This window comes from Desulfobacula sp. (assembly GCF_021107415.1).
Genome location: NZ_JAIOSW010000140.1, coordinates 1 through 45,367 on the forward strand (window position 1 = coordinate 1; position 45,367 = coordinate 45,367).

The following is a 45,367-nucleotide window of genomic DNA, read 5'->3' on the forward strand; positions in this document are numbered from 1 at the left end:
AGAGGCATCGACAAGGAGAATCGCACTGTCAGCCATGGAAAGCGCTCTTTCCACTTCACCACCAAAATCCGCATGACCCGGGGTATCAATAATATTGATTTTAACCCCCTGCCAGGTCACAGAACAATTTTTTGCAGCAATGGTGATACCGCGCTCCCTTTCAAGGTCCATACTGTCCATAAGGCGTTCATCCACCTTCTGGCCTTCCCTGAAAAGCCCGCTCTTCCTGAACATTGCATCAACAAGGGTGGTTTTGCCATGGTCAACATGGGCAATGATGGCAACGTTTCTTATCCTGTCATTAATTCCTGTATTTTTTTTCATGATTCTCCTGTTAATATCCTGTCTTTGTTCACAGGCTAAGGAAAATAATCATGAAAACAAAAAACGCAACTATTACTTTGACACCCTTGTCGTGCCGTCAGCTGCGGTAATAATCCTAACCCTGTCACCGGCAGCAATCATGATATCTGCTTCCTGTACAACAACGAGGGTCTGGCCATTGTCTTTTTTTACAATAATTTCAAGGGCCGGTTTCCGGGTTATTCCTTCTTCTACCAATGTTCCTGCCGCAGCACCGGCAAGGGCACCGAGGACAACGGCAACCGTTTTGCCTGATCCGCTTCCAATCGTACTGCCCAGAACACCACCTGCCACACCACCTGCAGCAATTCCAATAGGGGTTTTGGTGCCTTCAATCGTCACTTCTTTTACCGACTCAACCGTCCCGTTTTCAACGATCTGAACCTGTCTTGCCTGATCCCGTGAATACACCTCACCGGATCTGCTTGATGCACATCCTGTCACATATGCAGCAATGATGACCACAAGAAGAATCATGACTGAGTGCGAAAAGCCCGGCAAAGTTTTTATAATTAACTTTTTAATTTCCATTATTGTTTTCCTTTTTTTTAATTTGCATAATAATCTATTATTCTACAGCACCTTTGCCCGCGCTTCAAGTATTCAATTATTATTCAATTATTAAAAATAACTTCTTCAGACATAAATTGTTTCCTGTTCTACACTTTGCTGTTACTCAGGCTACGTTTCCGGACAATTTCAATTTTCTTTTACATGCGTTGCCCCTGCTGCTGCCCTGTTCCTTTCTTGATTTTTCTGAACACCCCATATAAAGTGGGTCCCAGGTTTTAAGTATTTCTAACCTTGTAAATAATAAGTTTTGCATTATTTTTCCAAAAGACATTGTTGAGATGAACACCACAACCCAAGGAGCAGTACAATGACAACGATTATTGCAGCAATAATTTTTCTAATTGCAGTCATCGGCTTTGCCATTATGTTGAAAAATGTGAAAGCTAAGAAAACAGCACCAAAAGACAGCACATCACCGTCACCTGCTTCCCAGCCTGAGGCATCCCCTGATCTGGAGTACAAAGGCATTTTGGATTCCTTATTAAAGCTAAACCTTCTGATGAGAAAGGATATTGATCTTCCCAAAGAAATGATCAGTGAAGTTGAAGCCATTATCGATGACTTAACAGTGATCATTCCAGGTATGATGGAGCGATATCCCGGTGAAACCCTGACCTATGAAATCAAAAAAATCGGCAGGGAACATCTTTACAAGACAGTTAAGGAATACCTTGACCTGTCACTGGAAAGCCGGAAAAATCAATTGGATATATTTAAAAAAACAATTGAGAGCCTGCATGACGTCTCCAACCGATCCAGGGATATTGTAGAGAAAAACGAGACCGCAGAATTCAAGACAATGGCGAATTTTCTTGCAGGTAAATTTTCATAGAATAATAAATTTTTTATATAATGTCTCTTTAGGAGGATAACATGAATGATATGACACAGGACCTTCAAAGTGTTGCTCAACAGGCAAAAGCTCCCGTACTTGCCGAAGTCACCCAGGTGTCGGGTCAAGGGGCACTGACCCCGGTCCAGGCCCCTTCCAATCTCGAACCGATACAACCCAAACACCTGGCGGTTGAAGATATTCAAGCCACTGAGGCCGAAGCGAATGAGTTCCTTGAAAAAATAAAAGCAGATCCCTCTGACTGGCAGCTTGGCAATTTTGTTTTCGGCCTGGGCCAGGAAATCATGGCGGAAACCCAGGCACAGGTAAGCCTTTATGACCGTAAAATGGGCAATGTACTCAAAAACGTGGCTGCAGATGATTCTTCTCCTGTGGGTAAAAATATTTTGGCCATTAAAACAGAGTTGGACAAGGTGAACCCTACTATGGTGGCAAGAGCTGAGATGCCCTTTCCCAAAAAAATGCTGGGTCTGTTTACAAAGACCGTGAACCGACTGCCCAAAGGAGATGAGATCCTGAGGATTATTGCAGAGCGAAGGGAAACTGTTAATTCCACTATAGATGGTATCCGTAATCATTTAAGGAATGAAGCCGATCAGGTAGCCTTTGATGCAGCAGAGCTTTCCACCATTTGTGACAGCTTAAAAGAAATTCAGCCAAGGCTTCAGGAGCAAATTTTTCTGGGACAAATTATCTGGCAAAAACTGATGGATCACTTAGGAACCGTCCAAGACCCGAGAAACAAAGAGGCCCTGACCACGTTGACCAGCGACCTTGCCATGGCTGTGGTAGATCTTCAGACCATTGACAACTCAAATCTCCAGACGCGATTCGGCGGGGAGATGATGGTGAGAAACTCCCATCTGGTCAGACGACTGGTTCAAAGGACAGACATGATCCTTTCTACAGCCGTTAAAAACGCACTGGCAGTCCGGGTTGCCGCCGAACAGCAGATGGAAACCATGCAGCACCTGGATATGGTTCAGCAGGCCGCGGCTGAAACCATGAAAGATACGGCCACTGTCATTGGCAACGCCGCCATCAAAGGCGCAAAAATGAGCCAGAGCATGACTGTAAACATTGAGGCCCTTGAAGAGGCCTGCCAAACCTATGAACAGGCCTTTGAAACCTATGCCCTGATTTCAAAGGAAACCATTAATATTGCATCCCAGAGTTCCAATGCACTGGGGAAAATGAATGACCGGTTCCGGGCAAGGACTGATGCATTAACAGCAAGGCGTGCAGACGGTTAACTTAGGAAACATATAAGTTTGGACGTTTTAAGATTGGAGGCATTGTATGCTTGATATTGCAACACAAAAATCTTTCCAGGAAAGATTAAACGCCATAAGAACGCTTGAAAAGGATGAGCTTGTTTCCGCACAGGAAAAGGCACGGCTGAGCATAAAAAATGCGAGCATTCATTCATTTTTTGACTATCTTGGCAATACCTATTTTATAAAGAGCTTAAATAAATATGAAGAAACCTCTGATGATTTTAAAAATAAAAAAGGGTATTTTATTACAGAATTGACCTGTCTTTGCCTTGAAACCGGACAAACCACTAATTTTGAATGGGAATTTGATGATGAGCTTGAAGTTTCCATGACCCTGAAGCGGCTTTCATTCAGAAATTTAAAGGATGATGCGGGAAAACCCATTGATGAGGATGATCTGGATCAGATTGCAGATGACAAGGACGTTATCGTGATCAATGATGAAAAATTCTGGTATGAAGATGACTGGGCCTGCCTTTATTACAGAAGAGACAAGGAAGAAAAAGTCTATATGTACGAATTTGAGAATGAAAACCATACCAAATTTTTAACTATTGAGGAATGGTCGGGATCAGGCAAGGATGAATACCAGATTTATACCTCAACTCCGGTTGACCCGAACAGCATCAGTATTATCAGCAAAGGAGACCTTTAAGGATGGTTCATAAAAAAAGACATCTCCTTATGGACTTCATTGCAGGATTGGCCATTGCAGGCCTGGTTGTATTACTTTCCGGCTGCGGCGCCGGTCTTCCCAAAGAGCTGAAAAATGAAGCCAAAGCCATTCCCAACGCTGTTAAGACCGGCAAATCCCAGGTGGATAAACATTGGGACAAATATAAGAGCCTGAAAAAAAGCACTGAATTTAAGGATATTGAAAGATTTGCCTTAAAGGAAAACTGGGCTCAAAAATTTCAACTTGCCCATGATGAACTTAAAAGAGCAAAAGAATTGTATGACAAAGACTTAAAACCCCTGATCAGTAAAAACAAACCCGAACTTGTCCCCCAGGTCAAACAACAGATTACAAGGATAAAAAAGATTCTCCATGATGCTGAAGGATTGGGCCGATATCCTGTTTTACGCTTTTCAAAGATCAAGAATACCATTTACAATGCCGACAGTCTGCAATCCCGTGCAAAAAATGATGCCCAACATATCAGCCGGATTGCAAATGAAATAAAAAACGGCCCTATTGCAAAAGCAAATACTGACTTTCCTGATTTAAGTGAAAAAATCAATACCCGGTTTGCACCACTGTTAAAACTTGAAAGGCAGTCCCGGGATCACTTGAATGTCGTGGCGGCTGTTTACAGCAGGCACACAGCAGGATCAACTGCTGACTATGCGGCCTTTACAGATAGTACCGAAGCACTTGTTTCAGGCCTTGAACAGGCCAAAATCCTTGAAATAAAATTGACCCAGGAAATGACCCAGCTCTATTCCAGTTACACAAAAATCCTTAAGGATATGAAAGAAGAAAATTTTGTAACCATAAAAAGGGAATCCTGGAATGAAAACTCTGATTATAATGACCCAAGATTTGCCACCTTTCACCGCCAGGTCAGCCCTGAAGCCTATGAGGCGTTAACCGCCGACAATCTGGATACCATTGCCGCCATTCGCGCAGGGTTCACAGGATCAAAATTTTCAACCAATCTGGGCAGCCTGTGGAAAAAATTATCCATTAATCCCACAGAGCAATGGCCGGGAAGAGGGCACAATGCTGCTTCTTTCTGGGTGGAAGATTCAAAGGAAGCCTATTTCCACAAATACATGCTGGAAGAAAACGGTGAAACAAAAGAAACGGATTGGGAAAAGGTTGATGCAAGCTTTTATGATGCCAATCTTGAATTTCTTGGTATGGCAATACTTGCTAAACCCTATGGTGTGTTTGAACAGGATCGTATGACCCAGGCAGCACCCCCGGGAATGGCCTATGTGGGTAATTCGCAATATGGCGAATGGAAACAAGATAATACGGGTAATCGGTTCTGGTCCTGGTACGGTAAATATGCTCTTTTTTCTACACTCTTTAATTTACGACCATCTTATTATTCTTACAATTCCTGGAATGGATGGCGCAATAATTACCGGTACAACCGGCCGTATTTTGGTAAAACCCAAAACGGATTCCAGAAATATGGCACTTCCGGCACCTACATAAAAAAATCACCAAGATTTCAATCCACGACATTTGCAAAAAGCGGCGGTTTTAAATCTCAGACCGCCTCTGTCAGGGGTGCTGGTGCCAATCTTCGCGGTGGTGGTCCGAAAAGTAAAGGTAAATAAAACAATACTAAGGAGGAAAGAATGGATATAGCTGTAACTCTTACAGGGCTTGCTCAGGCACTTACATATGTTATCGTTGGCATCTTTTTTATCTGGCTGGTAAAAAGAGTGGATGACTGGCGCACAAAAGAGTTTGATGATGATACGCATATTGATGATGGAAATGTTGCTGTGGGTTTAAGAAGGGCCGGACTTTATTTCGGGATTGCCATTGCACTGTCAGGTGCCATGGGTGGATCTTCAAACGGTTTTTTCCTTGATGTAATCCATTTGTTAATTGACGGGTTTATTATCACCGGATTTATGTTTTCATCCCGGTTTATCAATGATTTTTTCATGCTGGGCCATATCAATAATGATGAAGAATGCGTGAAGATATTCCAACAGGATGACGGGAGTGAAGTTGTAGGCAATACTGCCGTGGGCATGGTTGAAGCAGGGATGTATATTGCCACGGGTTTCATTCTTAACGGGTCCCTTTCAGGAACCGGCGGAACCTTTTTCCAGGGGATTGCCAGTGCCATTCTTTTTTTTATCGTGGGTCAAATTACCCTGTTGATTTTTGGGCTTCTTTATGAGCTGATCACGCCCTTTAATGTAAGACATGAGATCAAAAAAAATAATCTCGCCGCCGGTATCGGGCTTGGCGGTATTCTTGTAGCTTTGGGCATTATTCTCATGTCAAGTATTTCAGGCCCGTTCACAGGATGGGCCAATGATCTTGCAGGTTTTGGTATCTATGCTTTTTTTGGAATTCTTATGCTGCTGATTTTCAGAATTGTGATCGACAGACTTTTACTGCCCACAACCGATATTGCCACGGAAGTAAAAGAAGACCGGAATGTTGCGGCATTGATTGTTGTGGTAAGTGCTATTAATGCCGTTGCAATTATCATAGCCTTCTCCATGTAAGAGATGACGAAAAAAAAATCCCAGTTCAACTTTGCATCCGTGCTGCTGTGCGCCTGCATGTTTGCAAGCGGTGCCTGCGGCATTATCCTTGAATATATCCAGGCAAGCCTTGCCTCCATGATTCTGGGTAATTCCTTTGAGCAATGGGCCATGGTCATTGGGCTCATGCTGTTCTGGATGGGATTTGGCAGCTTGATCCAGGCACAGATTTCAAAAAAATATCTTATTTACACCTTTATCGCCGTTGAGACAGGCTTGGCGCTTGCGGGAGGATTCTCCCCCACCTTAACATATATTTCTTACGGATATACGGCCCATTACAGCCTGGTACTCTATTTTTTCGTCAGTTTCATCGGGATCATGATCGGGCTTGAAATTCCCGTAATTATCAGGATCAACAATGACTTCAGCAAAGAATTATCCACCAACCTTGGAAATATCCTGAGTGCTGATTACCTTGGCAGTTTAATCGGATCATTCATTTTTGTATTTATTTTTTTAAGATTCACACCCATCACTGAAGCCGCTTTTATCACCGCCGGAGCCAATTTTTTTCTGGCTTTTATCACCTTTATTTATTTTTCCAAAAAAGGCCTGTTAAAAAAAGGACTTATTATACCCGTCATCATGGTGATGACGTTTAGTGCTGTATGTTATGGATATCTCAATAACCGTCAATGGAATATTAAGATTGAGCAGCCCTTATATGATGATCCTATAATTTTAAGCAAAACCACCCAATACCAGCATATCGCCATCACCCATTACAAACCCTTTGATGAAGTCAGGCTCTTTTTAAACGGGAACCTGCAATTCTGCAGCACGGATGAACAACGATACCATGAGCCCATGGTGCATCCTGTCATGAATCTTGTCCCCATCAAAACAAGGATTCTTATTCTCGGTGGCGGTGACGGGTGTGTCTTAAGAGAAGTCTTGAAATATAAAGAGGTAAAAGAAGTGCTTCTGGTGGATCTTGACCCTGAAATCACCCGTCTTGCCAAAACCCATCCCGTTTTAAAAAGGATTAACCAGGACGTCTTCAAAGATGCCCGTCTTGTCACCATAGCAGGCAAAGGGATTAGCCCGGGAATCAACAAAAGACTCTATATTGAAACTAATAAAAAAAAATATTCTGAAAAACAGCCTGAAACCCAAAAACTTGCCGATGTAAAAGTGATGAATGTTGATGCCGATAAATTTTTGAGCACTGTGAAAGGCTTCTGGGATGTCATCATTATTGATATGCCGGACCCGTCCACACCGGAGCTGACCAAGCTTTATGCCAAGGAATTTTATAAAAAAGTAAAGCAGCATTTGTCACAACACGGGTTAATGGTGGTTCAGGCAACATCGCCCTATCTTGCAAAGGAGAGCTTTCTTTGTATCGGAAGGACCATAGAAAGCGCAGGCCTTACCACCCTCCCGTTTCATGAGAATGTGCCCAGTTTCGGGGACTGGGGATGGTACCTGGCCTGGCATTCCAACATCAAAAGAGAAAAAATCCTGGGAAAAATCGAGCATATCAACTTTAACGTGCCGACAAGGTTCATTACACCCCAAGTGTTTAAGAGTGAGCTTGTTTTTGGTAAAAATGAACTTAAGACAGCAAATAAGCAGATTAACACCATTCTTCATCCAACTCTGCTAAGCATCTATAACCATGAATCATGGCTGCTTGAGTAAAGGGAAATGAATTTAAAATTATATCAGACATATTATCGCAGGGAGATTAAAATTGAAAAATAGAATTCGTTATGCACCTCTCAGGGACAAAATAACTGATCCGATCCAGGCGGCCGCACATATTGTTGACGGGACCAATCTGTTCATTTCCGGGTTTACCTCGGGGTATCCGAAGATGATTCCCATGGAGCTGGCCCGCCGGGCCGGGCAGGGAGAAGAATTTAAGATAAATCTGTATGCCGGTGCTTCCACCGGGGAACTTGTTGACGGGCTGTTGTCAAAGACCGGTCTGATTAATTGGCGCCGGCCTTATATGGGTGACCGGAATATGCGCATAAAGATCAACAGGGAAGAAATATTTTTTAAAGACGACCACCTTTCCCAGCTTTCCGCCCTGGTTCGTTCCGGGGATTGGGGTTCTGTGGATGTCGCTGTGGTCGAGGCTTCGGCTATTACGGAAAAGGGGCATTTGGTGCCGACCATGTCGGTTGGAAATACGCCGACATATGTAGCAAAGGCGAACAAGATAATTATTGAGATGTCGGAAAGCGAGCCCCGGGAGCTTGAGGGGATACATGATATCTTTATTCCCGAAGACCCGCCTTATCGGATGCCGATTCCCATCTATCGGACCGCTGACAGAATCGGCAAACCTTTTATTGAAATGGACCCTGATAAGGTAGTGGCAATTCTGCTCAGCAGTGAAAAGGATACCTGCGCGGTTTTCCATGACCCGGGAGAGATTCCCCTTTTAATCGGAGATTTGATTTTCGACTTTATTAAGCACGAAATCAAAAAGGACAGGCTGCCCAAAACACTGCCCTGGCAGGCCGGGGTCGGTGGCGTTGCCAACGCAGTTTTAAGTAAGTTTATGGAAGATGATTTTTTTTACAATCTGGACTTATATTCGGAAGTTATCCAGGACAGTGTTTTGGATCTGATTGATATGGGCAAAATCAGAGCTGCCTCGGCATCAGCCATGACCTTATCAGAAAAAGCCCGGGACAGATTTTTTAAAGAGATTGACCGATATAAAGAAAAGATAATTCTTCGGCCCGTGGAAATTTCCAATTCTCCGGAAGTGATTCGTCGTCTAGGGGTTCTGGCGATAAACACGGCCCTTGAAATAGATATATACGGCCACGTAAACTCCACCCATGTTATGGGTTCCCAGCTAATGAACGGCATTGGCGGTTCAGCTGACTTTGAGCGAAACGGAGCCATATCGTTTATGGTGACACCCTCCATAGCTAAAAACGGCAGCATTTCCGCTATTGTGCCTATGGTCAGTCATGTGGATCATTCCGAACATTCAGTGGATGTAATCGTTACGGAACAAGGGCTGGTGGACACAAGAAATATGACTCCCAGGCAGGTGGCCGAAGCCGTCATTAAAAAATGCGCCCACCCCGATTACCGGGATCTGTTGTGGGACTATTACAGCCGGGCGGTTCACGAAGTCGGCGGCCATGAGCCCCATTTATTAAAAGAAGCTTTTTCCTTTCACCTGAGATTCATGGAAACCGGTGAGATGAAAGATTAGATGCCTCATGTTTTAAAAAAGATTTTTTATCCGCTACTGCCCAGAAAACAAGTGTTCCAAAGGCCATGATAAGCATTCCGCATGGGAAAGACAGCCTTAAGCTCAGATAATCCATGGCAAGCCCGGCAGCCATTGAGCCGGTCAACATCCCCAGGCTGTGTGCAACCGTTATCAGGGATATGACTGATCCCATGGCTTTTTTTTTATCACCTTTAATAACAGCATATGCCGTGAGTGCCGGCATGGAAATACCGCCTCCGACTCCAAATATTGAAACAGCAATCACCAGATCAGAAAAAGAGGATGCCCAGTACGGCAGCAGCATCCCAATAGTTGAAATTATTCCCCCCAGAAAAATCATCATCCTTTTGCTTGCCCTGTCTGCAACATACCCCATTGGAAGCTGAAGAAGCCCTGACACAAATACACCCAGCATGACAAGCACTCCGGTTAATGAACTGGAAAGACCAAATTCAGTATCTGCAAATAATGGAAGGAAACACCATATCACTCCAATACAGGCTGTATAAGCATACCTGAATATAAAAATAGCAATAATGCCTTTATCTTTTAAAAGATTTGACCATGGAAGTATTCCATTTTTTCTATTTTTTATTTTTTCTTGAGATGTTGCCGGCAAACAAAAGATGCATAATAAAAGGCCAATACCTGACAGCAGGCCCATACAGATGAACGCAGCATCAAGAGACCATATGTCTTTTATCCCACCCCCCATCAAAGGCCCGAGACTCAGGCTCAAAAACATGGACAGGTTAAACAGTCCCATGGCATACCCTTCCGAGCCTTCAGGTGTTATCTCCCCCACATATGCCTGGACCACCGGCATAATCATGGCAGATGCCGCACCCTGAATAAACCTTAACAGAATCAATGTTTCTACGGTTTCAGAAAAAACAAAAGCAATGGAAATCAATGTATAGGCAAATAAGCCTGCTACAATAAAGGGCTTTCGTCCCTTTTGATCGGACAGTCTCCCGAACAAGGGCAAAAGAAAGGTTCTGGATATGGAAAATGATCCGAATATCATTCCCACATATATTCCTGTGGCACCCAGATCATTGGCATAGACAGGAAGAAGCGGCACCACAATCCCCACCCCTGTAACTGTTGTGAAAATCGCAAAAAACAGCGTCAGAAAAATGCCTTTATGATGAGTGGGGATTAAGACAAACATTCTTGGATCTGATCAATAAACCGGCTGGGTGTTGCAAACTCGCCTTTTCTGTAATTGGTATGGGTCAGGTATAAAAATCTTTCTGCCCTGGTCATTGCCACATACATCAAACGCCTTTCCTCAAAAACGGCATTATCTCCCGCATCAATAGACCGCCAATGGGGAAACAGTCGCTCTTCACAGCCCACAATAAAAACCGTATCATATTCCAGCCCTTTGGCTGAATGAATGGTGAGAAGAGAGACACCGGATGAATCAAGGTCATCCTCATCTTCCTTGTCTTCTCTGATCAAGGCTGCCTCTTCAAGGTATTCCAGAAGATCATCTTTAGCTCTTGCCGTATAAATCAATTGTTCAATGTTTTCTTTTTTTGAAATAAACTCTGCTTTTGTTTTTGTTTTTTTCTCTAAATATTCAAAATAACCTGTTCTTTCTATGACAAATTCCATGGCCCGGGCAGGAGCCATGCCGGTTATTTCATCCAGAATTTCAAAAACCCGGGAAAGATTTTCATGAATCTTTTTGCTTAACACCCGATCTTGGACCATGATTCTGGCAGCATCCTGAAGGCTTACCCCTTCTGTTCTGATGGCGGCGATCTTTTTTATCATTGATGGTCCGATGCCCCTTTTAGGCGTATTGACAATCCGTTCAAACGAAACATCATCATTGGGAAAGAATGCTGCACTCAGATAAGAATTAATATCTAGGACTTCCATTCTTTCAAAAAACCCCTGTGATCCCCTTAATTTATAAGGTATCCGGTATGATCTGAAAATTCTTTCAAAGGGAAGGGAACAAAATTTTGTCCGGTACACCACTGCCATTTTATCAAAACCGATACCCTGGTCCTGTCGGTTTAATCCCTTAATTCTTCTGGCAACCCATTCAGCTTCATGGGAATCTGACATAAAGTCATAAATTTCAACCACCCCGCCTTTTTTTTTTGGAAAAGCACTTTTTATCCATCTTATCAGGGTTATAATCAATTAAATCATTTGCCACCTGGACAATTTCATCAGCTGACCTGTAATTTTCCTCAAGCCGGAAAATTTTTGAATCTTTGTATTTTTCAGGAAATCCTAAAAAATGATTTACATTGGAACCCCTGAATCCATATACGGCCTGCCAGTCATCTCCCACACAAAAAAGATTCTGATGCTCACCTAAAAACAGGTTGGTTAAATCCTCCTGAAGGTTATTGGTATCCTGGTATTCATCCACCAGAATATAAGAAAAATATTTTTGATAGTACTCCCTGATTTCTGAGTAATCCCTTAAAAGATCCCTTGTTTTTAAAAGGATATTATCAAAATCCACACTGTTCATCTCTTTTAATCGTTCTTCATATTGAGCAAAGAGGTCTTCAATTTTGATATTGAAAAAGGCAGGTTTTAAATCAAAATATTTTCCCGGATTACCGAAATTTTTAGCCCTGGAAATAGTGGATAAAATTTTATTGGCATGCTTTTTTTCAATATTATTTTTTACACAGAGTTCTTTGGCCAGTTTTTGCTGTTGATAGACTGAAAACACCTGTATGGGTGAACCATAGCCTAATTTTTCACAATGGCGTTTTAAAATCATCAAACAGGCTGAATGATAGGTTCTTACCCATTGAAAATTTTGAAAGCCAAGACCTGTCATCTCAATGAGCCGGGATTTCATCTCGCCGGCGGCTTTGTTTGTAAATGTAATGGCAAGAATCCTCCTGGGATCATGGCCCAGATTCACAAGGTGTGAAAATTTGGCTGTCAAAGTTCTGGTCTTACCTGAACCGGCTCCCGCAACAACAAGTGCCGGGGAGCCGGTATGATTTACTGCATCCTGCTGCTGTACCGATAACTCCATAAAATTTGAACAATAAGATTTTACTATATAAGATTTAAAATCTTATTTTGTCTCCTCTATAATGGTTTTTAATACTGATTCAATTTCATTTCTTATTTCACTCAGTCTTTTTTCGCTTAAAGCTTCAAACCGAAGTACCAGAGCCGGTTGGGTATTGGATGCTCTGACAAGCCCCCATCCGTCATCATACACTGCTCTTAATCCGTCAATATCAATCACATCCTGTTTGGCCTTAAAATGTGCAACAATTTTTTCCACTACGCCAAATTTGACATCGTCCGGGCAATCCACACGAATTTCAGGCGTTGTAAAGGTTTTGGGAAGATCAGCAATGAGTTCGTCGACACCCAGGCCTGTATCTGCCATGATTTCAAGTAGGCGGCAGGTCGCATAGAGGGCATCGTCAAACCCCATAAACCGGTCCTTAAAAAACATATGCCCGCTCATTTCACCAGCCAGGGCTGCATTTTCCTCTTTCATTTTTTTCTTGATCAATGAGTGGCCTGTTCGCCACATAATGGCATTGCCGCCATGGTTTCGGATATCATCATACATGACCATGGAACATTTGACTTCCGAGATAAAGGTGGCCCCAGGGTCTCGTTGAAGGATTTCCCTGGCATAGATCACCATGAGCTGATCCCCATAGATCACCTCACCGTTTTTATCCACAACGCCGATCCTGTCAGCGTCTCCATCATATCCCACTCCCAGATCAAGGCCTTTTTCTTTCACCAGCTTTATCAGGTCGAGAAGGTTCTTTTTCTGGGTGGGATCAGCTTCATGATTGGGGAATGTTCCATCCATATCACAATAAATATCATGCACCTCACAGCCTAGGTGTTTTAATACCGGAAGGGCCGTGATTCCGCCGGTTCCATTGCCGGAATCAATCCCGATCTTAATGGGGTGTTTGATATTGATATTGTTTAAAACATATTCTTTATAAGGCGTAATGACATCTTTCCGGGTCACCTTGCCATGGCCTTGAACAAACTCTTTATTTTCAACAATAATGCGAATATCCTGTAATCCCTGGCTGTGAATGGAATCTGTGCCGCTCAGGAGTTTAAACCCGTTATATTCCGGTGGATTATGGCTTGCCGTCACCATGGCACCGCCTTCAAGGTTCAGATGCTGTATGGAAAAATACAGGACCGGTGTAGGACAGATGCCAATATCAATAACATCGCATCCCGTAGAGGTAATGCCCTGGATAAACAATTGGGAAAATTTTTCAGACGTGAGTCTGCAATCTCGTCCAACAGAGACTATTTTCTTATTTTGTTTGTTTAAAAGACTGCCATAAGCCTTGCCGATGCTGACCACATCCTTTTCTAAAATATCCTTGCCTGCAACACCTCTTATGTCATATTCTCTGAAAATCCCCGGGGCTATAATCGGATTCATAATGTCTCCTTTAGATAATTTTTGATAAAAGAACCAATGACCCTGCAAGCCAGCAATAAGGGGCAAATAGATGAAATCTGCCCGAATGAACCAAAGTCAATAGTATTTTTAAAGCAATTAAGCCGGTTATAAATGAAGCAATTGTAGCATATATTGTAATGGAATCAATGGTCAGGCCGCTATCTATCATATCTTTTACACTCAATATCTGTGCACCCAATATGGCAGGGATTGATAACAAAAAAGAAAATTTGGCTGCCGTATGTCTGTCAAGCCCCAAAAACATCCCTACCGCAATAGTGGTTCCTGACCGGGAAATACCGGGAATAACAGCAAGCCCCTGACTCACTCCGATGAAAACCGCATTTTTAATTCCGAGTCCTTTTGTTTTATTTTCACTGAAATAATAGTTTCTGGAAACCCAGAGGATTGTTCCTGTCAGAATCAACATAAATCCCACCAGAACTTCTGAGGTAAACAAAACATGCTCAAATTGTTTTAAGACAAGCCCGATGATTGCTGTTGGAACCGAGCCGATTACAATTAAACCTGCCAAATGAAGATTTTCATCTTCATTTACCAAATGCGAAATTGGTTTAAACGAAACTGCTTTTAAAAAAAATCTAAAAACAGAAGATAGCATAGCCCAAATATCAGAAGAATAGATTACCAGGACAGCCAGAAGTGTTCCCATGTGAACACTGATATCAAACGGCAGTTGGGATTGGGTAATTCCAAAAAAAATCTGCCCCAGTACAAGATGCCCTGAACTGCTTACCGGTAAAAATTCCGTAAGACCTTGTATAATGCCAAGAATGATCCCCTGATATAATTCCATATTTTTTCAATTTTCTTCTTATTTATTATGGTCACAAACAGCAATCGTATATAATTCTTAACCCTAAATTGCAAGATATTAAAAAAAGACAGCAAAAGAAAGGTTGATTTAATGCCTATTCTTTTGTAAAAGAAACAGAAGAATTTTTAATTTAGCTATCTTTAATTAAACACCACTTTAATACTAACAAATCAAAAGGAGAAAAGAACTATGAGACTTTTAACGAAAAGCTTATTAACATTTTTTGCCTTCCTTTTTTTATTTGGATGTGCAGCAAAACAGATGGCAATACCATCATTTGAAGCAAAACAATTTGATAAAAGTATGTACGCTTCAAAAGTAGATAATTTCCTGATTCTCTTTGATGCATCAAGCTCTATGTCTGGGAAATTTAATGGAACGGAAAAATTTAATATTGCACAGGCACTTGTGTATCGGATGAATGATACGATTCCTGAAATGGGTCAGACAGCTGGTTTAAGATCCTTTGGTCATTCACCTAAAGTATCAAAAAATTCAACTGAACTATTTTATGGAATGGAAAAATACTTTTCCCATAATTTAGAAAATAATTTTGAAAAAATTACCGAACCGGGTGGTCTTAGCAAGCTGCATATGGCGTTCGATGCAGCAGGAACGGATTTTGAAGGGCTTTCAGGTGACATGAATGCTGTTATTATCATCAGTGATGGACTTCAAATACCCGCGCCAGTATTAAAATCTGCAAAAGCATTAAAGGCGCTCTATGGTTCTTCCATCTGTTTTTATCCGATCCTTGTCGGCGATGCAGAGGAAGGGAAAATCGGAGGAAAAAAGCTTGCGGAAATCGGAGGATGCGGGTTTTACTCAACCGCAGACCAATTGTTAACCAGTGCCGGTATGGCAAATTTTGTTGAAAAGGTATTTCTTGACAAAAAAACTGTTTCTGCTCCTGCTCCCGCTCCCGCCCCTCCTGCTGCCCCGGTGGTAACAATGAAAAAAGACAGTGATAAAGATGGAGTTTATGATGATGAAGATCAATGCCCTAGAACTCCCCTTGGTGCGACAGTCAATTCGGTAGGATGCTGGGTGCTTGACAATGTTCTTTTTGACTTTAATAAAGATGTAATCAAACCCCAAGCCTTTCCATTATTGGATAATGTGGCTGAAATCCTTGAAAAAAATCCTATCATGAGTGTTGAACTTCAAGGTCACTGTGACAATGTCGGCACTGCCGACTATAACATGGATCTTTCCATGAGACGTGCTTATGCTGTCAAAAATTACTTGATTGGAAAGGGAATCTTAAAAAATAGAATGGGAACAGAAGGGTTTGGATTTACAAAACCTGTTGCATTAAACGGTACTGATACAGGCCGTGCATTAAACAGAAGGGTTGAGATTAACCCGTATTAATTTAAAAAATAAACATGGGAAAGAACTGAATCCTTAAGGAACTGTTTCTTTCCCAGTTAAATTTTTTTGATCAATTTTTTTTGGTCAAATTATTTTCGATTAAGTTGTTTTCGGCCACAAAGAAATTTTATTTTCTTTGTGGCCTTTTTCTTTTTTTATTTTTTAATGCTTTATTCTTTAACGCACATCTGATTTATCAGATGTATAACCTGAAGGTTACACGTAACCTGAAGGTCACGCGTATATCACCTTACCCGTATTTTTGGTGCTGTATCCACCCAGAGACATGACCCGATCCTGAAATTTCCTGGTCGTAATGGTTTCAAGTAAAACCTGAACTTTTCGGGTCTTATAAAACCGGTCCGGGATAACCAGATCATACTCTTCGGTCACAACCGGGATAAAATCAAGATCAAGGGCCTGTGCTGCCGCCTGGATACCAAGCCCTGTATCCACTCTTCCTGAAAGAACAGAAACTGCCACAGACATATGAGTGTATTCGTCGTTTTCATAGCCTTGAATATCATCAGCTGATATTCCAAGTGTCTTCAGTTTATAATCAAATAAAATTCTTGTGCCTGATCCCGGCTGACGGTTGATAAACTGCAAATCCTTGTTTTTTAAATCTTCGATGGATTGAATATTTTTGGGATTTGTCTTTGGCACAATAAGTCCCTGATCCCTCATGACAAGATTGATAAGCCAAACCTTTTGATCCGGAAGATATTTTTTAATATATGATATATTATAGCTGCCGTCTTCAGGGTCCAAAAGATGAGCACCGGCCATATGGCAAGCGCCTTTCTTAACGGCCATCAAACCGCCCATACTGCCCACATGACTTGATGAAATGCTGACATCACCGCTGACTGATTTTATCTGATCGGCAAGTAGATCCAGGGTATTATCATGAGAGCCTGTAATCACTATGGTATTTTCAATGGAAGGTAAGGGCCGTAGCAATAGTGCCTGAACTTTCTCATTTTCTAATATGCCCTCAATATTTTGAGGAATCCTGATAATGCCGTCAGCTTCAGTCAGGGTGGTGATACTTCCTGCTCCTCTGGGCAATTGGGAAGACATCAATTTTCCGTCCACTGAACCGATTTTCACCCGTAAAAATTCTTCCTGGCCAAGTTTTGAAGCAATTTTCCTTGCCGGGGAAACCGGAACCAATGTCACTTCTCTTTCGGGAAGTTTTTGCATTTTTAACAGTAAAGGTCCTGCAAATTGTTCAAAGGCAACAATGGCCGATACAGGGTATCCCGGAATGCCGAATACCGGAGTATCAAACACTTTTCCAAACATCATGGGTTTACCGGGCATCATGGTAATCCCGTGGACATAGACTTCTCCCAGGGATGAAATCACAGGTTTTGCAAAATCCTCTGACCCGGCTGAAGATCCGCCAATAATACAAATTATGTCATAATCTTGTTTTGCAGATGTTTCCACAGCCCTCTTAATATTTTCAAGATTATCCTTGAGCATGGGATGACAGTCAAATTGCGCCCCATAATCTTCACAAAGCCCGCCCAATACAGAAGAATTGGATTCCACCACATCCCCGGGTTTGAGTTGATCTATCCTGATCTCATGCCATTGCTTGAGTTCCGATCCGGTTGGGATAATCAGAACTTTAGGTTGTTTATAAACATCCACTGTAAATATTCCACCCGATAAAAGTGCCCCAAGGGAATAAGAATTAATCCTGTGCCCTCTTGGGAACAGCAATTTAGTGGCCACAATATCTTCACCCATTTTTCTGACATGCTGCCAGGGAAACACCGGTGCCTCAATTTCAACATTGTTTTCATCAATAATATTAAGATGCTCGATCATAATAACGGCATTGGTGCCTTCCGGCATGACATGACCCGTATTGAGCCAGAATGCATTTTCACCAGGACAAAGACTTATCGGAGCATCCTCACTTGCCCCAAACGTGGCCTTTGCATCCACGGCAATGCCGTCCATGGCGGCCGCATGAAAATTGGGAGAAGAGACGGCTGCTATAGCTGGTTTTACCAGGACCCTGTCTTTAGAATTCACTACATCAAGGGTTTCAATCTTTGTCACATGATTTTCAAAAAGATCAAAGAGAATCTTTTTTGCCTCTTCAATGCTTTTCATATCAAGGTATACGTTTCTTTTGGATTTCATTGATTTGATCTCTTTCGTATTTTCATTTTTGGGTCTTCACTTTTGGATTTTTTCTATAAAAGAATAATATCTACCAAACTGTCTTTTTCCAGGCCTTCAACGTGATCACCGATTTCAAGGAGTCCGTCTGCATGAATCATGGTTCTGATCAATCCTGATTTGCCCAGAACCGGTTTTGCCAGTATCCTGCCGTCCTTGTTTTCTAACAGAACCCTGACAAAGTCTCTTCGACCCTGGGCAGACGATATATTCCGTGTCAATTTTGCTGGGATCCTGATAGTCCTGTCCTGATTGCCAAGGCCTTTAAGTTGGTTTAAAAAAGGAATGACCACAATTTTGAGTACCACCATGGCAGACACTACCTGGCCGGGAAGTCCCCAGACGGGTTTATTCCCGACTTTAGCGAGAATTGTCGGTTTTCCCGGGCTTACTGACATGCCGTGGACTAAAATATTCGTATCCGGTAAAGCCGATAATACGTCCACAGTAAAATCCCTTGTGCCCACAGAGCTTCCCCCGGAAATAAGTATCATATCCGTTTCTTCAAGGGCTTTTTCAACGGCTTTTTTCAAGGCATTTGGATCATCCTTGATAATACCGTAGAGAACCGGTATGGCATGTGTTTCCCTGATAAAACCCGACAGGGTATAAGAATTAATATCCCTGATTTTACCGGGAACGACTTGTGCTTCAATGGGAACGATTTCATCCCCGGTTGAAATAATGCCAACCTTTGGTATTTTATAGGCTTCAATTTGTACAAACCCGAGTCCTGCGGCAAGACCTGCTTCCTGCGGCCGGATAAATGTCCCTTTGGATAAAACGATCTCTTTTTTTGCAAAATCTTCCGAGGCATCAATCACATGCTGTAACGGGGCCACGCTTTTATAAATTTCAACGGAAAGCTCATCAATCTGCTCCGTATGTTCCACCATGACCACACTGTCCGCCCCTTTAGGGAGCATTCCGCCGGTTGAAATCTTGACCGCCTGGCCCAACTTAAGAGTGAAATCCGGAATATCACCCATGAGAATAGTCCCTGTTATATCGAGCCAGGCAGGGCCCGATTCCGAAGCACCGAATGTGGACCGTGCCACAACTGCATACCCGTCCATGGTGGCCCGTCTGAACCCCGGCATATCTTGTTCTGCAATCAGATCCCGGGCAAGGATTCTTGAAAAAGCCTCGGATACAGGTATTTTTTCAGATTCAACAGGAGAAAATTTTCCTGTCAGGGCCATCACCTCTTCAAGACTTTTTACTTTGAAAAAATGGTTCATTGTAATGCCTCTTTAAGTCTGTCCATGGCCTCTGTTACATTTTCAAGACTGTTAAATGCACTGATTCTGATATATTGTTTACCGCACCTGCCAAATCCGGCACCCGGTGTACACACGACTGAGGCACGACTTAAAAGCAGATCAAAAAAATCCCAGGAATCCCTGTCCTTTCCATCTATCCAGATATAGGGAGAGTTTTTCCCGCCAACATAATCAAAGCCAAGGGATTCAACAGTTTTTCTGATGATGTCGGCATTATTCAAATAATAGGAAATCTGGTCCCTGACCTGGACTTTTCCTTCTTCAGAATAGACGGCTTGTGCGGCTTTTTGAACCGGATAGGAGACCCCGTTGAATTTTGTACTGTGCCGCCTGCTCCACATGGCATGAAGGGATACTTTATCTCCCTTTGAATTAAAAATCATGCAGTCTTTTGGCACCACCGTAAACGCACACCGAGTCCCTGTAAATCCGGCTGTTTTTGAAAAACTTCTGAACTCCACCGCTACCTGCCTGGCCCCTTCAATTTCATAAATCGTTTTGGGAAGCTCTTTATCCCGGATAAAGGATTCATAGGCTGCATCAAATAAAATCAATGCTTTGTTTTCTTTCGCATAATCCACCCATACCTTAAGTTCTTCTTTTGTAGCGGTGGAACCAATAGGATTGTTGGGAAAACAAAGATAGATCAGATCCACTTCTTTGTCAGGAAGCCTGGGCATAAAATTGTTTTCTTTTAAACAATCCATGTAAACAATCCCGCCATATCTGCCGTCCTCAAACTCACCGGTGCGGCCGGCCATGACATTGGTGTCCAGATATACCGGATATACCGGATCAGGAATAGCCACTGTGATGTCCTTTGCAAACAATTCCTGAAAATTACCCGTATCACATTTTGCACCGTCACTGACAAATATTTCATCCGCCGCGATATCAGCGCCTCTGTCCTGGAAATCATTTTTTACAATTTTATCTCTTAAAAAAGCATACCCCTGGTCCGGGCCATACCCCCTGAATGTGGCATCATTGGCCATTTCATCAACCCCTTCATGAAAGCCTTTGACAACCGCAGGAACAAGAGCTCTTGTGACATCACCAATCCCTAACCTTATGATTTGTGCTTCCGGGTTTTTGAGTTGATATTCATCCACTTTTCTTGCAATATCTGAAAAAAGATAAGATGCTTTTAATTTATAGTAATTATCATTTGCTCTGATCATAAAACGTCCTTTCAAACTCTATATAATATTCAAATAAAAGTCTTAAACAATAGAAAACATATATCAATTCTAAGGTCGTGCTGTTATTTTTTTTATGTATGAGGGGAGAAGTTCATATACATCTTTAGGCGCTTTTACACTTCTCCTGTTATCAACCATTTTTTCTTCTTGAATTTCAGATGCGCTCATATTAATGGGATCGGGTTTATGCTTTAAGGTATTTCCCTTTTCATCTGTAAACGGAAGCACTAAAGGCCCGCTACTTTCAAGAACATACGCCATCTGCCCGTTTCTTAAAAAAACAACACTGCCGGGCGGATAGATCCCGATACTTTTAACAAATGCATGAAGAATATACTGGAGCATATGATCTTTTTTTGCATAGGATCTGAATAATTGGGTCACCACACTGATGGGGTTTATCGCCTCTTTATAACATCTTTTGGATGTCATGGCATCATAGATATCCGCCAGCTTGCAAATTTTTGTATAAAGCGGAATCTGCGTATATTTTTTATCAATGGGATAACATCTTTCTTCTCCGTCATAAAGCGGGGCATGGTGATAGTTAACAATACTTCTGATCACAGAATTTTTAATATGATTTTTATCCAAAAGGTTAACGCCATGTTCATAAGAATGCTTTTTTACTTCATCAAATTCAGTTTCCGTCAACCGGCCTTCTTTATTTAATATTTCATCTGGAACAATAATTTTCCCCATATCATGAAGGAAAAAACCAAGGGAAATATCAATGAGTTCATCAGAATAATAACAGGTAAATGAATTTATCTGTTTTTTGTTCTTTCCATCTTTTTCAAAGGGATTAAAAATATCAGAGGTCTTGGCTTTAAGCAAATCATCAACAACCCCTGAAAAATGCGTATTAAACTGGTTTAAGACTGCTGTTCCTATGGCGCAGACATTTATGGAGTGATTATACAAATATTCATCATATGAAAATATTTCCTGGGTCAAATAGGAAAAAGGATTATCCGCAACAACCAGAAAACTGACCAGCTCGGAGACATTGGCCTGCACTTCATCATAATCAAATTCACCACCGGTATCTTTTATATCGGTTAAAACCTTTTTAATGCTCTTTTTCGCATCAGTATACTTTATGGCTGCCTGTTTCTTTATTTCTTCAATTTCCAGCAGCTTCATCTCAATCTCATTGGTGGCGATATCCGGAAAGACAGTATCACTTTTTGACGATTCAATCACAGGTTCTGCTATTGTCCGTGTATCAGGATCTTTAAAATCCACCAATCCATCCGTATTTACATTAATCAAATTGCCGTCACCATCCCATAGACCACCATTAAAAGCGGCATTGACCGGGACCGAGTTAATGCCGTTGTCTTTAATGATTTCAAGAATCTTGACTTTCTCTACAAGAACATCCTTATCCAAAAGTAAGGTACTCTTTTTATTATAGATATCCACACCAGTCTTTATTTTTCCGCCGGTTCTGACAATTTCTATCAGATTATCAATGGAAATCCTTGTATTCATCTTCAAATCCTTTCAGCTTGTCTCCCATACTGCCCGTGCAAGAGATTTAAATTCCTCCACCGTCAGTGTTTCCGCCCTTCTTTCGGCATCTATCCCGGCTAATTCCAATGCATGAACAACAAAATGTTTTTTAAACTCAAACTCGCCACCTGTCATTGAATTTTTCAATGTTTTTCTCCGCTTTGAAAAAGCCGCCTTAATCACATTAAACAATACCTTTTCCTGTTCTTGATTAAACCCTTTGGTTTCAAAAAAATTAAATCTTAAAATGGTAGAGTCCACATCTGGTTTTGGGAAAAAAGATGATGGCCCGATTTGGGCAACAAAGCATACATCTGCTGCATATTGAACCACGGCGGACAGTCTTGAATAATCTCTTCCACCCGGAGATGCAATAATTCTTTTTGCCAGTTCTTTTTGAAACATTAAAAATGCCTTTTCAATACAGCTTCTTTCTTCAACCAGTCTGAACAGAATTTGTGACGAAATATTATAAGGAAGATTTCCTATGACCACAAGCTTTTTGTCTTTGGCCATCTCTTTTAAATCAACTTTGAAAATATCCTTATTGATGATCTCTACATTTTTTATATTTTCATTATCAAGCACTTGCTCTAAAAGGGGAATCAGACGGGAATCCTTTTCAACAGCCATCACATGGGATGCTATCTGTGCGATAGGGACGGTAAGGGCACCCAGGCCGGACCCAATTTCCAACACCCGACTATCTATTGATATTCCGATTTTTTCAACAATCATTTTTGCCGTTCCTGGATTTGAAAGAAAATTTTGCCCCAGTTCTTTGCCGGCATACAAGTCTCTTTGTCTTAACAATTGTCCGGGATGTATCATGTGATAACCCTTTGTTTCTTATCTGGTTTTTCCAAACATTACTTTCTTAAACAAACCTCAACAAAATTACTACTTGACTTTGTTTACCCCTGCAAGTAGTTACTATTATATACTGCAATAAAAAATTAGATTCAATAAGCAATACAAGTCAAAGCTGTTTTTACTAGTACTATAAACTTTGTTTCTCTTTAATTTTTATACCGTTACATGTCAACAATAACCCTTTTCTTTGGGAGGCTTATCATGGTAGAAAAATCGGAATATGGGGCTAATTGGGAAGGCTTCATAAAAATGCTGTTAAACAGGCTGGAGATTCCAACAAAAGAAGACATTATTTCTTTACATGGCAGACTTGACAAGCTGGAACAATTGCTTTATCAGAAACAACCGACAGCTAAAAAAAAGAGAGCAAAACCAACCATTAGACGGAAAAGTGCTTCTTCTATTTTTCTCGCTGTGATTGCAAATCACCCTAAAGGCACAAATTTTAAAACACTTAGGGCTGCCACCGGGTTTAATGACAAAAAACTGAGAAATATCATATTCAGACTGGATAAGATAAAAAGGATCAAACGGGTAAAACGTGGCATCTACAAAAAAGCTTAACCTAAAGGTCACACATAACCATAAAGGTCACAAGTAAAAGGAAAAACAAACAAAATGGAGAACGTTGTACTTAAACAGGGCCGGGAACTTTGCGGATATATCATAAAAGAAATTACACAGCTTGAAACCATTGATTCGATAATGGTTCAACTTGAGCACATAAAAACAAAGACAAAGCACATCCATATCTTAAATAAGGATAAGGAAAATACCTTTGGTGTATTTTTCAGAACGGTTCCCACAGATTCTTCCGGTGTGGCCCATATTCTTGAGCATACAGTATTGTGCGGGTCAAAAAAATTCAATGTCCGTGATCCGTTTTTTTCCATGATCAAAAGAAGCCTGTCTACATTTATGAATGCATTTACCGCGTCTGACTGGACTATGTATCCTTTTTCCACCCAGAATCAAAAAGATTATTACAACCTGATGGATGTGTATCTTGATGCCGCCTTTTTTCCAAAAATTGATGAGCTAAGCTTTAAGCAGGAAGGCCATCGCGTGGAAATCCTTGAAAATAAAGACAAGACTGTTGAACTTGAATACAAAGGTGTTGTCTATAATGAAATGAAAGGTGCCATGTCTTCACCCGGTCAGGTGATGGGAAGATCCCTGCTTTGTGCCCTCTACCCGGATACGACCTATCGAAATAACTCAGGCGGTGAACCCTCCCAGATCCCGAAGCTCACCTGGGAAAATCTTAAAGATTTCCATACCAGGTACTATCATCCGTCTAATTCATATTTTTACACCTATGGCAATTTACCATTGGAAAAAACCCTTTCATTCATCAATGAAAAAGTACTCAATCAATTTGACCTGCTGGATATAAATTCAAAAGTCCCATCCCAACCCCGGTGGGACACTCCAAAACAAACAACCCAAGCCTATGCTTACTCTGATCAGCAAGACATATCAAAAAAATACCAGGCTTGTGTGGCCTGGCTGACCTGTGATATCAAAGATTCCTTTGAAATCCTTGTCCTCACCGTTTTGGAACAGATTCTTCTGGGTAACGCAGCTTCACCCCTGAGAAAGGCCCTGATCGAGTCAACCCTGGGATCTGCCCTTTCAGATTCAACCGGATTTGATCCGGATAACCGGGATACCCTGTTTGCCTGCGGATTAAAGGACATCTCCAAAGATTGTGTACAAAAGGTGGAAGATATTATTTTTTCAACCATTCACGAGATTGCAGACAAAGGGATTGAGCAAAGCCTCATCGACTCGGCCATCCATCAGATTGAATTTCACAGAAAAGAAATTACCAATACCCCTTACCCCTTCGGCATAAAATTACTCCTCTCCTTTGCCAGTACTGTTATCCATGATGGAGATCCGGTTTCCTGCATTAATATTGATGATGACCTGGACAAGCTAAAAGAAAACATAAAAAAAGGCGGGTTTCTTGAAAACAAGTTAAGACAATATTTCCTTGAAAATCCTCACAGGGTTCTTTTCACCCTTGAACCGGATACTGGTCTTGAACAAAAAGAGATTGAAGAGACGAAAAAGGAACTTATAACTCTTTTAAAACAAATGACAGAGCAAGACCTTGAACAGATCAAAAAAGACGCTGAAACCCTTGAAGCACTCCAGGAAAAAGAAGAAGATGTCTCGGTCCTGCCAACTCTGGATCTTGCTGACGTGCCTTCCGAAATTGAAATTATAAAACCCGATACGATTAAAAATGTCAGGTTTTCCACCTGCTATGATAAGGCCACATCCGGCATATTCTATTTTACCTGTCCCGTAGGTGCCGGTAGTATCCCACCCGATCTTTTTTCCCTTGTCCCATTTTTCTGCCAATCTTTTACCAACAGCGGCACAAAGAAAAATTCCTATGACAAAATAGCAGAACTCATGGATCTTTATACCGGAGGGGTATCTATCTCAGCATTTTCAGGATCTTATTTTTCAAAAGAAGCTGCGCCCCACTCATTTCTTGCCGTCCAGGGAAAAGCCCTGGACAGGAATGTTGAAAAACTGTTTGATTTGATAAAAGAGTTTATTGAAGACTACAGCTTCCAGGATTTTGACAGGCTGAAAAGCCTTTTGCTGCAATACCGGGCCGGAATGGAAGCCTCCATTGTTTCAACCGGTCACAGGTATGCCATCTCCCTTGCCTCCAGGCATCTTTCAAAAGCCTCGTATATTAATGAGCTCTGGCATGGTATTGCCCAGTATCAACTCATCAAAGAGATTACCGAACAATTTAATACAAGTGATAATAAAAACAAAGTCCTTGAAACCCTTTCAAAAAACTTGATCAGAATGGCTCAATCCGTGTTAAAAAAGGGAAATTTCAAACCTGCTGTAATTGGTGGTTCAGGTTCTATCATACGCGCAGACAAACTATTTAAGTCCATCCATGATGATCTTTTAAATGATTCTCAACAATCTTCTTTACCATCGGCTTTTTTTACACCGGATATATCCTTTAAAGAAGATTTGCCCTATGACGGCTGGTATACCAACACATCTGTCTCTTTTGTGGGCCAATCCTTTAAAACTGTTCGGATTACCCATGAAGACTCCCCCGGGCTTGCAGTCATCAGTAAGATCTTAAGATCACTCTTCCTTCACCGTGAAATCAGGGAAAAAGGCGGAGCCTACGGCGGGTTTGCCATTTATAACACTGAAGAGGGAATTTTTTCATTCGGATCATACAGGGATCCCCACATTGCAAGGACTCTGGATGTATATAAAAAGGCCTGTGATTTTATTATCAATGGCGACTATTCCCAAACCGATGTCAAAGAAGCTATTTTACAGGTTTGCTCAGAAATCGACAAACCTGAAACTCCCGGACCTTCCGCCATGAAGGCCTTTTACAGAGATATCACAAAACTTGACGATGACATTCGCCAACACTTCAAGGATTCATTATTACGACTTGATAAAAAAAGAATCCAAACCATTGCCAAAAAGTATTTCACCATTAAGGATGCGCAAAAAGGAACAGCCGTCATATCAAGCAAAACAAAGCTTGAAGAAGCCAACAAACAGCTTAATGCAGAAAAAAAGCAATTAAACTTGTTTAAAATTTAACCCTGCTTATAATTCAAACAATCCGGCAAGCTTTTGTTGGGCATCATCACTGATTTCACCTCTGCGGCCGGCAATATCAAGGGTGTATTGTCCCAGCATCCGGTAGAGCTTTGAAAATTGCGGCAATTTTTTATCAATGTCCAAAAGATGCCTGGAAACGATTTCATTATCTCCACGGGCCACAGGGCCTGTGAGGGCATTGGTACAGCCCCTGGCCTTGATATTGTTCAAAGTCCCCATGATGAGCGGCTCTAAAATCTCATAAGCATCTTGTTCGGACAGGTCTGCTTCTTTGAGCAGTTCCAGGGCAAAATGCTCCAGGGTCACCAGATAGTTTGATGCCACCACAGCAGATGCATGGTACACGGTCTTTGCATGGGTCGGAATAGTAAATGAATTGGCCCTTAATGCATTAACAATTTCTTTTCCAAATTCAGTGGCGTCAGCATCCCCTTCAATAGACATATTAATGCCTTTAAACGGAGATTCCTGTCCTTGTTCATAGGGAGCAAAGGCCTGCAGCGGATGAATGGAACCTGTGCTTGCACCCATTTTTTTGGCTGACCTGAGGATGTCTGAAGACAAGGCACCGGACAGGTGGTAAACAAAAGAATCACTATTAAACCCATTTTCTTTAGCTATCTTTTCACACACGGGTTCAATAATGGTATCCGGCGTTGTAATAAAGACAAGGTCACAGGTCTTTACAGCATCCACAAGATTTTCATGCACCTGCCCCATGCCTGTAAATTCAAATGCTTTTTGAGCGGAATCACGACTTTTGCTTGAAAAGGCTTTTGGAATAAACCCCTGCTTTGAAAGAAATACAGCAAGATTTATCCCCAATCTTCCACACCCGATAACACAGAACTCCAGGCTTTTCTTATTTGTATTCATATTCTTTTGAGGGAAATTCCCTGCCCCTCACTTCTTTGATGTAGTGTTCAAGGCCCTGTTTAGCAACCCCTGCAATATCTGCATATTTTTTTACAAACTTGGGCAAAAAACGATCATTGATTCCCAGCATGTCATGAAGCACAAGGATCTGCCCATCACATTCAACACCTGCACCAATACCAATGGTAGAAATTTGTAATTCTTTTGTAATCTTTGCTGCAATCGCTGAAGGGATTCCTTCCAGCACGACAGAAAAAGCACCGGCTGCCTGGACATCTCTGGCATCTTTTAAAAGCCTGTCTTCATCCCTTTGAACTTTAAACCCGCCCATTTGATGGACAGACTGAGGGGTTAAACCAATATGAGCCTGGACAGGAATACCCGCCTTTGCCAGGGTATTAATAACAGGGCAGACATCTGCTCCACCTTCAAGTTTTACCGCAGATGCCCCTGCTTCCTTTAAGAACCGTCCTGCATTTTCAAGGGCCTTATCAAGGGATCCCTGGTAGGACATAAACGGCATATCACCGATAACCATAGAGTAGGCGCAGGCTCTTGATACCATGGAGGTATGGTAAATCGATTCATCCATGGTAACCGGAAGTGTATTTTCTTTTCCCTGGACCACCATACCAAGAGAATCACCCACCAGAATAATTTCAATTCCTGCCTGATCCAGCATACTGGCAAAAGGATAGTCATATGCTGTTAGGGCAGTTATCTTTCGCCCTTCCTGCTTCATTTTAATCAGTGTTGATGTTGTTACTCTGGGTTGCATTTTCTTTTTCTCCTATAGTTTATGATTAATATTCATTACACGGATATCATTATAAAATATATTTGCAATACTAAAATAAAACCGCCCAAGTTACAAGGCTCCTTACGAGTGGCTTTGTCGCCAATCATTATACTGGCACATTCCCCAAAGTGCTTTAACCGCTCTTTCAGGGGAGGGGAAGAACACACTCTTATATTCATACCCTTGCCGCCTGTAAAGAGTTTTGCTGATTTCATCGGTTAAAAGACTTACGCCCAGAACCGGTTTTTTATATTCTTGAGTTAATTTGATCACATATTGGGTATAATCCTCTTCAAATTGCAGGATCGAATCCTTAAATAATTGTGCCTGTGCCTTGTCAATATCCGGATCTGTTTTGCATACCGATTCAATCATGCTGTTGATCAGAACCCTTTTTCCATGGATACCCAGATGAATGACCGCATCGCACCCGTCCCATTTAAGCAGCTCTTCCAAACAGGTTTTGGGAATGTGAGGATCATTTTCTCCCACAATATCAACAGGGTTTCCATGGCTCCAGAATGGCGGCAGAATCTTGTTGAGCCGCTCAATAATATCCCGGGAAAGCTTTGGCACCTCAAGTCCGTGTTCCGCGCAAAGATCTGTTGTGATCACTCCCCAGCCACCCCCAAGGGTCATGATGGCCACCCGATTTCCCTTTGGCAGGGGCAGGGATGAAAATACGGCAGACAGATCCAGAAGTTCCATGGGTTGATCCACCTGGATAATACCGGCCTGCCTGCAGACAGCATCAAATACTTTTGTATCCGATGCCATGGCCCCGGTATGGCTGGAAGCTGCCCTTTCACCCATGCTGGTCCTGCCGCCCTTTAACACCACTACAGGTTTTTTCATGGATACCCTTGCCGCACTTTTGAAAAACCTTGACCCGTCTTTTATACTCTCAATATAAAGTACCACCGTTCTTGTCAGGTTATCAACCTCAAATGCTTCCATATAATCTTCAATCGTAACCATGGCTTCATTTCCCGAGCCTGAAAACGCCCTAATACCAATATCCTGCTGCTCGGCAAAGGCCAGGATCTGGGTTCCCATATTCCCTGACTGGCATACAAGGGCGGTAGAACCTGGTATCGGGTATGCATGGGCAGCGCAACAATAAAAATCAATGTGGGGATTGCATACCCCCATGGTATTGGGTCCAAAGATCAATATCCCGGCATCATAGGCCGCTTTCACCAGTTTTTCCTCTAATTTTGCTCCTTCTTCGCCCACTTCCCTGAAACCTGAAGTGATTAACAAAATCCCTTTAACCTGTTTCTTTGTTAAATCCGGTATCAGATCAATCACTTTATTTGCCGGTATGGTCACCACCGCCAGTTCAACATCCGCTTCAATCTCCAGAACGGATTTATACACCTGCCGACCGGTAATCTTGCCCCCCTTGGGATTTACCAGATAAACCTTTCCCTTAAAATCTCTGGACAAGGTATTGGTTAACAGCATATGCCCCCATTTTCCGGGAGTGGCCGATGCCCCGATAAAGGCAATGGATTTTGGATAATAACAGGAAGCAAGGTTTTTCAAGTCAATATCATAGGCCTTGTGGTTTTCTTCTCTCATCTTTTCTAATATAATCAGGCCGTCCACGGCAACAGGGGATCCGTCAGGCTGAATAATCAGAGGGTTGATATCAATTTCTTTGATATCCGGATATGCCAGGGCCATATCCGACAGTCCTTTGAGAATCGTTTTTACAGCTTGTTTATCTACTGCTTTTTCACCCCTGAAGTCATTTAAAAGCTTTTTTGAAGATAATTGTTCAAACATATCCTCCATGTCAGCATCATTTAACGGGGCGATTTTAAAGGCAATATCTTTTAAGGCTTCGGTCAATATCCCCCCCAGGCCAAATACAATGACCGGGCCAAACTGGGGATCTTTGAACATGCCGGCAACAAATTCTCTTTTCCCTGATACCACAGGTTGTATGAGAAAAGCCTCGATATCATCTTTTGCAGAATTTTTCATTTCCTTAACAGCATCAAGCACCTGGTCCTCGCTGTTCAATCCAACACGCACAAGGCCTGATTCTGTTTTATGTAGAATATTTGCGCCAATGCCTTTTAACACCATGGGAAAACCTGTTTTTTGACAGGTATCCAGGATGCGATTCACATCTGTTTCTTTCTTTTCTTCCACAACAGGAATATGAAACAATTTAAATATTTCTTTTGCCTCATCTTCAGGCAAAAATTTTAAAGGTGATAGTAATCTTGCATTGATCAGTTTTTGAACATCTGTCAGTTTCATTTATGCTTTTGCTCCGTTGAGTACAATATTTGCAATACCGGTTGATACCTCGTTAATATCAAGTTCTTTGCCAAAAATAATTTCCCCGAGACAGGCATGCTCAATGGCCCCCAATATCACTTTTCGTAATGTAAAGGCATCAATATCCTGTTTGAGTTCCCCGTTTTTTATGCCCTTCTCAATGATCTCAAGGATGGTCCGGGAATATTTACGAACCATTTCATAGGCACAAGAATCAAAAAAATCTGAAGAATTGCGCACCTCAAGCAGGAGAATTTTTGAAAAAATCCTGTTATCCGCATAACTTTCAAGACTTGAAAAAATAATGACTTCAAGCTGTCTAATACAGGTTTTTTCATTGGCTATCCTGCTCTCAATTTTTGACTGGAACTCAAAAAAATGTTCCTTTAATACCTGGTATAAAAGCGCTTTCTTATCTTTAAAATATTTGTAAATCAGTCCTTCGGTTACTTTTGCATTCCTGGCGATTTGTGCTGTGGTAATGGAATGAAAATCTTTTTGAGCCATAAGGAGGGAAAAAGATTTCATGATTTTTATTCTGCCGGGAGGGTTGGTTTTTCTTTTGTGCTTCATAGTACCCTTTTTTAAAAATAATATTGCTTATCAAAACAGCCGGGTATCAAACTCAGTATAAAAATTGGTAAGTAACACTTACTCACAAAACTTTACGCTTGTCAAGCACATAAAAATGACCAACTGACCAATGAGGTTAAAGAAAATTGTTTTATCGATGATGGATGCCTGTTATTATGAATAAAAAATTTCAGACGAATCACGGAGAACGTGTATGAGAAACTTTTTACTAAAACTGGCTGCAGTCAGGGGTGAGATCAAAGCAGATCTGTTGGTTAAAAATGCACAGATCATCAATGTGCTGTCCGGTGAAATCCATAAAGGAAATGTTGCTGTCATTGACGGAAGGTTTATTGGGTTCGGTGATTATGAGGCAAATGAGGTCATTGATGCGGACGGCCTTTTCATGTCCCCGGGTTTTATTGACGGACATATCCATTTTGAAAGTACCATGCTTACATTACCTGAATTTTCCCGGGCAGTACTTCAAAGGGGGAGTACCGCTGTTGTTATAGATCCCCATGAAATAGCCAATGTGCTCGGATTGGATGGAATCCGTTATGTTCTGCACAGCATCAGCCAGATACCTCTGGATGTGTTTGTCATGCTCCCTTCCTGTGTACCGGCCACACCGCTTGAAACATCGGGTTCCTCAATCACACACAGGGAGCTGTATTGTATGATTCAGGAAGAATGTGTTGCCGGGATCGGTGAAATAATGAATTTCCCTGCTGTGATCAAAGGTGAGGAAGAAGTCCATCAACGCATTGCCGTCGCCAAATGGAAAAAAGTGGATGGACACGCACCCGGTGTCAATGGAAAAAGCTTAAACGCTTATGTGTTTTCCAATATTGACAGCGATCATGAATCAACTACAGCTAAAGAAGCAAAAGAGAAACTGCGCAAGGGTATGCATATTTTAATCAGGGAGGGGACTTCAGAACGCAATCTGGCAGAGTTAATCAAGATTGTTACCAAAAAAAATTCATGGCATTTTTCCTTTGCCACAGATGATAAACATCCGGATGATCTGCTGGAAGAAGGCCATATCGACCATTCACTGAGAAAAGCCATTTCATTGGGGCTGGACCCTATTACCGCATATCAGATTGCCACCATAAACACTGCAAATCATTACAGGCTTAAAAATGTTGGTGCCATAAAACCGAGATACTGGGCTGATTTTGTTCTTCTTTCCGATTATAAAAATGTAAAAATTGAATCCGTATATAAAAAAGGGATTCCGGTTTTTAAAAATAAAAAATTGATCCGGTTTCCCGGTAACATACCGCCAACAGTGAGATCTGCAATGAATCCGGATGATGTAAGCCTGGAACAATTAAAGATTCAGGCAAAAGGGGATAAAATCCGTGTTATTGATATTCTGCCTAATCAGATCGTGACGGATGAATTCATTACAAAAGCAAATATTAAAAACGGATTTGTTGAGTCGAACATTACCGATGATATCCTTAAAATTGTGGTGATAGAAAGACATAAAGCCACCGGCCGGATCGGCAAGGCTTTTGTAAGGGGATTCGGACTGAAACAGGGTGCAATCGGTTCAACCGTGGCCCATGATTCCCATAATATTGTGATTGTCGGAACCAATGATGCAGATATGTTTGCGGCTTTTCAACGGATAAAAAAATTAAAAGGCGGGCTTGTTGTGATCAACGATGGTCAATTGGTGGCCCAATTGCCGTTGCCCATTGCAGGTCTGTTATCCACAAAAAAATTTGAAAAAATCGCAGCAGATTTGAAAAATTTGAAACAAAAAGTTAAAACTCTGGGCGGAACACATGACTCGCCTTTCATGATTTTATCTTTTTTATGCCTTTCAGCCATTCCCAAATTAAAAGTAACAGATCTTGGGCTGATAGATGTGGAGAATTTCAAGGTAACTTCTTTATTTACAGACTGAACCGAAAACCATTCAGGATTGAGCCATGATAAAATTTACATTGAACCAAACACCCATCTCTTTCAAAGGCAGCAAGGAGCTGTCTCTTTTGACCTGGCTGAGGGAAGAGATGAACATCGTATCTGTAAAAAACGGATGCTCCGGCCAGGGCGCATGCGGCGCATGCCTTCTTGAAATAAACGGTAAACCCGCACTTTCATGCAGAACACCCATGAAAAAATTAGATGGTGCCGATATCGTTACCATAGAGGGGTTTGATCCTGTCCTGAAGGATACCCTGGCAAAAGCATTTGTAAAAAAAGGAGCTGTTCAATGTGGATTCTGCACCCCGGGTTTTCTTTCCCGGGCAAAAATTCTTCTGGAGCAGAATGCCTCTCCCAGCCGGGAGGAAATAAAAAAAGCCTTTAGCGCCAATCTTTGCCGGTGTACGGGTTACACCAAAATAATTGATGCGGTTATTCTTGCTGCAGAATCACTTAAGAGTAAAAAAAAGATCGAACTTTTAGAAAACGCAGGTGTGGGCCAAAGCAGGGCGAAGCATGATGCATACCTTACTGCGCTGGGCCGGCGCAACTTCATAGATGACATGAAATTTCCCGGCATGCTGTTCAGTGCCTTGAGATTCAGTAATCACCCAAGAGCAAAAGTGCTTTGTATTCATACCCGAAAAGCTGCAAAACTGCCGGGTGTGGTAAGGGTCTTTACGGCAGAAGACATTCCCGGAGAAAAAATGACCGGCGCCATCCACCAGGACTGGCCCTTGATGGTGCAGGAAGGGGAAACCACAAGATACATCGGTGATGTGCTTGCCGGTGTAGTGGCTGAAGATGAAAAGACGGCCAGAAGAGCCTGCAACCTTATTGAGGTCGAATATGAGGTCCTGGAACCGGTTACAGACCCTGTTGAAGCACTTACGGATAAAATTAAAGTCCATGAAAAAGGCAATCTGCTGGCCATCACCCAATTCAGCAGGGGCGGTAATATTGATGATGCATTTGAATCATCTGCTTTTACGGTTTCAGCCCAATACAGGACCCAGCTTGTGGAACATGCTTTTTTGGAAACTGAAGCCGCCATTGCAAAGCCCCATGGAAAAGACGGCATCCAGATCTACACCCAGAGCCAGGGAATCTATGAAGACAGACATTCCATTTCAAAACTCCTGGGGATTCCCAAGGAGCGGGTGATCGCAACCCTTGTTCCCTGCGGCGGTGCATTCGGCGGCAAAGAAGACCTGACCGTCCAGGGCCATGCCGCCCTTTTTAGTTTTCACCTCAACCAAATCATAAAGTTAAGGCTTTCCAGGGAAGAGTCCATCAGAATGCATGTAAAACGCCACCCGTTTATCATGAATTATAAACTCGGGTGCGACAGAAAAGGGAAACTGACCGCTCTTTTTGCAGATATCATCGGAGATACCGGCGCCTATGCTTCCCTTGGCGGGGAAGTATTAAACCGTGCCGCCGGCCATGCAGCCGGTGGCTTTCATGTGCCCGTAGTGGATGTTATTTCAAAGGCAGTTTATACAAACAACCTTCCTTCCGGTGCCATGCGGGGGTTTGGTGTTAATCAGGTGACATTTGCAATGGAATGCATTGTGGACGAACTTTGCGGGAAAGGTGGATTTGACCCCTGGCAGTTCAGATTTGACAATGCCCTGGAAAAAGGATCAATGACGACCACCGGCCAGGTGCTGGGTGATGGTGTCGGACTTAAGGAAACCCTTCTTGCCGTAAAAGAGGAATTTTACAATGCAAAGTATGCCGGCATTGCCATTGCCATAAAAAATATCGGTTTCGGCAACGGCCTGGTGGATGAGAGCGAAGCCGTCATTGAGATCATCTCGGATAAAAAAGTGATCCTTCATCATGGGTGGACGGAAATGGGCCAGGGGGTTGATACCATAGCAAAACAGATCCTCTATGATGTGGCAGGGCTTAAAGATGTCCGGATTGATGTCGTATCCAGTACGGATTCCGAAGTGATCGGCGGGACCACAACTGCCAGCCGGGGAACCTTTTTGCTGGGAAATTCTTTGATCATGGCTGCAAACAAACTGAAAACCGAACTTGCAAAATGTGAACTCAAAGACCTTGTGGGCAAAAAATTCAAAGGAAGATGGTTTTGCGACTGGACAACCCGGCCCGGCAACAATGTTGAAAACCCCCAGACCCATTTTGCCTATGGCTATGCTGCCCAGGTTGTCATTTTGGATGAAAAAGGCTGTGTTGAAAAAGTTGTTGCCGCTCATGATGCCGGCCGGGTCATCAATCCTGCGCTTTTTGAAGGCCAGGTTCAAGGGGCTGTGATGATGGGGCTGGGGTATGCATTTACTGAAAAACTGGCGCTGGACAACGGCAGACTGGTGTCTTCCAAAATGGCAAAGCTCGGAGTCCCTAAAATCAAATCAATGCCTGAAATCATTGTCAAGGTGGTTGAGGTCAAAGATCCGGGTGGGCCCATGGGTGCCAAGGGTGTGGGAGAAATAGGACTGGTTCCCACCGCTCCTGCGGCCGTCAATGCCCTTTTCCAGTTTGATAAAAAAAGACGGTATGAACTGCCGGTGGGACAAAGGATAAAATAATGACCCTTTATATTAAAAATGCAACCTTTATTGACTGGCAGAGTTTAAGATTCACAAAAACAGATATGGCGGTGGAAAGCGGACCTTACGGGGGAATCAGACTTATCCCCTCCATTGATGCCCTTGCACCCAAAAATTTGTCAAACATCCTTGATGCAAAGGGCAGGTTTGTGACTAAATCCTTTGGATGCGGCCATCATCATATCTATTCAACACTGGCAAGGGGAATGCCTGCCCCGGCCAAAACACCCCGGAATTTTGTTGATATTTTAAGCTATATCTGGTGGAATCTGGATAAAAATCTGGACCTTGAAATGATAAAGGCAAGCGCCCTTGCATCGGCTCTTTTCTGTGCTAAAAACGGTGTCACCTTTGTCATTGATCACCATTCCTCCCCTTTTGCCGTGGAGGATTCTCTTTTTGTAATTAAAGAAGCCTTTGACACCATTGGAATTTCTCACCTGCTTTGTTATGAAATGTCCGACCGTGACGGTGAAAAAGTAAGAGATGCCGGGCTTGATGAAACCAAAAATTTTCTCAAAGCCGGCAACCAGGGGCATGTTAGTCTTCATGCATCCTTTACCGTGGGCAATGATCTTCTTGAAAAAGCAATTGCCCTTGCCAAAAAATTTACTACCGGTATCCACATCCATGTTGCAGAGGACATGGCTGATCAGGAACACTGTTTGAAACATCATGGCAAAAGAGTGATGCAGCGCCTTTTTGATGCAGGTGCCCTTGATCTTCCAGGCTCCATACTGGGGCATTGTATTCATCTTGATAATAATGAAAAAAGCCTTTTAAGAGATTCTAAGGCCTGGGTGGTTCAAAACACTGAAAGCAATCTGAACAACAATGTAGGACTGGGGAATTATTCGGCCTGCGGGTCAAATATTATGCTGGGCACGGACGGTATGCATTCAGATATGCTTAGAAGCGCCAAGGCGGCATTTTTTGTGGGACAGGGAACAGAAGGCATTGGTTTTCCTGAAATTTATAAAAGGTTTAGAAATATCCATAGATATATAAAAAAAGGCCATTACAAGGGTGACGCTGACAATAATCTTGTAATACTTGACTACAACACCCCCACCCACATGAATCAGGATAATTTTTCAGGGCACTTTTTATTCGGCATTGAATCATCCCATGTGGACAGTGTCATCTCTTCGGGCCGCCTGATCGTGAAAAACAAGAAACTTATCACAGCCAGTGAACAAGATATTCTCCAGTCTGCAAAAGAAATGGGAAACAGGCTGTGGAAAAAACTATCGTAACGGGTTTGCAGATGAAAAATAATTTAAAAAAAATACTTTTGAAAAACGGTAGGATTGTTACTCCGGATGGTATTGTTCAGGGAGATCTTCTGGTGGTCGGCGAAACCATATCTGATTTCGGCAAGACCATAATTGATGCCAATGCAGATGTTGTGGATGCCGGGGGAGGATATATTCTTCCCGGCGGTATTGACGTACACACCCATTTCAACCTTGATATCGGCATAGCAGTGGCCCAGGATGATTTTTATACCGGTACTGTGGCAGCAGCATTCGGAGGGACAACCATGATCGTTGATCATCCGGGATTCGGTCCTTCGGGGTGTTCCCTTTTCCACCAGATAGAAAAATACCATGAATATGCCAGGGGCAGGGCTGTGATTGACTATTCCTTTCATGCGGTTCTTCAGCACGTGGATGATGAAATCTTAAATGAAATCCCGACCCTTGCAGATCATGGCATTACCAGTATGAAGGCATATATGACCTATGATTACATGTTTTCAGACTCGATGCTTTTCAAGGTTCTTAAGGTTGCAAAAAAAAACAATTTGCTTGTGGCTGTTCATGCGGAAGACGATGCCCTGATCCGCTCCCTTCGGCAAAAATTCATTGACCAGGGGAAAAAACAAGCTATTTACCACGCAAAAAGCCGTCCACCCCATGCTGAAGGTCTGGCTGTAAAAAGGGTAATCAACATTGCTAAAAATGCCGGGAATGCTCCTTTGTATATTGTTCATCTTTCAACCAGGGACGGGCTTAGACATGTGTTAAACGCAAAAGAGTCCGGAATGAATGTCTTTGCTGAAACATGCCCCCAGTATCTGGTGCTTGATGAAACCCTTTACACTCTCCCCCATAAGGAAGGGCTTAAATATGTCATGAGTCCCCCCTTGAGGGAAAAAGAACACCAGGATGCCATCTGGCATGGACTTTTGGACAACACCATAGATGTTGTGGCAACAGATCACTGCCCCTTTGATTTTGAACTGAAAAAATCTCTGGCAGCAGATGATTTTTCAAAATGTCCCGGCGGATGCCCCGGGGTGGAAACAAGGGTTGGGCTGATGTTTTCAAAAGGAGTCCTGGAAAAAGGCATGAGCGTAAACGAATTTTCCAGGATTATTTCTGAAAATCCTGCGAAAATCATGGGCCTTTATCCTGAAAAAGGGATTATTGCCAAAGGATCGGATGCAGACCTGATCATCATAAACCCAGGAAAACAAGAAAAAATTTCAAAAGCCAGACTCCATGAAAATGTTGATTATTCGGCATATGAAGGCATAAAAATTGCCGGCTGGCCGAGCATGACCATGGTCAGGGGATCTGTCATTGTCAAAGACGGACAGTTCACCGGGAAACCAGGGTTTGGAAAATTTATAAGACGGAGGTGTTATGAGTGATACCTTTACCTGCCTTTCTTTGGAAAACCTGTTAACCTGGATTAAAAGAGAGGAAAAAACCGGAAAAATTTTTGGAATTCCCAGGTCTCTTTTTTTCAAGCCGTCTGATTCGGATATTTTCAGGATCAATCGTTATGGCCGGGTTTTAGAGACCCCTGTGGGTGTTGCCGCAGGTCCCCATACACAGCTCTCCCAGAATATTATCTGTGCCTGGCTTACCGGTGCCAGGTATATTGAACTTAAAACAATCCAGATACAAGATGAACTTTTTGTCACCAAACCCTGCATCAACATGGAAGATGAGGGCTATAACTGTGAATGGTCCCAGGAATTAAAACTGGAAAAATCAATGGATGAGTATATCAATGCCCTGATTGCCATTTATATCCTGAAAAAAAAACTGAACTTTGGCAGTGACGCTGATCCCGGATTTTTATTCAACATGAGCGTGGGCTACAACCTGGAAGGTATTTTAAGCCCGGGTGTCCAGAAATTCCTCGACACCATGGCGGACGCCGGCAGTTTGATTTCAGAAAAACTTGCCATTGCCCGGACTGTTTTCCCGAAAGCTGTGGATCTTGAAATCCCCCCGACTATTTCAGACAACATCACCATCTCCACCATGCACGGCTGCCCGCCCGATGAGATTGAAAAAATCGGCCGGTATTTTATTGAGCAAAAAAAACTCCATACAACCATAAAGCTGAACCCAACCCTTCTGGGTCCTGAACCATTAAGGGATATTCTGAATAAAAAGCTCGGATTTGATACGATTGTACCGGACATTGCATTTGAACATGATCTTAAATTTGATGCCGGTATAAAACTGATTAAAACCCTTTTGAAAATAGCCGAAAAATCCAAAGTTGAATTCAATATCAAGCTGACCAACACCCTGGAGACCCAAAATCGCGGCAGACTTCCTGAAAAGGAAAAAATGGTTTATATGAGTGGCAGGCCGCTTCATGTTATCAGCACCAATCTTGCGTATAAGCTGCAACAGCAGTTCAACGGCGGGCTTGATATTTCATTTTCCGCAGGTGCTGACTGCTTTAACTTAGCTGCTCTTCTTTCCTGCGGCCTGAAACCGGTTACCGTATGTTCTGATATATTAAAACCAGGGGGATACACAAGGATTGCCCAGTATCTGAAAAATACCCGGGAAGCCTTTAAAAGCAGCGGGGCCGGTTCTGTTTCAGACTATATTATGATTAAGGCAGGTAAAAAAACAAGTCAAAATGAATCCATCCTGTTTAACCTTGAACACTATGCAAAAAAAGTTCAAACTCAAGAATCATACCATAAAACAAGCTTTCCCTGGTCAACCATAAAAACCAAAAAAAAACTCACTGCATTTGACTGCATCCATGCGCCATGCCGGGAGACCTGCCCTGCGGGACAGGATGTTCCCTCTTATATGTATTACACGTCAAAAGGGTTGTTTGAAGATGCATTAAGGGTCATTCTAAAAACCAACCCCTTTCCCAGTGTACAGGGAATGGTCTGTGACCATCCCTGCACCCGGAAATGCACCAGGATTAATTATGACACCCCCTTGAGAATACGTGAAATAAAACGATACATTGCCCAAAATCACCATGAACTCCCTGATCTCAAACCGCTTAAAGACAACAAGCTTAAAGCGGCGGTCATCGGCGGAGGGCCTTCCGGGTTTTCTGCGGCATATTTCCTTAAAATGAACGGATTCTCAGTGGATGTGTTTGAAGCCAAAAAGTTTGCCGGGGGAATGGCGGCGGATGCCATTCCCAGTTTCAGGCTTGATGATATCAGCATACAAAGGGATATTGACAGGATCATCGGCCTGGGTGTGACTGTCAAGTATGGCAGGTCTGTTGATAAACAAATGTTCAACACCTTAAAACAAACCTATGATTACGTATATATCGCAGTGGGTGCAAGTATTGCCTATAAACTGGATGTGCCCGGTTCTGACGCAAAAGGCGTATTTGACCAGCTTGAATTTTTAAGTGGCCTCAGGCAGGGCAAGCCTGTTGAAACAGGCAAAAACATTGTGGTGATCGGCGGGGGCAACTCTGCCATGGACGCTTCCCGTGCAGCAAAACGCCTGGCAGGAAGAGACGGCAAAGTCACCATTCTTTACAGAAGAAGCATCAAAAAAATGCCTGCAGATATTGAGGAAATTGAAGATGCCATTCAGGAAGGCATCAAAATAGAGCAGATGGTCTCCCCTGAAAGTGTGCTTTCTGAAAACGGCCGGGTGAACAGTATCAGGTGTTACAGAATGGAACCGGGTACACCCGATTCCAGTGGCAGACCCGAGCCCGTCATCATAGACGGTTCTTTTTTTAAGATCAAGGCAGATACCGTCATCTCCGCCATTGGACAAAAAGTCCGGGTTCCCTTTTTCCCGGAACAAAAACTTGCGGTTGATCCTAAAACATACCGGACAGGGATTGAAAATGTCTATGCAGGCGGAGATGCCTTGCGCGGGGCGTCAACCCTGATCAAGGCCATTGCAGACGGCCGGAACGCGGTTCAAAATATCATCAATGATGCTTGTCTTTCAGGAACGCCCTTCCCTGAAACCGAAAACTGTGAAACTGACATTGAACTCCTTGAACAAAAAATGGCCAGGCGTGTCCAGGGATGTGAAATAAAACAAACCAGTCTTTTAAAACGGGACAGCTTTGACCTGGTAACAAAAACCCTTACCAGGGAAGCAGCCAGGGCAGAAGCATCAAGGTGCCTTTCCTGCGATACCCTGTGCAATATCTGTACAAGTGTATGCCCCAACCGTGCAAATATTTCATACTCGGTTCAACCCTTTAAAGGAGTAACATATAAAGCGATTTGTAAAAACGGAACCCCCTTTTTTAAAAAAAACGGAACTTTTGCCATTCACCAGGCCTATCAGGTTGTGAATATCGGTGATTTCTGCAATGAATGCGGGAATTGTACCACTTTCTGCCCCTCTTCGGGATCTCCATACAAGGATAAACCCAAATTTTATCTTTCAATGGATGCTTTCCTTAAAGAACCCAGCGGGTATATGATTTCAGGCAGCTCAATATTAAAAAGAGATGAGGGGAACCAGACCTCATTGACGGAACAGGAGAGTGCATATGAATATGAGAATCAATGGGTTTTTGCAACATTAGACAAGCAGACCTTTGACGTATTGGACGTTACATTTAGAACCAGGGAGGACCGGGAAGTCGATCTGACTGAAGCCAGGCAGCTCGGATTCCTGTATACATCACTTAAGGGACATCTTGGAACATAAACCAAAAGATGATACATCCCAAAATAAGAAAAAACATGGGGCAGGAGAAAACATGGGATCGGTTTTATTAAAAAACTGTTATTATATATGGCCGGGGATTGATGACGAGCCCCTTGAAAATACCGATATTCTGATTAAGGGCAACCAGATAAAAAAAATTGAAAAAAATATTATTGAAGAGGCCCAAAGGGTGATTGATTGTTCAAACCACGTGGTTCTGCCGGGGCTTGTCAATACCCATCATCATTTTTACCAGACCCTGACCCGAAACCTGCCTGCTGTCCAGAATGCCAAGCTTTTTGACTGGCTTGTCCATTTATATGATATCTGGAAACATATTGATGAAGAAGCAGTGTTCTACTCTTCTCTTCTGGCCATGGGCGAGCTGCTCAAAACCGGCTGCACTCTTTCAACCGATCATCATTACCTGTATCCCCGCGGAATTGATTGTGACATCATGGCCACCCAGTTTAAGGCAGCCCAAATCCTGGGACTTCGTTTTTCTCCCGCACGGGGGTCCATGTCCCTCAGCAAAAAAGACGGCGGGCTGCCGCCTGACAGTGTGGTTCAGGATGAAGAAACTATTTTATGGGACAGTGAACGGGTGATCCGCAAGTTTCATGACCCGGGAGAATTATCCATGAAAAAAATCATACTGGCCCCTTGCAGTCCTTTTTCCGTGACCAGAAATCTGATGAAAGAGACAGTGGCCCTTGCAAGGCGCTACAATGTAAGGCTTCACACCCATCTTGCGGAAACAGCCGATGAAAATGAGTATTGCGTCAGCGTTTACGGCCAAAGACCTCTTGCACTCATGGAGGATTGCGCCTTTATCGGGGAAGATGTCTCCTATGCCCATGGTGTTTTTTTTAATGATGATGAATTAACGCTTCTTAAAGAAACCCAAACCCATATTGCCCATTGCCCCACTTCCAATATGCGGCTTGGATCGGGAATATGCCGGGTGTCTGATATGCGTGCCAAAGGCATAAATGTAGCGTTGGGGGTTGACGGGTCAGCGTCTAACGATTCCTCGGACATGCTCGGTGAACTCAGAAACGGACTGCTTCTTGCCCGGGTAAAGTATGGTGCGTCCGCAATGAGCGTGGACGATATTCTGAAAATGGCAACACAAAATGGTGCCAAACTTTTAAATTTTGAACGGGTTGGGAAAATAAGACCGGATTATGCAGCAGACCTGGCTGTTTTTAATATCAACCGGATGGAATATGCAGGTTCCCTCTCTGATCCTGCTGCTGCTCTTATTTTTTCAGGATATAATCATGGCACCGATTATACCCTGGTCAACGGAAAAGTGGTGGTTGACCAGGGCAGGTTAACGGGTTTTAATGAAGATGCAATCAGGGATAAGGCAAATGCATTGTCCCTAAAAATAAGAAGGAGACATATCAGTCATGGCAGTGGGAAAATCGGTAAACCGTGTTGATGCGGTTGCCAAGGTAACCGGCCGGGCAGAATACACCCAGGATTTCTACAGACCCAATATGCTGGTGGCAAAATATGTCAGAAGCAGTATTGCCCATGGCCGGGTAAAAACGATTCATGTGAAAGAGACAAAAAAACTAACCGGCGTTGAAGCTGTATTAACCTATGAAGATGTTCCCCAAATAAAATTTGCCACGGCAGGCCACCCGTTTTCCATGGACCCCACACACAAGGATGTGGCAGACCGGTTGCTTTTGACCCGGAATGTCCGGTTCATGGGTGATGAAATTGCCATTGTTGTGGCCCAGAATGAAATTATCGCCAATAAGGCCATAAAATTGATCAAAGTTTCATATGAAGCATACAAGCCCCTTCTTTATCCCAAAAATATTTTAAGGGATGATGCAAGGCAGATTCATGAAGGATCTCCCAATATCGTGGGTGAACACCAGTATTCATTTGGTGGTGATGTGGATCAAGCCCTGAAAGAAGCGGATTATATAGTTGAAAGCAAATTTGAGACTGCCATGGTACACCATTGCCACATCGAAAACCATATTGCCTTTGCCTATATGGATGATCTTGACAGAATCGTGATTGTTTCCTCCACCCAGATCCCCCATATTGCCAGAAGAATTGTGGGGGAAGCCCTTGATATGCCCCTTAGCCGCGTGCGTGTAATCAAACCGTTTATAGGCGGGGGATTTGGAAACAAGCAGGATGTTATCCTTGAACCCATGGTGGCATTTCTCACCCTGAAACTTGACGGCCGGGCGGTTCAAATAAACATGTCCCGGGAAGAGTGCATGATCGGAACCCGGAACCGCCATCCCTTTTACTTTGATGTTAAAACCGGTTTTATGAAAGATGGCACCATGAAGGCAAGAAAAATGGATGCAATTTCCATAACCGGTGCCTATGCCTCCCATGGTCATGCCGTTGCCGCAGCAGGCGGCAGTAAAAAAAGTTATCTGTATCCAAGAATGGCCACCCGGTATCATGCAAAAACTTTATATGCCAACCTCCCGGTTGCTGGTGCCATGAGGGCCTATGGATCACCCCAGGTTATCTATGCCCTTGATTGCGCAACCGAAGATGCTGCCCATGCCATTGGAATGGACCCTGTTGAATTCAGGCTTAAAAATATTGTGAAACAGGGCGATGTGGACCAGATGTCAGGGAAAAAAATACTCAGCTGTGGTCTAACCCAATGTCTGCTCAAAGGCAAAGAGCTGATGAACTGGGACAAAAAAAAGAAAGAATATGAAAAGCATAAAACCGGGCCGATGCGGCGCGGTCTTGGGGTGGCATGTTTCAGCTATGCTTCGGGAACCTATCCGGTCTGTGTTGAAATTGCCAGTGTAAGACTGGTACTGAACCAGGACGGAACTATCCATGTCCAGGTGGGCGCCACTGAAATCGGGCAGGGTTCGGACACGGTTGTGGCCCAGATGGTTGCACAGACCGTTGGCATCCCCTGTGAAAAAATTTTGGTTGTCCAGGCACAGGATACGGACGTATCTCCCTTTGACACCGGCGCCTATGCATCAAGGCAGGCCTATGTCATCAGTAATGCCGTGTTCAGGGCTGCCACATCATTGAAGGAAAAAATACTGGGCCATGTTTCTTTAATGATTGGAAAACCAGATGAACCATATGATATTATCCAGGGCAATATTGTTTGTGCAGATACCGGGATCTTTGTCATGGATATGAAAACTCTGGCCCTTGACAGTTATTACCACAAGGAAAGAGGTGGCCAGCTGACGGCTGAAGTTTCCCACAAAACCACCACCAATGCCCCTGTTTTCGGATGTACATTTGTTGATATCCAGGTGGATATCCCCCTTTGCAAAATAAAAATCAACAAAATAATCAATCTCCATGATTCAGGGGTGATTCTCAATCCTGTACAGGCCGGCGGACAGGTTCACGGCGGCGTATTCATGGGAATCGGTGCAGCCCTGTCCGAACAAATACTCATTGATCCCGAATCCGGCCATATCTACAATAACAACCTGCT

33 protein-coding genes are annotated in these 45,367 nt (G+C 42.8%); 17 read left to right on the forward strand and 16 right to left on the reverse strand.

The window, feature by feature from the left end:
* Together K8S13_RS07265 and K8S13_RS07270 are read right to left on the reverse strand one after the other, a co-directional pair.
* Positions 1–324: GTP-binding protein (locus tag K8S13_RS07265; protein ID WP_291461585.1), on the reverse strand; the 324-nt coding region annotated here is incomplete at its 3' end.
* A gap of 72 nt (positions 325–396) precedes the next feature.
* Complete coding sequence (locus K8S13_RS07270; protein ID WP_291461586.1) at positions 397–894, reverse strand: glycine zipper 2TM domain-containing protein; 498 nt, start codon at positions 892–894, stop codon at positions 397–399.
* 349 nt (positions 895–1,243) lie between these two features.
* On the opposite strand from K8S13_RS07270, the gene K8S13_RS07275 reads away from it, so the two are divergent.
* Genes K8S13_RS07275 through K8S13_RS07305 form a run of 7 tightly spaced genes read left to right on the forward strand, consistent with a single transcriptional unit; the run spans position 1,244 to position 9,499 of the window.
* Positions 1,244–1,768: a hypothetical protein gene (locus K8S13_RS07275; protein WP_291461588.1), complete on the forward strand. Its 525-nt coding sequence runs from the start codon at positions 1,244–1,246 to the stop codon at positions 1,766–1,768.
* Positions 1,769–1,809: 41 nt separating this feature from the next.
* Positions 1,810–3,042 (forward strand): toxic anion resistance protein, encoded by a 1,233-nt coding sequence (locus K8S13_RS07280; protein ID WP_291461590.1) that lies wholly within the window; start codon positions 1,810–1,812, stop codon positions 3,040–3,042.
* 46 nt (positions 3,043–3,088) lie between these two features.
* A complete protein-coding gene (locus K8S13_RS07285; RefSeq protein ID WP_291461592.1) occupies positions 3,089–3,721 on the forward strand; it encodes a DUF4178 domain-containing protein in 633 nt (210 codons plus the stop codon).
* A 2-nt stretch (positions 3,722–3,723) separates the two neighbouring features.
* Positions 3,724–5,358: a hypothetical protein gene (locus tag K8S13_RS07290; protein ID WP_291461594.1), complete on the forward strand. Its 1,635-nt coding sequence runs from the start codon at positions 3,724–3,726 to the stop codon at positions 5,356–5,358.
* A gap of 21 nt (positions 5,359–5,379) precedes the next feature.
* On the forward strand, positions 5,380–6,270 hold the full coding sequence (locus K8S13_RS07295; protein WP_291461595.1) for a DUF350 domain-containing protein: 891 nt from the start codon (positions 5,380–5,382) through the stop codon (positions 6,268–6,270).
* 3 nt (positions 6,271–6,273) lie between these two features.
* Complete coding sequence (locus K8S13_RS07300) at positions 6,274–7,956, forward strand: polyamine aminopropyltransferase (RefSeq protein WP_291461597.1); 1,683 nt, start codon at positions 6,274–6,276, stop codon at positions 7,954–7,956.
* A 52-nt stretch (positions 7,957–8,008) separates the two neighbouring features.
* A complete protein-coding gene (locus K8S13_RS07305; protein WP_291461599.1) occupies positions 8,009–9,499 on the forward strand; it encodes an acetyl-CoA hydrolase/transferase C-terminal domain-containing protein in 1,491 nt (496 codons plus the stop codon).
* On the opposite strand, the gene K8S13_RS07310 is transcribed toward K8S13_RS07305, so the two are convergent.
* Genes K8S13_RS07310 through K8S13_RS07325 form a run of 5 tightly spaced genes read right to left on the reverse strand, consistent with a single transcriptional unit; the run spans position 9,471 to position 14,793 of the window.
* Positions 9,471–10,694, reverse strand: coding sequence for an MFS transporter (locus K8S13_RS07310; RefSeq protein WP_291461601.1), 1,224 nt, complete (start codon positions 10,692–10,694; stop codon positions 9,471–9,473). The two genes, K8S13_RS07305 and K8S13_RS07310, sit on opposite strands and share 29 nt — an antisense overlap.
* Positions 10,682–11,683: an ATP-dependent helicase gene (locus tag K8S13_RS25640; RefSeq protein WP_367172546.1), complete on the reverse strand. Its 1,002-nt coding sequence runs from the start codon at positions 11,681–11,683 to the stop codon at positions 10,682–10,684. The genes K8S13_RS07310 and K8S13_RS25640 overlap by 13 nt, the downstream gene beginning before the upstream one ends.
* Positions 11,619–12,545 carry an ATP-dependent helicase gene (locus tag K8S13_RS25645; protein ID WP_367172547.1) on the reverse strand — a complete coding sequence of 309 codons (927 nt, stop codon included), beginning with the start codon at positions 12,543–12,545 and terminating at the stop codon, positions 11,619–11,621. The genes K8S13_RS25640 and K8S13_RS25645 overlap by 65 nt, the downstream gene beginning before the upstream one ends.
* Positions 12,546–12,587: 42 nt before the next feature.
* Positions 12,588–13,943 (reverse strand): phosphomannomutase/phosphoglucomutase, encoded by a 1,356-nt coding sequence (locus tag K8S13_RS07320; RefSeq protein WP_291461628.1) that lies wholly within the window; start codon positions 13,941–13,943, stop codon positions 12,588–12,590.
* Between the two features lie 22 nt (positions 13,944–13,965).
* On the reverse strand, positions 13,966–14,793 hold the full coding sequence (locus tag K8S13_RS07325; protein WP_291461602.1) for an undecaprenyl-diphosphate phosphatase: 828 nt from the start codon (positions 14,791–14,793) through the stop codon (positions 13,966–13,968).
* Between the two features lie 210 nt (positions 14,794–15,003).
* Between K8S13_RS07325 and K8S13_RS07330 the strand changes: the two genes are divergently transcribed.
* Positions 15,004–16,188: an OmpA family protein gene (locus tag K8S13_RS07330; RefSeq protein ID WP_291461603.1), complete on the forward strand. Its 1,185-nt coding sequence runs from the start codon at positions 15,004–15,006 to the stop codon at positions 16,186–16,188.
* 234 nt (positions 16,189–16,422) lie between these two features.
* Here K8S13_RS07330 and K8S13_RS07335 read toward each other — a convergent pair whose 3' ends face one another.
* The 5 genes from K8S13_RS07335 to rsmA form a co-directional block, all read right to left on the reverse strand.
* Positions 16,423–18,351, reverse strand: coding sequence for a molybdopterin biosynthesis protein (locus K8S13_RS07335; protein ID WP_291461604.1), 1,929 nt, complete (start codon positions 18,349–18,351; stop codon positions 16,423–16,425).
* A 53-nt stretch (positions 18,352–18,404) separates the two neighbouring features.
* On the reverse strand, positions 18,405–19,631 hold the full coding sequence (gene glp / locus K8S13_RS07340; protein ID WP_291461606.1) for a gephyrin-like molybdotransferase Glp: 1,227 nt from the start codon (positions 19,629–19,631) through the stop codon (positions 18,405–18,407).
* A complete protein-coding gene (locus K8S13_RS07345) occupies positions 19,628–20,854 on the reverse strand; it encodes an LL-diaminopimelate aminotransferase (protein WP_291461609.1) in 1,227 nt (408 codons plus the stop codon). The genes glp and K8S13_RS07345 overlap by 4 nt, the downstream gene beginning before the upstream one ends.
* 69 nt (positions 20,855–20,923) lie before the next feature.
* A complete protein-coding gene (locus tag K8S13_RS07350; RefSeq protein ID WP_291461611.1) occupies positions 20,924–22,372 on the reverse strand; it encodes an HD domain-containing phosphohydrolase in 1,449 nt (482 codons plus the stop codon).
* A gap of 12 nt (positions 22,373–22,384) precedes the next feature.
* Positions 22,385–23,224 (reverse strand): 16S rRNA (adenine(1518)-N(6)/adenine(1519)-N(6))-dimethyltransferase RsmA, encoded by an 840-nt coding sequence (rsmA, locus tag K8S13_RS07355; protein ID WP_291461612.1) that lies wholly within the window; start codon positions 23,222–23,224, stop codon positions 22,385–22,387.
* A gap of 243 nt (positions 23,225–23,467) precedes the next feature.
* Between rsmA and K8S13_RS07360 the strand changes: the two genes are divergently transcribed.
* Together K8S13_RS07360 and K8S13_RS07365 are read left to right on the forward strand one after the other, a co-directional pair.
* The gene (locus K8S13_RS07360; protein ID WP_291461613.1) at positions 23,468–23,830 is read left to right on the forward strand and encodes a hypothetical protein; all 363 of its coding nucleotides are present in this window, start codon (positions 23,468–23,470) and stop codon (positions 23,828–23,830) included.
* A 54-nt stretch (positions 23,831–23,884) separates the two neighbouring features.
* Positions 23,885–26,881, forward strand: a complete 2,997-nt coding sequence (locus K8S13_RS07365) for an insulinase family protein (RefSeq protein ID WP_291461614.1) — start codon at positions 23,885–23,887, stop codon at positions 26,879–26,881.
* Positions 26,882–26,887: 6 nt separating this feature from the next.
* On the opposite strand, the gene K8S13_RS07370 is transcribed toward K8S13_RS07365, so the two are convergent.
* The 4 genes from K8S13_RS07370 to K8S13_RS07385 all read right to left on the reverse strand — a co-directional run bounded on the left by K8S13_RS07370 (position 26,888) and on the right by K8S13_RS07385 (position 31,445).
* Entirely contained in the window at positions 26,888–27,778 is an 891-nt protein-coding gene (locus K8S13_RS07370; protein WP_291461616.1) for a Rossmann-like and DUF2520 domain-containing protein, read from the reverse strand.
* Positions 27,765–28,556, reverse strand: a complete 792-nt coding sequence (panB, locus tag K8S13_RS07375) for a 3-methyl-2-oxobutanoate hydroxymethyltransferase (protein WP_291461617.1) — start codon at positions 28,554–28,556, stop codon at positions 27,765–27,767. The genes K8S13_RS07370 and panB overlap by 14 nt, the downstream gene beginning before the upstream one ends.
* Positions 28,557–28,658: 102 nt before the next feature.
* Positions 28,659–30,851, reverse strand: a complete 2,193-nt coding sequence (locus K8S13_RS07380) for an acetate--CoA ligase family protein (RefSeq protein WP_291461619.1) — start codon at positions 30,849–30,851, stop codon at positions 28,659–28,661.
* Positions 30,852–31,445, reverse strand: a complete 594-nt coding sequence (locus K8S13_RS07385; RefSeq protein WP_291461620.1) for a TetR/AcrR family transcriptional regulator — start codon at positions 31,443–31,445, stop codon at positions 30,852–30,854.
* Between the two features lie 214 nt (positions 31,446–31,659).
* Here K8S13_RS07385 and ade point away from each other — a divergent pair, with 214 nt between their 5' ends.
* From ade to xdhA, 7 genes are all read left to right on the forward strand, one after another.
* On the forward strand, positions 31,660–33,369 hold the full coding sequence (gene ade / locus K8S13_RS07390; RefSeq protein WP_291461621.1) for an adenine deaminase: 1,710 nt from the start codon (positions 31,660–31,662) through the stop codon (positions 33,367–33,369).
* A 25-nt stretch (positions 33,370–33,394) separates the two neighbouring features.
* Positions 33,395–35,953, forward strand: coding sequence for a selenium-dependent xanthine dehydrogenase (gene xdh / locus K8S13_RS07395; protein ID WP_291461622.1), 2,559 nt, complete (start codon positions 33,395–33,397; stop codon positions 35,951–35,953).
* Entirely contained in the window at positions 35,953–37,230 is a 1,278-nt protein-coding gene (locus K8S13_RS07400; protein ID WP_291461623.1) for an amidohydrolase family protein, read from the forward strand. The genes xdh and K8S13_RS07400 overlap by 1 nt, the downstream gene beginning before the upstream one ends.
* On the forward strand, positions 37,212–38,633 hold the full coding sequence (hydA, locus tag K8S13_RS07405; protein WP_291461624.1) for a dihydropyrimidinase: 1,422 nt from the start codon (positions 37,212–37,214) through the stop codon (positions 38,631–38,633). The genes K8S13_RS07400 and hydA overlap by 19 nt, the downstream gene beginning before the upstream one ends.
* A complete protein-coding gene (ygfK, locus tag K8S13_RS07410) occupies positions 38,626–41,898 on the forward strand; it encodes a putative selenate reductase subunit YgfK (RefSeq protein ID WP_291461625.1) in 3,273 nt (1,090 codons plus the stop codon). The genes hydA and ygfK overlap by 8 nt, the downstream gene beginning before the upstream one ends.
* Positions 41,888–43,345 carry an 8-oxoguanine deaminase gene (locus tag K8S13_RS07415; RefSeq protein ID WP_291461626.1) on the forward strand — a complete coding sequence of 486 codons (1,458 nt, stop codon included), beginning with the start codon at positions 41,888–41,890 and terminating at the stop codon, positions 43,343–43,345. Before ygfK ends, K8S13_RS07415 begins: the two co-directional genes overlap by 11 nt.
* A partial coding sequence (xdhA, locus tag K8S13_RS07420; RefSeq protein ID WP_291461627.1) for a xanthine dehydrogenase molybdenum-binding subunit XdhA occupies positions 43,314–45,367 on the forward strand: 2,054 nt, incomplete at its 3' end. The genes K8S13_RS07415 and xdhA, both read left to right, overlap by 32 nt.

What these genes read in the sequence shown, in the direction of transcription:
- K8S13_RS07270 (WP_291461586.1), bottom strand. Translation starts at nt 894, where the DNA reads ATGGAAATTAAAAAGTTAATTATAAAAACTTTGCCGGGCTTTTCGCAC.
- K8S13_RS07275 (WP_291461588.1), top strand. Translation starts at nt 1,244, where the DNA reads ATGACAACGATTATTGCAGCAATAATTTTTCTAATTGCAGTCATCGGC.
- K8S13_RS07280 (WP_291461590.1), top strand. Translation starts at nt 1,810, where the DNA reads ATGAATGATATGACACAGGACCTTCAAAGTGTTGCTCAACAGGCAAAA.
- K8S13_RS07285 (WP_291461592.1), top strand. Translation starts at nt 3,089, where the DNA reads ATGCTTGATATTGCAACACAAAAATCTTTCCAGGAAAGATTAAACGCC.
- K8S13_RS07290 (WP_291461594.1), top strand. Translation starts at nt 3,724, where the DNA reads ATGGTTCATAAAAAAAGACATCTCCTTATGGACTTCATTGCAGGATTG.
- K8S13_RS07295 (WP_291461595.1), top strand. Translation starts at nt 5,380, where the DNA reads ATGGATATAGCTGTAACTCTTACAGGGCTTGCTCAGGCACTTACATAT.
- K8S13_RS07300 (WP_291461597.1), top strand. Translation starts at nt 6,274, where the DNA reads ATGACGAAAAAAAAATCCCAGTTCAACTTTGCATCCGTGCTGCTGTGC.
- K8S13_RS07310 (WP_291461601.1), bottom strand. Translation starts at nt 10,694, where the DNA reads ATGTTTGTCTTAATCCCCACTCATCATAAAGGCATTTTTCTGACGCTG.
- K8S13_RS25645 (WP_367172547.1), bottom strand. Translation starts at nt 12,545, where the DNA reads ATGGAGTTATCGGTACAGCAGCAGGATGCAGTAAATCATACCGGCTCC.
- K8S13_RS07325 (WP_291461602.1), bottom strand. Translation starts at nt 14,793, where the DNA reads ATGGAATTATATCAGGGGATCATTCTTGGCATTATACAAGGTCTTACG.
- K8S13_RS07330 (WP_291461603.1), top strand. Translation starts at nt 15,004, where the DNA reads ATGAGACTTTTAACGAAAAGCTTATTAACATTTTTTGCCTTCCTTTTT.
- K8S13_RS07335 (WP_291461604.1), bottom strand. Translation starts at nt 18,351, where the DNA reads ATGAAATCCAAAAGAAACGTATACCTTGATATGAAAAGCATTGAAGAG.
- glp (WP_291461606.1), bottom strand. Translation starts at nt 19,631, where the DNA reads ATGAACCATTTTTTCAAAGTAAAAAGTCTTGAAGAGGTGATGGCCCTG.
- K8S13_RS07345 (WP_291461609.1), bottom strand. Translation starts at nt 20,854, where the DNA reads ATGATCAGAGCAAATGATAATTACTATAAATTAAAAGCATCTTATCTT.
- K8S13_RS07350 (WP_291461611.1), bottom strand. Translation starts at nt 22,372, where the DNA reads ATGAATACAAGGATTTCCATTGATAATCTGATAGAAATTGTCAGAACC.
- rsmA (WP_291461612.1), bottom strand. Translation starts at nt 23,224, where the DNA reads ATGATACATCCCGGACAATTGTTAAGACAAAGAGACTTGTATGCCGGC.
- K8S13_RS07360 (WP_291461613.1), top strand. Translation starts at nt 23,468, where the DNA reads ATGGTAGAAAAATCGGAATATGGGGCTAATTGGGAAGGCTTCATAAAA.
- K8S13_RS07365 (WP_291461614.1), top strand. Translation starts at nt 23,885, where the DNA reads ATGGAGAACGTTGTACTTAAACAGGGCCGGGAACTTTGCGGATATATC.
- K8S13_RS07370 (WP_291461616.1), bottom strand. Translation starts at nt 27,778, where the DNA reads ATGAATACAAATAAGAAAAGCCTGGAGTTCTGTGTTATCGGGTGTGGA.
- panB (WP_291461617.1), bottom strand. Translation starts at nt 28,556, where the DNA reads ATGCAACCCAGAGTAACAACATCAACACTGATTAAAATGAAGCAGGAA.
- K8S13_RS07380 (WP_291461619.1), bottom strand. Translation starts at nt 30,851, where the DNA reads ATGAAACTGACAGATGTTCAAAAACTGATCAATGCAAGATTACTATCA.
- K8S13_RS07385 (WP_291461620.1), bottom strand. Translation starts at nt 31,445, where the DNA reads ATGAAGCACAAAAGAAAAACCAACCCTCCCGGCAGAATAAAAATCATG.
- ade (WP_291461621.1), top strand. Translation starts at nt 31,660, where the DNA reads ATGAGAAACTTTTTACTAAAACTGGCTGCAGTCAGGGGTGAGATCAAA.
- xdh (WP_291461622.1), top strand. Translation starts at nt 33,395, where the DNA reads ATGATAAAATTTACATTGAACCAAACACCCATCTCTTTCAAAGGCAGC.
- K8S13_RS07400 (WP_291461623.1), top strand. Translation starts at nt 35,953, where the DNA reads ATGACCCTTTATATTAAAAATGCAACCTTTATTGACTGGCAGAGTTTA.
- ygfK (WP_291461625.1), top strand. Translation starts at nt 38,626, where the DNA reads ATGAGTGATACCTTTACCTGCCTTTCTTTGGAAAACCTGTTAACCTGG.